General features: G+C 72.5%; 47 protein-coding genes and 1 pseudogene (1 of these 48 running past the window's edge). 28 read left to right on the plus strand and 20 right to left on the minus strand.

Annotated elements, in window-relative coordinates:
* Window positions 1–140: 140 nt before the first annotated feature.
* Window positions 141–4,073 (minus strand): hypothetical protein, encoded by a 3,933-nt coding sequence (locus tag ACIRS4_RS25355; protein ID WP_404200144.1) that lies wholly within the window; start codon window positions 4,071–4,073, stop codon window positions 141–143.
* Between the two features lie 227 nt (window positions 4,074–4,300).
* On the opposite strand from ACIRS4_RS25355, the gene ACIRS4_RS25360 reads away from it, so the two are divergent.
* The 4 genes and pseudogenes from ACIRS4_RS25360 (at window position 4,301) to ACIRS4_RS25375 (ending at window position 10,311) form a co-directional block, all read left to right on the plus strand.
* A complete protein-coding gene (locus tag ACIRS4_RS25360; RefSeq protein WP_404200147.1) occupies window positions 4,301–5,284 on the plus strand; it encodes an HNH endonuclease in 984 nt (327 codons plus the stop codon).
* Between the two features lie 142 nt (window positions 5,285–5,426).
* A pseudogene (locus tag ACIRS4_RS25365) lies at window positions 5,427–7,269 on the plus strand (thiamine pyrophosphate-requiring protein).
* A gap of 2 nt (window positions 7,270–7,271) precedes the next feature.
* Complete coding sequence (locus tag ACIRS4_RS25370) at window positions 7,272–8,426, plus strand: enolase C-terminal domain-like protein (RefSeq protein WP_404200665.1); 1,155 nt, start codon at window positions 7,272–7,274, stop codon at window positions 8,424–8,426.
* Window positions 8,427–8,469: 43 nt separating this feature from the next.
* Window positions 8,470–10,311: a glycoside hydrolase family 15 protein gene (locus ACIRS4_RS25375; RefSeq protein WP_404200150.1), complete on the plus strand. Its 1,842-nt coding sequence runs from the start codon at window positions 8,470–8,472 to the stop codon at window positions 10,309–10,311.
* A gap of 45 nt (window positions 10,312–10,356) precedes the next feature.
* Here ACIRS4_RS25375 and ACIRS4_RS25380 read toward each other — a convergent pair whose 3' ends face one another.
* The 5 genes from ACIRS4_RS25380 to ACIRS4_RS25400 all read right to left on the minus strand — a co-directional run bounded on the left by ACIRS4_RS25380 (window position 10,357) and on the right by ACIRS4_RS25400 (window position 15,313).
* Window positions 10,357–13,467: an FAD-binding and (Fe-S)-binding domain-containing protein gene (locus ACIRS4_RS25380; protein ID WP_404200153.1), complete on the minus strand. Its 3,111-nt coding sequence runs from the start codon at window positions 13,465–13,467 to the stop codon at window positions 10,357–10,359.
* A 169-nt stretch (window positions 13,468–13,636) separates the two neighbouring features.
* Complete coding sequence (locus tag ACIRS4_RS25385) at window positions 13,637–14,017, minus strand: signal peptidase I (protein ID WP_404200156.1); 381 nt, start codon at window positions 14,015–14,017, stop codon at window positions 13,637–13,639.
* Between the two features lie 9 nt (window positions 14,018–14,026).
* Window positions 14,027–14,224, minus strand: coding sequence for a DUF397 domain-containing protein (locus ACIRS4_RS25390; protein WP_404200159.1), 198 nt, complete (start codon window positions 14,222–14,224; stop codon window positions 14,027–14,029).
* A gap of 19 nt (window positions 14,225–14,243) precedes the next feature.
* Window positions 14,244–14,441, minus strand: a complete 198-nt coding sequence (locus ACIRS4_RS25395; protein WP_404200162.1) for a DUF397 domain-containing protein — start codon at window positions 14,439–14,441, stop codon at window positions 14,244–14,246.
* Window positions 14,438–15,313 carry a helix-turn-helix domain-containing protein gene (locus ACIRS4_RS25400; protein ID WP_404200164.1) on the minus strand — a complete coding sequence of 292 codons (876 nt, stop codon included), beginning with the start codon at window positions 15,311–15,313 and terminating at the stop codon, window positions 14,438–14,440. The genes ACIRS4_RS25395 and ACIRS4_RS25400 overlap by 4 nt, the downstream gene beginning before the upstream one ends.
* Window positions 15,314–15,491: 178 nt before the next feature.
* Between ACIRS4_RS25400 and ACIRS4_RS25405 the strand changes: the two genes are divergently transcribed.
* Complete coding sequence (locus ACIRS4_RS25405; protein WP_404200167.1) at window positions 15,492–16,814, plus strand: acyltransferase family protein; 1,323 nt, start codon at window positions 15,492–15,494, stop codon at window positions 16,812–16,814.
* Window positions 16,815–16,842: 28 nt separating this feature from the next.
* On the opposite strand, the gene ACIRS4_RS25410 is transcribed toward ACIRS4_RS25405, so the two are convergent.
* Complete coding sequence (locus ACIRS4_RS25410) at window positions 16,843–17,910, minus strand: Ku protein (RefSeq protein WP_404200667.1); 1,068 nt, start codon at window positions 17,908–17,910, stop codon at window positions 16,843–16,845.
* 70 nt (window positions 17,911–17,980) lie between these two features.
* Between ACIRS4_RS25410 and ligD the strand changes: the two genes are divergently transcribed.
* Window positions 17,981–18,859: a non-homologous end-joining DNA ligase gene (gene ligD, locus ACIRS4_RS25415; RefSeq protein ID WP_404200169.1), complete on the plus strand. Its 879-nt coding sequence runs from the start codon at window positions 17,981–17,983 to the stop codon at window positions 18,857–18,859.
* Between the two features lie 215 nt (window positions 18,860–19,074).
* Here the strand turns inward: ligD and ACIRS4_RS25420 are convergent, their stop codons facing one another.
* Window positions 19,075–19,872 carry a nuclease-related domain-containing protein gene (locus tag ACIRS4_RS25420; RefSeq protein WP_404200172.1) on the minus strand — a complete coding sequence of 266 codons (798 nt, stop codon included), beginning with the start codon at window positions 19,870–19,872 and terminating at the stop codon, window positions 19,075–19,077.
* Window positions 19,873–19,992: 120 nt separating this feature from the next.
* Between ACIRS4_RS25420 and ACIRS4_RS25425 the strand changes: the two genes are divergently transcribed.
* From ACIRS4_RS25425 to ACIRS4_RS25470, 10 genes are all read left to right on the plus strand, one after another.
* Complete coding sequence (locus ACIRS4_RS25425) at window positions 19,993–20,499, plus strand: dual specificity protein phosphatase family protein (protein ID WP_404200175.1); 507 nt, start codon at window positions 19,993–19,995, stop codon at window positions 20,497–20,499.
* Window positions 20,500–20,612: 113 nt separating this feature from the next.
* On the plus strand, window positions 20,613–21,431 hold the full coding sequence (locus ACIRS4_RS25430) for a hypothetical protein (RefSeq protein WP_404200177.1): 819 nt from the start codon (window positions 20,613–20,615) through the stop codon (window positions 21,429–21,431).
* Window positions 21,428–22,705 (plus strand): ATP-binding protein, encoded by a 1,278-nt coding sequence (locus tag ACIRS4_RS25435; RefSeq protein ID WP_404200180.1) that lies wholly within the window; start codon window positions 21,428–21,430, stop codon window positions 22,703–22,705. The genes ACIRS4_RS25430 and ACIRS4_RS25435 overlap by 4 nt, the downstream gene beginning before the upstream one ends.
* 69 nt (window positions 22,706–22,774) lie before the next feature.
* Window positions 22,775–23,416 (plus strand): SH3 domain-containing protein, encoded by a 642-nt coding sequence (locus ACIRS4_RS25440; protein WP_404200182.1) that lies wholly within the window; start codon window positions 22,775–22,777, stop codon window positions 23,414–23,416.
* A 53-nt stretch (window positions 23,417–23,469) separates the two neighbouring features.
* The gene (locus ACIRS4_RS25445; RefSeq protein WP_404200185.1) at window positions 23,470–24,837 is read left to right on the plus strand and encodes an FtsW/RodA/SpoVE family cell cycle protein; all 1,368 of its coding nucleotides are present in this window, start codon (window positions 23,470–23,472) and stop codon (window positions 24,835–24,837) included.
* Window positions 24,838–24,887: 50 nt separating this feature from the next.
* Window positions 24,888–26,354, plus strand: a complete 1,467-nt coding sequence (locus tag ACIRS4_RS25450) for a penicillin-binding transpeptidase domain-containing protein (protein ID WP_404200669.1) — start codon at window positions 24,888–24,890, stop codon at window positions 26,352–26,354.
* A gap of 85 nt (window positions 26,355–26,439) precedes the next feature.
* On the plus strand, window positions 26,440–27,378 hold the full coding sequence (locus tag ACIRS4_RS25455) for a diiron oxygenase (RefSeq protein ID WP_404200187.1): 939 nt from the start codon (window positions 26,440–26,442) through the stop codon (window positions 27,376–27,378).
* Between the two features lie 117 nt (window positions 27,379–27,495).
* A complete protein-coding gene (locus tag ACIRS4_RS25460) occupies window positions 27,496–28,146 on the plus strand; it encodes a TetR/AcrR family transcriptional regulator (protein WP_404200190.1) in 651 nt (216 codons plus the stop codon).
* Between the two features lie 14 nt (window positions 28,147–28,160).
* Window positions 28,161–28,487 (plus strand): hypothetical protein, encoded by a 327-nt coding sequence (locus ACIRS4_RS25465; RefSeq protein WP_404200193.1) that lies wholly within the window; start codon window positions 28,161–28,163, stop codon window positions 28,485–28,487.
* Between the two features lie 103 nt (window positions 28,488–28,590).
* Entirely contained in the window at window positions 28,591–29,832 is a 1,242-nt protein-coding gene (locus ACIRS4_RS25470) for an NlpC/P60 family protein (protein WP_404200196.1), read from the plus strand.
* Here ACIRS4_RS25470 and ACIRS4_RS25475 read toward each other — a convergent pair.
* On the minus strand, window positions 29,820–30,233 hold the full coding sequence (locus ACIRS4_RS25475; protein ID WP_404200199.1) for an SH3 domain-containing protein: 414 nt from the start codon (window positions 30,231–30,233) through the stop codon (window positions 29,820–29,822). The two genes, ACIRS4_RS25470 and ACIRS4_RS25475, sit on opposite strands and share 13 nt — an antisense overlap.
* 238 nt (window positions 30,234–30,471) lie before the next feature.
* Between ACIRS4_RS25475 and ACIRS4_RS25480 the strand changes: the two genes are divergently transcribed.
* Window positions 30,472–30,864 (plus strand): SH3 domain-containing protein, encoded by a 393-nt coding sequence (locus ACIRS4_RS25480; protein WP_404200202.1) that lies wholly within the window; start codon window positions 30,472–30,474, stop codon window positions 30,862–30,864.
* Window positions 30,865–30,891: 27 nt separating this feature from the next.
* Here ACIRS4_RS25480 and ACIRS4_RS25485 read toward each other — a convergent pair whose 3' ends face one another.
* Genes ACIRS4_RS25485 through ACIRS4_RS25505 form a run of 5 tightly spaced genes read right to left on the minus strand, consistent with a single transcriptional unit; the run spans window position 30,892 to window position 37,605 of the window.
* Window positions 30,892–32,145, minus strand: coding sequence for a styrene monooxygenase/indole monooxygenase family protein (locus ACIRS4_RS25485; RefSeq protein ID WP_404200205.1), 1,254 nt, complete (start codon window positions 32,143–32,145; stop codon window positions 30,892–30,894).
* Between the two features lie 43 nt (window positions 32,146–32,188).
* Window positions 32,189–32,836, minus strand: a complete 648-nt coding sequence (locus tag ACIRS4_RS25490; protein WP_404200208.1) for a GTP-binding protein — start codon at window positions 32,834–32,836, stop codon at window positions 32,189–32,191.
* Complete coding sequence (locus ACIRS4_RS25495; protein ID WP_404200211.1) at window positions 32,817–33,266, minus strand: DUF742 domain-containing protein; 450 nt, start codon at window positions 33,264–33,266, stop codon at window positions 32,817–32,819. Before ACIRS4_RS25495 ends, ACIRS4_RS25490 begins: the two co-directional genes overlap by 20 nt.
* Window positions 33,263–33,766 carry a roadblock/LC7 domain-containing protein gene (locus ACIRS4_RS25500; RefSeq protein WP_404200214.1) on the minus strand — a complete coding sequence of 168 codons (504 nt, stop codon included), beginning with the start codon at window positions 33,764–33,766 and terminating at the stop codon, window positions 33,263–33,265. The genes ACIRS4_RS25495 and ACIRS4_RS25500 overlap by 4 nt, the downstream gene beginning before the upstream one ends.
* On the minus strand, window positions 33,763–37,605 hold the full coding sequence (locus ACIRS4_RS25505) for a nitrate- and nitrite sensing domain-containing protein (RefSeq protein WP_404200217.1): 3,843 nt from the start codon (window positions 37,603–37,605) through the stop codon (window positions 33,763–33,765). Before ACIRS4_RS25505 ends, ACIRS4_RS25500 begins: the two co-directional genes overlap by 4 nt.
* Window positions 37,606–37,975: 370 nt before the next feature.
* Here ACIRS4_RS25505 and ACIRS4_RS25510 point away from each other — a divergent pair, with 370 nt between their 5' ends.
* Entirely contained in the window at window positions 37,976–38,761 is a 786-nt protein-coding gene (locus ACIRS4_RS25510; protein ID WP_404200220.1) for a protein phosphatase 2C domain-containing protein, read from the plus strand.
* Between the two features lie 9 nt (window positions 38,762–38,770).
* Here the strand turns inward: ACIRS4_RS25510 and ACIRS4_RS25515 are convergent, their stop codons facing one another.
* On the minus strand, window positions 38,771–39,220 hold the full coding sequence (locus ACIRS4_RS25515; protein WP_404200671.1) for a MarR family winged helix-turn-helix transcriptional regulator: 450 nt from the start codon (window positions 39,218–39,220) through the stop codon (window positions 38,771–38,773).
* 256 nt (window positions 39,221–39,476) lie between these two features.
* On the minus strand, window positions 39,477–41,900 hold the full coding sequence (lon, locus tag ACIRS4_RS25520; RefSeq protein ID WP_404200223.1) for an endopeptidase La: 2,424 nt from the start codon (window positions 41,898–41,900) through the stop codon (window positions 39,477–39,479).
* Between the two features lie 171 nt (window positions 41,901–42,071).
* Between lon and ACIRS4_RS25525 the strand changes: the two genes are divergently transcribed.
* From ACIRS4_RS25525 to ACIRS4_RS25565, 9 genes are all read left to right on the plus strand, one after another.
* The gene (locus ACIRS4_RS25525) at window positions 42,072–43,091 is read left to right on the plus strand and encodes a DUF5954 family protein (protein ID WP_404200226.1); all 1,020 of its coding nucleotides are present in this window, start codon (window positions 42,072–42,074) and stop codon (window positions 43,089–43,091) included.
* Window positions 43,092–43,148: 57 nt separating this feature from the next.
* Window positions 43,149–43,553 carry an ATP-binding cassette domain-containing protein gene (locus tag ACIRS4_RS25530; RefSeq protein ID WP_404200229.1) on the plus strand — a complete coding sequence of 135 codons (405 nt, stop codon included), beginning with the start codon at window positions 43,149–43,151 and terminating at the stop codon, window positions 43,551–43,553.
* 82 nt (window positions 43,554–43,635) lie between these two features.
* Entirely contained in the window at window positions 43,636–44,313 is a 678-nt protein-coding gene (locus ACIRS4_RS25535; protein WP_404200232.1) for a spermidine synthase, read from the plus strand.
* A gap of 129 nt (window positions 44,314–44,442) precedes the next feature.
* Complete coding sequence (locus ACIRS4_RS25540) at window positions 44,443–45,183, plus strand: response regulator transcription factor (RefSeq protein WP_130443602.1); 741 nt, start codon at window positions 44,443–44,445, stop codon at window positions 45,181–45,183.
* Window positions 45,180–46,283: an ATP-binding protein gene (locus ACIRS4_RS25545; RefSeq protein ID WP_404200235.1), complete on the plus strand. Its 1,104-nt coding sequence runs from the start codon at window positions 45,180–45,182 to the stop codon at window positions 46,281–46,283. Before ACIRS4_RS25540 ends, ACIRS4_RS25545 begins: the two co-directional genes overlap by 4 nt.
* Before the next feature lie 358 nt (window positions 46,284–46,641).
* Window positions 46,642–50,436, plus strand: coding sequence for a multifunctional oxoglutarate decarboxylase/oxoglutarate dehydrogenase thiamine pyrophosphate-binding subunit/dihydrolipoyllysine-residue succinyltransferase subunit (locus ACIRS4_RS25550; RefSeq protein WP_404200238.1), 3,795 nt, complete (start codon window positions 46,642–46,644; stop codon window positions 50,434–50,436).
* Window positions 50,437–50,569: 133 nt separating this feature from the next.
* Entirely contained in the window at window positions 50,570–50,758 is a 189-nt protein-coding gene (locus tag ACIRS4_RS25555; protein WP_130443608.1) for a DUF6104 family protein, read from the plus strand.
* 147 nt (window positions 50,759–50,905) lie between these two features.
* Window positions 50,906–51,901 (plus strand): DUF4097 family beta strand repeat-containing protein, encoded by a 996-nt coding sequence (locus tag ACIRS4_RS25560; RefSeq protein ID WP_404200242.1) that lies wholly within the window; start codon window positions 50,906–50,908, stop codon window positions 51,899–51,901.
* Between the two features lies 1 nt (window position 51,902).
* A complete protein-coding gene (locus ACIRS4_RS25565) occupies window positions 51,903–52,970 on the plus strand; it encodes a helix-turn-helix transcriptional regulator (protein ID WP_404200245.1) in 1,068 nt (355 codons plus the stop codon).
* A 33-nt stretch (window positions 52,971–53,003) separates the two neighbouring features.
* On the opposite strand, the gene ACIRS4_RS25570 is transcribed toward ACIRS4_RS25565, so the two are convergent.
* The 4 genes from ACIRS4_RS25570 to ACIRS4_RS25585 form a co-directional block, all read right to left on the minus strand.
* The gene (locus ACIRS4_RS25570) at window positions 53,004–53,576 is read right to left on the minus strand and encodes a Clp protease N-terminal domain-containing protein (protein ID WP_404200248.1); all 573 of its coding nucleotides are present in this window, start codon (window positions 53,574–53,576) and stop codon (window positions 53,004–53,006) included.
* A complete protein-coding gene (locus ACIRS4_RS25575) occupies window positions 53,576–53,785 on the minus strand; it encodes a helix-turn-helix domain-containing protein (RefSeq protein WP_351095105.1) in 210 nt (69 codons plus the stop codon). The genes ACIRS4_RS25570 and ACIRS4_RS25575 overlap by 1 nt, the downstream gene beginning before the upstream one ends.
* Before the next feature lie 70 nt (window positions 53,786–53,855).
* Window positions 53,856–54,821 (minus strand): zinc-binding dehydrogenase, encoded by a 966-nt coding sequence (locus ACIRS4_RS25580; protein WP_404200251.1) that lies wholly within the window; start codon window positions 54,819–54,821, stop codon window positions 53,856–53,858.
* A gap of 149 nt (window positions 54,822–54,970) precedes the next feature.
* Complete coding sequence (locus tag ACIRS4_RS25585; protein ID WP_404200253.1) at window positions 54,971–56,203, minus strand: NADP-dependent malic enzyme; 1,233 nt, start codon at window positions 56,201–56,203, stop codon at window positions 54,971–54,973.
* A 650-nt stretch (window positions 56,204–56,853) separates the two neighbouring features.
* Between ACIRS4_RS25585 and ACIRS4_RS25590 the strand changes: the two genes are divergently transcribed.
* Window positions 56,854–57,302, plus strand: the start of a protein-coding gene (locus ACIRS4_RS25590) for an ABC transporter substrate-binding protein (RefSeq protein WP_404200255.1). Its footprint extends 520 nt past the window's final position; 449 of the gene's 969 nt are visible here — the first part of the coding sequence; it begins with the start codon at window positions 56,854–56,856; its stop codon lies off the right edge, out of view.

A 57,302-nucleotide genomic window follows, 5' to 3' on the forward strand; every position in this document is an offset into this window, starting at 1 on the left:
CGGCCCCCCTTCGTGGGGGGCGCTGGTCTGGCCGGGGGGGGCGGGGGGTCCCGTGGGGGGGTAGCCGGGGGTTACCCCACCTTGGGGGGCCGCGGCGAGTTCTCGCCGCGGCCCCCGGTGCCGGATGTGAAAAGGACCGCCTACGAGGCGTAGTAGCCGGCGACGTCCGCCAGCAGGTCCACGGACCCCGCGTGGTTGTAGAAACTCACCTTCCCGTTCAGCACGGGCACCACCACCAGGTTGGGGATGGTGGTGCCCGCGGTGAAGTTGAGGTTCGACGCGGACGTCCGGGTCGCCCCGTCCGGGTGGACGGACACGAAGCTGCCCGTCGTGGGCGCGACCGCGGTGACGTTCAGGACCACGGCCGTGACACCGGTGGCCGGTATCCCGCCCACGCCGGTCACCTGGAGCGTGACGGTCTGCCCCGCCCCCACCTTCGCCTTCGGCACCCCGAGACCGGCGCGGGTGTCCATCAGCCGGGCCGGAGCCATCGGCCGGTACGCCGAGCCCGTCCCGTCCGTGGTGAAGTAGCCGGCCACGTCGGCGAGCAGGTCGACGGATCCGGCCCGGTTGTAGAAGGTCACCTTGCCGTCGGCTCCGACCGGTACGACCACCAGGTTGGGGATGGTCTGCCCGGCGGTGAAGTTGAGGTTCGACGCGGACGTCCGGGTCGTCCCGGACGGATACACCGACACGAAGCTCCCGGCCGTCGGCGCGGTCGCCGTCACATTGAGCACGACGGCCGTGACACCGGTCGCCGGGATGCCGCCCTTGCCGGGCACCTGGAGCGTGACGCTCGCGTCGGGGCCGACCTTGCCCTTGCGCACACCGAGCCCCGACCGGGTGTCCATCAGCCGATCGGGCGTGACGGGCCGGTACGTGGCTCCCGAGCCGTCCGTGACGTAGTAGCCGGCCACGTCCGCCAGCAGGTCGACGGATCCGGCCCGGTTGTAGAAGGTCACCTTGCCGTCGGCTCCGACCGGTACGACCACCAGGTTGGGGATGGTCTGCCCGGCGGTGAAGTTGAGGTTCGACGCGGACGTCCGGGCCGTCCCGGACGGGTACACCGACACGAAGCTCCCGGCCGTCGGCGCGGTCGCCGTCACGTTCAGCACCACCGCCGTGACACCGGTCGCCGGAACCCCGCCCTCGCCGGTCACCTGGAGGGACACCGTCCCGTCCGGACCGACCTTGCCCTTGCGCACACCGAGCCCGGACCGGGTGTCCATCAGCCGGGTCGGGGTGAGCGGCTCGAACGTGCCGAGGCCGGAGGCGGCCGGCGGCGTGACGGTGAAACTGCCGCGCGAGTACTGCCAGCCGTGGGCGACCACCCAGACGCTCCAGGTGCTCTGGCCGACGGACGTCAGGTCCAAGGTCGCCGTCAGCGTCCGGGCGTCCGGGGAGACGGAAACGGTGGTGGCGGTGAGCGTCCTGGAGCCGTCGGTCAACTGGACGTGGTCCTGCGGGCCGAGAGCCGTGCCGGTCACTGTGAGGGTGACGGGCTTGCCGCCCTGGGCGGAGGTCGGAGAGACCGTGCCGACGGAGATCTTCTCCGTGCCGCAGGGGATCGACCAGCATCCGAGCCGGGTGCTGACGTCCGTCGCCGACGCCTTCTCGGGCAGGCCGAGGAGGAAGACGCTGGGCGACGGGGCGGAGTGGCCCGGCTCCGTCAGGTAGCACTGGTAGGCCGAAGCACCGGTGCCGAAGCAGCCGTTGTCCCAGCTCGCGTCGTACAGCGCCGGCACGGCGGTGTCGATGCGGCCGGCGGTGTCCGCGACCGTCAGGTCGAACCGGTCCCGGGCGGCGGTGGGCAGCGCCAGGCAGACCGCCGTGTGCTGCTCGTCCAGCCGGCCGGTGATCGGCCCGTACCCGTAGGCGATGTTGGGGACCTTGGTGCATTCCGGCGCGGGACCGGCGGGCGTGCCGATCCGCAGTGCGTCGAAGCGGTAGCTGCCGGCGGCCTTCAGGTGCGGCGGAACGTAGACGACGACCTGGTAGACGGTCGAACCGGTGACAGCGCAGGAGCGGTTGCGGTAGCCGCAGGTCGCCACCCCGTCGCCTTGTGCGTCGTAGGCCAGGATGTTCGCCGTGCCGAGCGGGTCGCGGACGTTCAGGTGCAGGACGTCATCGGCGGCGCCGGTGGTCACCTGCCGGCAGCTCAGCACGCCGGCGGCGCCGAGGGCGGCGCCCGAGGACGGGCCGTCGACGGGCGTGGCGGGGTTCGCCGCGCAGCCCTTGGCGGTCGCCGTGACGTCCCGGCGGGCGAGGGTGTACGACCCCGGGGCGTCGCGGCCCGTGAAGAGCACGGTGTGGGCGAGGCCCGGCGTGAAGGCGCAGGTGGTCCAGCTGCCGTAGTCGGACCGGCCCTGGCAGACCTGCTTGCCGGCGGTGTCCAGGATCGAGTACTGCGCGGCGGCCGCCCCGATCCCACTGCCGATCTGCAGGTTCTCGCTGCTCGTGTGCGCGTCGGCGGGGACGGTCAGACAGTGGGAGAAGACCCCGCCGCCGGTGGTGAGACGGGTGGCGGGGCTCGTCGCCGTGAAGTCGCCCGCGGCGAAGACCGGGCAGGTGTTGACGGCGTCCGTGCGGTACATGACCAGGCGGTAGGCGCCCGTCCCCGGCTGGGTGTCGTCGGTGGACACCAGCGCGCGGTACGGTCCCGGGCCGGTCAGCACACAGGTGCCCTGGATCAGGGAGTCGTCGCCGCAGAGGTACGAGCCGTCCGCCTTCACCACGGTGATGTCCGGCCGTGGCTCGGGCCCACCGGTGGGCTTGAGGATCGCCAGGTGGCCGTTCTCGGGCAGCGGCAGCGTCAGGCAGTCGATCTCGCCGGGGACGGCGAACGAGCCGTCGACCGGTCCGAGTGCGGCATGCTCACAGCCGGCCGTGGAGGCGCGGTCCAGGACGAGGGTGGGATCGCCGGTGGTCACGGTGTACGTGGTGCCGCCGGTCAGCGAGCAGGTCTCCCAGGTCTGGCAGACCGTGACGCCCTGCCGGTCGTAGACCTCCAGGTGCGAGCGCTGGCCTTCACTGCCGACACCGAACACGTCGTACGTGCCCGTCGCTGACGGCGTGAACGTCCTGCAGCCGGTCGCCGGGGCGACGACGGTCGGGCCGGAGCCGTAGCGGTTCAAGGGGACGGTCGCGCAGCCCTCGGGCTCCGACAGGCGGCGGATCGCCAGCGTGTAGTCGGCGGGGAAGCCGTCCTCGACCTCGCGGACCTCGCTCAGGACCCGGTAGGGGCCCTCGCCGGGCAGGACGCAGCCGTCGCCCTCGCCGCGCGGATCGCAGATGTGGGCGCCGGTGTCGTCGGTGATCCAGGCGTGGGCCGTGCCGGACTTGACGGTCCTGAAGTCGACGACGATCCGCTCGCCCGGCTTGCCCGTGAACGGCCGGCACAGGACGCCGAGCCGGCTCGCGGCGGTGCCCTTCAGGGGCTCCTGGTCCCATGACGTGCCGGTCTCCGGGAGGCAGCCCTCGGTGCCGGGGACGAGCGGCGTGACCGTCACCGACGGCTCGTCGGGGTCGACCGAGTCGTTGTCCAGACGCAGCGTGAACCGACCGGCGCGCGGCAACGCGCACCAGCCCGCGCCCCAGTCGTAGTCGTGGCAGTCGAGCCAGGTGTCGCCGTCGTAGACGGTGGCCCGGGTCGAGTAGTGGCCGGCGAGCGACACCCGGTGCAGGCCGGGCTTCTCGGCGGTGAAGGTGAAGCAGGCGGTGCCGTTGGCGGCCAGCGAGGCCTTGCCCACCGCCGCGCCCGGATCGGCGAACGGCGCGAGCGCCAGCGGGGCGCAGTCCTCGTCGGCGGGTGCCTTCCCGGCGGGTGCCTTCGCGGCCGGTGCCTTCCCGGCGGGCGCGACGGCCTTCCCGGCGGTGGGCGTGGCGGACCGTCGTGAGTCAGGCGTGGCGGACTGTTCGGAGCCCTTGACGACAGGCGCGGCGGTCGGCGTCTCCACGGCCCGGGCCGTGCCCATGGACAGGACCGGAAGCAGCAGGGACAGCAACAGCGTGAGTGCGCGGACGAGTGCGGTGGACGGCGCGGATCTGGGCGCCGTACCCGAAGGCGGTGGCATGGACCGGTCCCCCCGGAGCGGTGAGTGTCGAATGAGCCGCGATGATCTCATGGCCGACCGACATCCCGCCCGGGGCATCCGCCTCACCGGCCACCGCCCTAAGTCCGTTGGCACGGTTCCCAGTTGACGGCGTGACGTGCGCTCGGAGCAAGACGCCGGATCACTTCCATGGGCGTGCTGGTGGTCACGAGCGCGCAGCTCAGCAGGGGTGCTCATATCCTTCCGTTGTGGATCAGTTGGAGATCGCGTCGGATCAAGTCAGCTTTGGGGTTTGGTCGTTGCTGATCGCGGATGATGCCGTGCGTCAGTTCCAGGGCAACGCCGGATATGAGGACGTCGCGGAGGAGTCGTACAGCTATGACTCAACCGTGGGTAACCACCGGCGGGTTGCCGTGGGTGACCTGGTGATCGTGAGGGATCGTGACGAGGCGCTCGGGATCGGTCGCATAGAGCAGTTGGACGTGCTGCCGGGGCAGGAGAAGGTACGCAATCGGTGCCCGTACTGCGGGAAAACCGGCTTCAAGGAACGCACTACCGCGGCGGTGCGTTTCTGGTGCAGCCCTTGTCAAAATGCCTTCGACGAGCCGCGGGTGGAGATGATCCAGGTGACCACCTACCGGGCGCACTACGGTGGCACGTGGCAGCCGCTCGAAGGGTGTCTGGACAAGGACGCCCTCGACGAGATCACCCTCAGCAAGTCGGATCAGCAGTCGATCAAGGCGATGGACCGGCCCGGGACTCTCGCGGCGGTGGCAGCTCGTGGCGTCCGGCTGCCCGAGACGGACCTCGCGGCCCGTTCGACGCGCCGACCCTCCCTCACGCCGGCCGGAGGGCGGCGGAGGGCGGTCGCGGCCGTGCGGCGGGGACAGGATGCGTTCCGCCGGGCCCTGGTCCATGAGTACGGGTTGGTGTGCGCCGTGTCCGGGCCGGCCCCGGCGGAAGTGCTGGAAGCTGCCCACCTTCGGCCGTTCGCCGCCACTGAGCAGCACCGTGTCGACGAGGGACTGCTCCTGCGGGCCGATGTGCACCGCCTCTTCGACTCCGGGCTGCTGGCCATCGGGCCGGACCTTGTGGTCGCCGTCGCCCCCGGTCTGCTGGGGTACGCGGAGTACAGAGCGCTGGAGGGCTCGCCTCTGCACATACCGGCGAGTGCGCCGCTGAATCGTTCCGTCGTAGAGGAGCTCTACCGCGCCACCACTGCGACGTGGTAGCTGCCGGGTTCCCCGGCCGGACTCTCTCCGGCCGTGGCCGGCCGCCGCTCCCCCGCTCACGCCCCCGACGTTTCCCCCCGCCCCCCACGGATACCCAGAAAGCCTCGTGCGGGGGTGGGTCGAGGCGGAACGGAGTGGGTTCATGGGAAGCGTGAAGGTGTCCGACTACATCCTGCAGCGGTTGCGCGAGTGGGATGTGGAGCATGTGTTCGCCTATGCGGGCGACGGCATCAACGGGCTGCTCGCCGCCTGGGGGCGGGCCGACAACCAGCCGCGGTTCGTGCAGGCCCGGCACGAGGAGATGGCCGCCTTCCAGGCGGTGGGGTACGCCAAGTTCTCCGGGAAGGTCGGGGTGTGCGCCGCCACCTCCGGGCCCGGGGCCATTCATCTGCTCAACGGGCTGTACGACGCCAAGCTCGACCACGTTCCCGTCGTCGCGCTGGTCGGGCAGACCAACCGCAGCGCCATGGGCGGCTCCTACCAGCAGGAAGTGGACCTGCAGAGCCTCTACAAGGACGTCGCCTCCGAGTTCTGCGAAACGGCGATGGTGCCGGAGCAGCTGCCCAACCTGATCGACCGCGCCTTCCGCACCGCGTACGCCAAGCGCACCGTCACCGCGATCATCCTCCCCGCCGATGTGCAGGAGCTGGACTACAGCCCGCCCACGCACGCCTTCAAGATGGTGCCCTCCAGCCTCGGGCTGGGCCGCTACGCGCCCGTGCCCGCCGACGAGGACGTCCAGCGGGCCGCCGAGGTGCTGAACGCCGGTGACAAGGTCGCCGTGCTCGTCGGGCAGGGCGCGCGCGGCGCCCGTGCCGAGGTCGAGCAGCTCGCCGACGTGCTCGGCGCCGGTGTGGCCAAGGCCCTGCTGGGCAAGGACGTCCTCCCCGACGACCTGCCCTACGTCACCGGGTCCATCGGACTGCTGGGCACGCGCCCCTCGTACGAGCTGATGCAGGACTGCGACACGCTGCTGATGATCGGCTCCAGCTTCCCGTACACGCAGTTCATGCCGGAGCTGGACCAGGCGCGTGCCGTGCAGATCGACATCGACCCGCACATGATCGGCCTGCGCTACCCGTTCGAGGTGAACCTCGTCGGCGACTCCCGCGAGACGCTGCGCCGGCTGCTGCCCCTGCTGCGCCGCAAGGAGAGCCGGGCCTGGCGGGAGAAGGTCGAGAAGAACGTCTCCCGCTGGTGGGAGGATGCAGCGGCGGGCGGCCGTGGACGCCGACCCGGTCAACCCCGAGTACGTGGTGCACGCCCTCGACGGCAAGCTGCCCGACGACGCCATCATCGCCGCCGACTCCGGCTCCTCCGCCAACTGGTACGCCCGGCACCTGCGGCTGCGCGGCCGGATGCGCGGTTCGCTCTCCGGCACGCTGGCGACGATGGGGCCCGGTGTGCCGTACGCGATCGGCGCGAAGTTCGCGCATCCGGACCGGCCGGCCATCGCCCTCGTCGGCGACGGCGCCATGCAGATGAACGGCATGATGGAGATGATCACGGCCGCCAAGTACTGGCGTGAGTGGTCCGATCCGCGGCTGGTCGTCGCCGTGCTGAACAACCAGGATCTCAACCAGGTCACCTGGGAGATGCGGGCCATGTCGGGCGCGCCGCAGTTCGAGGAGTCCCAGCACATCCCCGACCTGCCCTACGCCGAGATCGCCCAGCGCATGGGGCTGGACGGTGTGCGCGTGGAGAAGCCCGAGGACGTCGAGGCGGCCTGGGACCGGGCCCTGTCGGCGGACCGGCCCTTCGTCATCGACTTCCGCACCGACCCGGCCGTCCCGCCGATCCCGCCGCACGCCTCCCTGGACCAGATCGAGGCCGCCGCCTCGGCCATCCTCCAGGGGGACAGCGACCGCACCGGCATGGTCCGGCAGGGCCTCAAGGCCAAGGTGCAGGAGATGCTCCCGGGCAGCCGGCACCGCGGCGACCGGCCCGGCGCCGGCAAGCACGACAGCACCGAAGAGAACACGTGAGCGTGCCCGGCCCGGAGCCCCGCGCAGAGCCCCACCCGCCGGCCCGGACGCTCCGCGACGGGCCGGCCGTGGAGCGGCTCGCCGTCTCCGTCTACCGCGTTCCGACCGATCTGCCGGGCGGTGACGCCACCCTGACCTGGGATTCCACCACCCTCGTCCTGGTCGAGGCCGCCGCGGCGGGCGAGCGGGGCATCGGCTGGACCTACGGGTCGGCCGCCGTCGCCCAGGTGGTGGAGGGCGAGCTGGCCGGCCTGGTCCTCGGACACGACGCCTACGACGTCCCCGCGGCCAACGACCGGATGAGCCGGGCCCTGCGCAACGCCGGCCGGCCCGGCATCGGGGCCGGCGCCCTCTCGGCGGTCGACATCGCCCTGTGGGACCTCAAGGCCCGCCTCCTCGGGCTCCCCCTGGTGCGACTGCTGGGCGCAGCGCGCGACGAGGTCGCGGTGTACGGCAGCGGCGGCCTCACCCCGTACGACGACGCCCAGCTGGAAGGGCAGCTGCGCGGCTGGACGGAGCAGGGCGTCGGCCGGGTGAAGATCAAGGTCGGTGAGTCATGGGGCCGGTGCGAGGACCGCGACCTGCACCGCACCCGGCTGGCCCGCCGGACCGTGGGCGACACGGCCGAGCTGTACGTGGACGCCAACGGCGGCTACACCCGCAAGCAGGCGGTGCGCATGGCCGCCGCCATGGCCGATCTCGGCGTGACCTGGCTGGAGGAGCCGGTCTCCTCGGACGACCTGGCGGGGCTGCGTGAGGTGCGCGACGCCGTCACCGCCGACGTCGCCGCGGGCGAGTACGGCTACGACCTGCCGTACTTCGCCCGGATGGCGACCGCGGGGGCCGTCGACTGCCTGCAGGCGGATGTCACCCGGTGCGGCGGTGTCACGGTGTGGCTGCGCGCCGCCGCCGTCGCCGAGGGGCTCGGGCTGCACGTCTCGGGCCACTGCGCCCCGCATCTGCACGCGCACGTCGCCGCGGCCGTGCCCAACACCCGGCACCTGGAGTGGTTCCACGACCATGTGCGGATCGAGAACCTGCTGTTCGACGGCACGCTCGACCCGCGGGGCGGAAGCGTCAGGCCCGGCGCCTCCGGGGAGCCGGGACTCGGCCTCGCCCTGAACGAGGCGAACGCCGCGCCCTACCGCACGGCGTGACCGACGACCTTTCCTGAACATCCTTCCCGAGCATTGAACAGCGATGACAGACGCCATGAACGACCCCGCCCCGAACGACTCCGCCTCGAACCACCCCACCTCGGACGACGCCTCCCTCGCCGACCGCCCTGCCGCCGGCCCCTTCGTCCTGCGCGACTACGCCCTCGTCGCCGACGGCGAGCGTGGCGCGCTCATCGACCCGCGGGGTCAGATCGCCTGGCTCTGCGCGCCCGCCTGGCACAGCGGCGCCGTGTTCTCCGGACTGCTCGGCGGGCCGGGCGGGTACCAGGTGTGCCCGGCCGACCCGTGGAACGTGTGGGGTGGCTACTACGAGGACGGCACCCTCATCCGCGTCAGCCGATGGGTCACGGCCGACGGCATCGTCTCCTGCCGCGAGGCCCTCGCCACGCCCGCCGGTACCGGGCGCGCGGTGCTGCTCCGCCAGGTCCGGGCCGAACGCGGCGAGGCCGTCGTCGACGTCGACCTCGATGTGCGCGCCGACTTCGGGCGGCACGCCATGACGGACCTGCGCGCCCAGCCGGACGGCGTCTGGCGGGCGCACACCGGGCCGCTGCATGTGCGGTTCACCGGTGCCGAGCGCGCCCGTCCCGGTGCCGACGGCGGACTGCGCACCCGGATCCGGCTGCCCGAGGGCGGCACGCACGACCTCGTCCTGGAGATCGCCGACGAGCCGCAGGACGGCCCTCTCGACCCGCGTCGGCTCTGGGACGACACCGAGCGCTGGTGGAGGTCCGCCGTGCCCGACTGCGCGGACACGGCAGCGCCTCGGGACACGCGGATGGCGTACGCCGTCCTCAACGGGCTGACCAGCTCCGCCGGCGGGATGGTCGCGGCGGCCACCACCTCGCTGCCCGAGCGCGCCGACACCGGCCGTGACTACGACTACCGCTACGCCTGGGTGCGCGACCAGTGTTACGCCGGCGTCGCGGTCGCCGCGCACGGCCCGCATCGCCTGCTGGAGCGGGCGGTGCGCTTCGTCGCCGACCGTCTGCTGGAGGACGGCGCGCAACTGCGTCCCGCGTACACGGTGTACGGCGAACCTCTGCCGCCGGAGCGCTCGTTGCCGCTCGTCGGGTATCCCGGCGGCCACGACCGGACCGGCAACCACGCGGGCGGGCAGTTCCAGCTCGACGTGTTCGGGGAGGCCCTCCAGCTGTTCGCCGCGGCCGCCCGGCACGACCTTCTGGACGGCCGGGCGGCCAAGGCGGCTGTCGTGGCCGCCGACGCCGTCGCCGAGCGCTGGGCCGAGCCCGACGCGGGGCTGTGGGAGCTGGACACCCGCTGGTGGACGCACTCCCGGCTGTGCTGTGTGGTGGGCCTGCGCGAGCTGGTGGAGGCGACGCGCGGCTCCAGGTCGCCGGAGTGGTCGCGGCTGTCCGCCGAGTGGTCCCGGCTGGCGGACCGGCTCCTGGACGCCACCCGGGCGCGCTGTCTGCATCCCGACGGCCACTGGCAGCGCGCCGAGGACGATCCCGGCCCGGAGGGGGCCCTGCTGCTGCCGCTGGCCCGGGGGGCCGTGCCGCAGGACGACGACAGTCTGGCGCTCACCCGTGAACAGGTGGCGCGACAGCTCTCGGACGACGGGTACGTCTACCGCTTCCGGCACGACGACGGTCCGTTGGGCGACGCTGAAGGGGCGTTCCTGCTGTGCGGGTTCACCATGGCGCTGGCCGCGCACGCGCAGGGGCGGGATCTGGAGGCGATGCGCTGGTTCGAGCGCACCCGCGCGGCCTGCGGCTCTCCGGGGCTGTTCGCGGAGGAGTACGACGTGGCGCAGCGGCAGTTGCGCGGCAACCTTCCGCAGGGGTTCGTCCACGCGTTGCTGCTGGAGTGCTCGGCCCGGTTCGGCGCCACGGGCGACTGAGGCCCGCGCCGCCGCCCGCCCGACGGCGACCGCACCCGCCGACGCCTAACAGGGCGGGAACCGCCGCCTCCCGCCCCGGCCACGCGCGACCGCCACTGCCACCGCGCCCAGCGCGGCGCCGCCCGCGAAGGCGGCGAGGGCCAGGGGGCGCAGGGCGCGCGGGCCGGGGGCGGTGGGCCGCTCGGGCCGGGCGTCCTGGCCGCGCAGTGCCGCCGCGAGCACCTCCGCGAGATGCAGCGGGGCGCGGCCTGTGCCCGCCTGCTCGACCTGCGTACGGCAGCTGAAGCCGTCCGCGAGGACGAGCGTGGAGTCGTCCGCCTCCCGTACGGCGGGCAGCAGCCCGGCCTCGGCGCAGGCCATGGACACCTCGTAGTGGCCCTTCTCGAAGCCGAAGTTCCCGGCGAGTCCGCAGCAGCCGGCGTCCAGGACGTCGGCGTCGACGCCGGCGCGTTCGAGGATCTCGCGTTCGGCGTCGAAGCCCATGACGGCGTACTGGTGGCAGTGCCGCTGGACGACGGCGCGGGCGTCGGCCTTCGGCGGCTGCCAGTCGTCGGCGCGTTCGACGAGGAGTTCGGCCAGGGTGCGGGTCTGCTCCCGCAGCCGGTCCACGTCGGGGTCCTTGGGGAGGAGTTCGGCGGCGTCGGAGCGGAAGACGGCCGTGCAGCTCGGTTCGAGGCCCACGACGGGGGTGCCGCGGCGCAGGTCCTCACGCAGGACGTCGAGGGTGTGGCCGAGAACCCGGCGGGCGACGCCGAGTTGGCCGGTGGAGATCCAGGTCAGCCCGCAGCAGACGGCCGCGTCGGGGACCTTGACGCGGAAGCCCGCGGCTTCGAGGACCTCGACGGCGGCCCGGCCGACGGCGGGGTGGAAGTGGTCGGTGAAGGTGTCGGGCCACACGACGACCTCGCCGCGGTGTCCGTCTCCGCGAGGTCCGCCGCGCTCGCGCCACCAGTCGGTGAACCGCTGCTCGGCGAAGAGCGGCAGGTCGCGCTCGGGCGCGATGCCGCCGAGCGTCTTGGCGAGCCGGGCGAGCAACGGCACCGAGGTCAGCGCGTTGACGGTGCGGGGTGCGAGGGCGACCGCGCGGGCCATGGCGGGCAGCCAGCCCATCGAGTAGTGCGCGAGAGGACGCAGCCGGCCCGCGTAATGGTGGTGCAGGAACTCGGCCTTGTAGGTGGCCATGTCGACGTTGACGGGGCAGTCGGTCTTGCAGCCCTTGCAGGCCAGGCACAGGTCGAGCGCGTCGCGCACCTCGGGGGAGCGCCAGTCGGGCGCGAGCGGGGAGTCGTCGCCGTGGACGTCGCCGCGGACCATCTCGAACAGCAGCCGGGCGCGGCCACGGGTGGAGTGCTCCTCCTCGCGGGTGGCGCGGTAGCTGGGGCACATCACGCCGCCCTGCGACGAGCGGCACTTGCCGACGCCGACGCAGCGGGCGGCGGCACGGCTGAACTTGCCGCCGTCGTCGGGGAAGGAGAAGACGGTGTCGGGCTCCCAGGGCAGGTAGTCGGCGCCCAGACGCAGGTTGTCGTCGAGGCGGTACGGCAGGACGATCTTGCCGGGGTTCATCCGGTTGCCCGGGTCGAAGAGGCCCTTCAGCCGTTCGAACGCCTCGATCAGTTCGGGCCCGAACATCTTCACGAGCAGCTCGCCCCGCGACTGGCCGTCCCCGTGCTCGCCGGACAGCGAGCCGCCGTAGGAGACGACGAGGTCGGCGGCCTTCTCCACGAAGGCCCGCATCCGGGCGACGCCGTCCCGCGACTCCAGATCGAAGGGGATGCGGGTGTGGACGCAGCCGTGGCCGAAGTGCCCGTACACCGACGGGTGGCCGTAGTCGAACTCCTCGTAGAGCCGCTTGAGGTCGCGCAGGTAGTCGCCGAGGCGGTGCACGGGGACGGCGGAGTCCTCCCAGCCCTCCCAGGTGTCGGGCTTGCCGGGAACGTGCGCGGTGGCGCCGAGGCCGGACTCGCGGACCGCCCACAGTTCGCTGACGTGCCGCTGGTCCTCGTACCAGGTGTGGTCGACGTCGTCGGGCTTGGCGTCGATGAGGGCCCTGGCGCGGGTCTCGACCTCCTCACGGGTGTCGCCGGCGAGCTGCACCATGAGGTAGGCGCGGCCGTCGGGCAGGGCTTCCAGCGCTTCGGAGTTGAGATGCTTCTCGCGCTCGAAGCGGATCAGCTGGTGGTCGACGCCCTCCAGTGCCATGGGCTTGTGTTCCAGGACGGCCGGCACATGGTCGGCGGCCTCGCAGACGTCCCGGTAGCCGAGCACCACCAGGGCGCTGTGCCGGGGGACGGGGACGAGTTCGAGTTCCGCCCGCAACACGGTGACCAGGGTGGATTCCGAGCCGGTGAGGAGCCCGGCGACGTCGAAGCCCTGTTCGGGCAGGAGCGAGTCGAGGTTGTAGCCGGAGACGCGGCGGGGGATGTCGGGGTAGCGCTCCCGGACGAGGTGGGCGTACCGGTCGCGCAGCGCTGTCAGGCCGCGGTAGATCTCGCCCTCCCGGCCCGGCGCGGCGGTCAGCGCCTGGAGTTCGGCGTCGCCGGTGCGGCCCACCCACATGCGGACGCCGTCGTAGGTGAGGATCTCCAGGCGGTGCAGGTTGTCGACGACCTTGCCGTACGCCTGGGCCGTCGACCCGCACGAGTTGTTGCCGATCATGCCGCCGAGGGTGCAGTTCGGGTGGGTGGAGGGGCGGGGCCCGTACTGCAGGCCGTGTTCGGCGAGCAGGCGGTTGAGGTCGTCCAGGACGATGCCCGGTTCCACGACGCAGCGGCGGTTCTCCGGGTCCACGGAGACCAGCCGGTCGCAGTACTTGCTCCAGTCCAGGACCACCGCGGTGTTGCAGCACTCCCCCGCCAGGCTGGTGCCGCCGCCCCGCGACAGCAGCGGCGCTCCGTGCTCCCGGCACACCGCGACCGCGGCCTCGGCGGCCTCCACGGTCCGGGGGAGGACGACGCCGATGGGCACCTGCCGGTAGTTGGAACCGTCCGTCGCGTACGCCGCGCGCGTGCCGGAGTCGAAACGGACCTCGCCGTCGACGCGGGCGCGCAGGTCCCTTTCGAGGGCGGCGACGTCGACGTGGGCGGCGTTCCCGGCGGGGGTGTGGGCGTCGGCGTCGCGGCGGACGACGGGCAGGGGCAGATCGACCGGGTCCATGGACAACCTTCCGCGTGGGAGCCGTTGTTGCGCCGTCGTCGGCGACATTCGGCGTCCGCGGCCTGTGTCGGTCGTCGGGTCGGGTGCCGGCGGGTGGTGCGCCCCGACCGTGTATCCCTGCGGACGCGTCCGCAAACGGGACGGCGGCACGGCCGGCGGCGCCCGCCGGTCACTCCCCGGAGGACTCCTGCGGCACCGCGTAGCCCGGGACGGACGGCCACCGCACGGTCAGCACCACCGACTCCTCCTCGGCGACCCAGGAGTGGTCCACCCCGTGGCCCCAGACGACGTAGTCGCCCTGCTCCTCCAGCACCACGCTGCGCCCCGGGAACTCGACCCTGAACCGGCCGCTGACGAGCACCTGCAGCGCGGTGCGCTCCTCGCCCCGGACCCACTGCGCACGCCGGTCGCCTCGCGGGTGAACGCCCCACTTGATCTCGAGGTCGTCGCTGTGCCGGGGATCGCCGTCCGGCTTGAAGTGCCCGAGCAGCCAGCCCCGGTCGAGCGCGGCGTCCTTGCCGGCGTTGCCGACGTACACGTTGTCGTCCATGGGCGGCGCTCAGCCCCGGCGGGCCGCGTAGGTCACGAACGCGGCCCACTCGTCGGCGGGGAAGGCGAGTCGGGCGTAGGCGGGGGCCTTGGAGTCACGGATGTGGACGGTGCCGGGTGTGGCAGCGGCCTCCAGGCACTCGCCGCCCTCGTTGCCGCTGTAGCTGCTCTTGAACCAGGCGTGGGGTGCGGGTTCCGAAGTACTCATCGTTCTCCCAGGTCGGCGGTCAGCCCCGGCGGGCCGCGTAGGTCACGAACGCGGCCCATTCGTCGGCGGGGAAGGTGAGTCGGGCGCGGGCAGGGGCCTTGGAGTCACGGATGTGGACGGTGCCGGGCGTCTCGGCAGCCTCAAGGCACGCGCCGCCTTCGTTACCGCTGTAGCTGCTCTTGAACCAGGCGAGGCGCGAGGGTTCCGAAGTGCTCATCGTTCTCCCAGCATGCTCTTGATCAGGTCGAGGGACTCCTGCATGGTGAGCGCCTGCGCCCTGATGCTTCCGTACCGTGCGGCCAGGATACGTACCTCTTCGGGATCCGTTGTCAGCTGCGCTGAGTCCTGCGCCTCCGTGTAGCCGATCTGCCTTTTCCCACGGGGAGTCAGCAGGATGAAAGCGCCGCCCATCCCGGCGTGTTCGGTCCTGTCCGTCGGCATCACCTGCAACTCGACGTTGCGCAGGGAGGCGAGGTGGATGAGCCGCTCCAACTGCTCCCGGTGGACGTCCGATCCGCCGAGAGGACGACGCAACACGGACTCGTCGATGACCGCGCTGATCATGGTGGGCGGCCAGCGGGTCAGGATCTCCTGCCTCGCGAGCCGAGAGGCCACGCGCTGCTCGATCGTCTCCTCGTCCAGCAGCGGCCGTCGCATCTCGTACAGCGCCCTGATCCGCTGCTGGGTCTGGAACAGCCCCGGGATGTCATGGCAGCTGTAGTCGTTGATCTCGACCGCGCTGCGCTCCAGCCGCGCATAGTCCTTGAACCAGGCCGGATGCCGGACCCGCGCCTTCGCCTTGGCTCGTTCCACGTCCTCGATCAGCGCCTTCAACAGCCCGCCCGCGTCGAGGAGTTCGTCCGCCGCTTCCAGGAACTCCCGCTGAGGCGTCCGTACGCCCCTGTCCAGCGCGGAGATCAGGTCGGGGCCGTACCCGAGGCGGTCCCCCAACTCCCTCTGCGTGAGGCCGGCTCGCTCCCGCAGCAGCCTCAACTGCTTGCCGACGGCCCGGTTCAGGTCGTTGACCTGCTCGACCTCGTCGTAGGCCTCCTCGGCCCCCGCGCCCTCCACCTGCTCCGACAAGGTCATCCGCGACCCCTCACTCCCCGTCCGAAGGATCCCCACGCCGTGTTCAGAGTAGAGCCGAGCGAACACTGTGCGTGACGTGAATCCGGAAAGAGCGCCGACGGTGTCGTCCTGGCCACGGGTTGGTTGCGACAAGGGCTCTCCGGGGACGCGGAGTTGGGGAGCGGGGAGCATCCGGGGCATGGAACGGGACCGGTACGTGGACTTTCTGCGGGCGTGGGCCATCGTGCTCGTCGTGCTCGGGCACTGGGTGATCACCGGGCTGGTCCGGCATCCGGACGGGGCGATCACCGCGCCGGAGTTGCTGGCGACCGTGCCCTGGACCCAGTGGCTGACGCTGGGGTTCCAGATCATGCCGCTGTTCTTCTTCGCCGGCGGGTGCGCGGCGGGCGGGTCCTGGGCGCGGGCGCGCGAGCGGGGGGTCACCGTCGCGGGGTGGGTGGGGCGACGGGCGGTGCGGCTGCTGCTGCCGGCCGGCGTCTACAGCGGGCTCGTGCTCGTCGCCGTCGCGGTGTGCTCCGCGCTCGGCGTGGATCCGGTCACGCTGGCCCTGGTGGGGTGGGCGCTGGCCATGCAGTTCTGGTTCCTGCCGGTGTATCTGCTGCTCAGCGCGCTGACTCCGGCGTTGCACGCGCTGCATCGGCGGTGGGGTCCGCTCGCCCCGGCGGGGACGGCCGGCCTGGCGTTGCTCGTCGGGGTGCTGGATCTCGCGGCGGGAGTGCCGTACGTGGGGGCCCTCGACCACGTGCTCGTGTGGGGCGTGGTCTACCAGCTCGGGTTCTGTCTGCGGGACGGTCTGGTGGGCGGGGGCCGGCGGGTGGCGGTGGCGATGACCGTCGGGGGCGGGGCCGCCTTCGCCGCGCTCGTGGGGTTCGGTCCGTTCCCGGTCAGCCTGATCCTGGTGACGGGGCAGAATCCGAGCAATACGAACCCGCCCTCGGCGGCCATGCTGGCGTGGGCGGTCGGGCAGATCGGCGCGTGTCTGCTCGTCGCGCCCGTGATGCGGCGGCTGCTGGAGCGGGACCGGCTGTGGCGCGCGGTGCGGGCGACGGGGGGCGTCAGCATGACGCTGTACCTGTGGCACATGGTGCCGGTGCTGGTGATCGCCGCCGCCTTCTATCTGACCGGGCTCGCCCCTCAGCCGGCCTTCGGTTCGGCGGCGTGGTGGGGGTGGCGGGGGCCGTGGCTGCTGGTGCTGGGGGTGGTGCTGGTCGGCGTGGTGCGGCTGCTCGTCCCTCTCGAACGCCGGCTGGCCTCGTTGGAGGCGGGCCCCCGCGCCGACGCCGGGTTCCGGCAGGCCTGGCGGCTCTGGGCCGGCCTCGGCCTGAGCGTCTGGGCGCTGACGTACTTCGCGGGGCACGGGTTCGCGTACGGGGGGAGGTTCCCGGCGTGGGGTGCGGTGGGGCTGGCCGTGGGGACGGTGCTGGTGCTGACGGCCGGGGGCGGGACGACGGGGGTGCGGGGGCGGACCGCGCCGGAGGAGGCGCTGGAGGAGGCCGCGTGACCTCGGGCCGGGCCTCCTGGAGGGCAGGTCACGCCGTGCGTTTGCGGCCGGCCGTCTTCTTCGCCGTCGACGTCGTCTTCTTCGCCGCCGTCTTCTTGGCGGCCGTGCTCTTCGCCGTCGACGTGGACTTCTTCGCTCCGCCGGCGGCCTGGGCCGACTTGGTCTGCTTCGCGGCTGCCGTCTTCTTGGCCGCCGTCGTCTTCTTCGCCGTCGACGTCGACTTCTTGCCGCCCGTCTGCTTCGGCGCCGTGCGGGCGGACTTCCCCGGCGGCAGATGTCTGACCTCGGCCTTCTCGGTCGCGGTCGACTCGCCCCGGGACTCCTTCGCCGCCCGCACACTGTTCTCCAGGGCCGCCATCAGGTCCAGCACCTTGCCGCTGGAGGCGGGGGCGGGGGCCTCGGGCGGGGTCTCGCCTGCGGCCTTCGCGGCGACGACCTCCTCGATCGCCTCGCGGTACTCGTCGTGCAGGTCCGCGAGGTCGACCTCGCCGAGGGTGTCCATCAGCGCGTCCGCGAGGTCGAGTTCCTGGTCGCGGACGGTGACGGAGGTGTCCGGGGCGACGCCCTCCGGGGCCCGGACCTCGTCCGGCCACAGCAGTCCGTGCATCGCGATGGCCTCGCCGACCACACGGAGCATGCCCAGCCGCTCCCGCCCGCGCAGCGCGTACTTGGCGATCGCCACCTTGTGGCTGCGCTTGAGCGCCTCCCGCAGGAGCGTGTACGGCTTGGCGGCCGGCGCGCCGCCCGCCTGGAGGTAGTACGCGGCGTCCATCTGGAGCGGGTCGATCCGGTCGGCCGGCACGAAGGCGACGATCTCGATCGTCTTCGCGGTCGGAATGGGCAGGTGGGCCAGGTCCTCGTCGGTGATCGGGATGATCGTGCCGTCCGCGTCCTCGTACCCCTTGCCGATCTCGCCCTGGCTCACCTCGCGGTCCTCCAGCTCGCACACCTTGCGGTAGCGGATCCGGCCGCCGTCCTCGGTGTGGATCTGGCGGAAGGAGATCGAGTGGCTCTCGGTGGCGTTCACCAGCTTGATGGGGATGCTGACGAGTCCGAAGGAGATGGCGCCGTTCCAGATGGATCGCACGTGCAGCACCTTCCTGACGGGCGCGAGGTGCACCGCCTGCCTGTACCGGTATGCACCGGTTTCATGTGATTCTCATGGTATGACGCCGATCACAGAGGTGGAGGGGCGACGGCTGGCGCTCAGCAACCTGGACAAGGTGCTGTATCCGGCGACCGGTTTCACCAAGGGCGAGGTGCTGCACTACTACGCCACGGTCGCCGGGGCTTTGCTGCCCCATCTGCGCGACCGGCCGGTGTCCTTCCTGCGCTACCCGGACGGGCCCGGCGGACAGCTGTTCTTCGCCAAGAACGTGCCGCCGGGCACGCCCGAGTGGGTCACCACGGCGCGGGTGCCCCGGGCGGAGGGGCCGGCGCGGATGGTGCTCGTGCAGGACCTGGCGAGCCTGATGTGGGCGGCGAACCTCGTCACCGAGTTCCATACGCCCCAGTGGGTGATCCAGGATCCCGGGGAGGCCGACCGGATCGTCTTCGACCTCGATCCCGGCGCGCCCGCCACCGTGGTCGAGTGCTGCGAGGTCGCGCTGTGGCTGCGGGAGCGGCTGGCGGCGGACGGGATCGAGGCGTACGCCAAGACGTCGGGGTCGAAGGGGCTGCACCTGGTGGCTGCCGTGCGGGGGGCGTCGTCCGAACGGGTCACGGACTATGCCAAGCGGCTCGCGGTGGAGGCGGAGCGGGAGATGCCCCGGCTGGTGGTGCACCGGATGACGCGGAGCCTGCGGCCGGGGAAGGTGTTCGTGGACTGGAGCCAGAACGCGGCCCGCAAGACCACGGCCACGCCGTACACGCTGCGGGCGCGGGCCGAGCCGGCGGTGTCGGCGCCGGTGGGGTGGGAGGAGGTGGAGGCGTGCGGGAGGCCCGAGGAGCTGGTGTTCCGGGCGGAGGAGGTGAGCGCGCGGGTCCGGGAGCACGGGGATCTGCTGGAGCCGCTGTTCGAGGCGGAGGCGGCGGAGATGCCCTGAGCGGGGGCGCCGGGGTCCGGTGCCGGGCCATGGGTGGCGGGAGGCGGCGGGATGGCGGCGCGCTGGGGGCGGCGGAGATGCCCTGAGCGGGGGCGGAACGGGTCCAGGGTGGGGCAGTGGCGGGGGTCCGGAGGTGCGCAGACCGGCGCGAGCGGGGTGCCGCCGCGCTCGCCCGTGCCCCGTGCGGCACAGCGGCCCGCGGCCGCGCGGGGGTGTCAGGTCCAGGTGGGTCTGGCTCGGGCCATGGCGTGGAGGGCCTCGATGTCCGCCGGTTTCAGGGTCGCGCCGGTGCGGGTCAGGCTCCGCAGTTCCGTGGCGGTCAGGACGTGGACCTGTCTCGGGGGTGTGGTGATGCGGACGTCCGCCGGTTCGACCAGGGCGAGGACCGGGCGGACCTCGGCCGTCAGGGCGTGGGAGGCGCGGTCGGCGTCGGCGCGGACGCGGCGCAGCAGGGGCCGCGGGTCACGGCGGCCCACGGCGACCGCCGGGTCGGCGACGAGCACCCGCTGCCGGCGCGCGTACAGCGCGTGGACGGCGAAGAGGCCGCCGGGGCCGATGACGAGGTGGTGGATGCGGTCGCCGCCGGGCAGCGGGACGGAGTGCAGGGTGTGCCAGCCCGCGCCGTCCAGCCGGTCCAGCGCGTCGCCGACGGCCTGCTCGGCGGCGAGCGCGCGCCGGCGCGGGTCGGGCCGCAGCCGGTGGGGGGGCCCGGGATCGCGGTCGAGGTCGATCAGCAGGGCCTCGCCGGGGCGGTTGGGGGCCAGGTCGTCGTCGGGGTGGAGGGCGAGGCGGGCCAGCTCGGCGGGGGTGGGGACCGGGGGCGGGCCCACCGTGACCGAGCCGGTCAGGAAGGGGGCGAGCACCTCCAGGACGTCTTCGCGGCGGTCGTCGGCGAGGACGTTGACCCGGCCGGTCTCACGGTCGTACCAGGCGATGTTCCTGCCGTCGGCCAGGCAGACGAAGAGCCGCTCCCGGCCGTGCCGCCAGGTCGGTACGACGCGCAGTCCGCTCATGCACCATCACCCCATGACCATGGGAACAGGAGGGGCGCTTCAGGGGCAAGAAGGCGCATACCTCCGGGCGGGGCGGGGCAGTCACCCGTGACGGGACGGAGCGAGGTTGGGGAGGCGTCGTTGCGGACCCGCAGGAACCAGTCCGGAGTGCCTTCGCCGGACGCGCCGTGGAACGAGATCGTGCCCGGCCTGTGGATGGGCGGGCACGAGTTCCGCGGGCGTGCCGGGCAACGGCAGTTCGCGGTGGCGCGGGACGAGTTCGATCTCGTCCAGACGCTGCTGCGGCTGCCCGGACACGGCCCGGACCCGGGCGTCGCTCATCAGGTGTGGCCGATCCCCGACGGGCCGCTGGACGGCACGCAGCTCGCCGGGGTGATGCGGCTGGCGCAGGCGGCGTGCGAGGCGCTGGACGACGGGCGTACGGTCCTCGTCCGCTGCTGGCACGGATACAACCGGTCGGGGCTGGTGGTCGCGCACGCCTTGATGACGCGGGGGGACTCGGCCGAGGCGGCGATCCGGCTGATACGGTCGCGGCGCTCGCCGTGGGCCCTGCACAACGAGTTGTTCGTCGAGTACCTCAAGGCGGGGCTGTCGACCGCGCGGCTGCTGGAGGAGCTCGCCGAGTAATCGTTTCTGCGGCAGTGGTTCCCCCGGCTCCACCGGCTGCGCCTCCCGAAGGCCGCCCACACGTTCGTACGAATAGGGTGGACGGGGCATCACCGCTTGATCACAGGAGCCCCGTGTCCCTCAGACGTCCCGCTCTCGCCGTCGCGTCCGTCGCCCTGCTGGCGTCGGTCACCGCGGCCTGCGGTGACGCCGGCGGGCTGCGCGGCGCGGGCGCGACGCCGACGGCGATCAGTCCGGCCCGGCTCTGGCCGACGCTCAAGCCGGCGTCCAGCCCCGCCTGGGCCATAGACGAGGCGGACACCGAGACGATCAAGGGCGTGGCCGTGCCCCACGGCGACATCCGCGAGGTGGACCCGGTCGCCGTCGTCCGCGCCGAGATCGCCGCCCACCCCGACGAGTACAAGGGCGACTCGGCGTCCTACCGCGACACCACCGCCCGGATGGCCGACTGCGCCGACCACACGGGGGGCGCGGGGAACGCCGCGAGTGGCTGCCCCGTCCTCGCGCCCTACTACCGCGACCTCACCGGCGACGGCCGCCCCGAGCTGACCCTCGGCTTCCGGCTGCTGCCGGGCGACCTGACCGCCGTACGCGTGTACACCGTCGAGCGGGACCGGCTGGTGCGGGTGATGGCGTGGGAGGACGCCGTCAGCGCGGTCGAGCTGGCCGGGCGGTCGGTGATCATCCGCTCGCCCTCCGACCTCGCCGACTACGAGTACCGGCTCCAGTGGACCTGGGACCCGGATCAGAAGGCGATGCTCCTCACCCACGACGAGATGCTGCGCTCCGACGGCGCGAAGCGCACCCCCGGCACCCGCGCGCACAAGTCGCCGGCCTCGCCCGCTTCGCCGTCGGCGTCCGTGCCCTCCGCACAGCCCGCGCCCGGCGTCACCCCGCCGGCGTCCGCGTCCTCCTCGGCGGGCGGGCGATGAGACCCCTGCTCCCCCAGTGGGCCGGCACGCTGGCGGTGAAGGCGGCCGTCTTCATCACGGTGATGTGCTGCGCCCTGGCCGCGCTGCTCGGCGTCCTGGTGCACGTGCAGGTCACCGACCAGACCGTGGGGCAGGCCCGCGCCCTCGCGCTCTCCCGGCTGACGGACGCCACAGCGGCGTACGAGGCCGGGGACCCGTTGCGACCGGGGGCCGGGGTGGATCCGGCGGGCCTGCCCACGGCGCTGCGGGAGCTCACGGCGCGTGGGGAGCGCGGCACGATGGTCGCCGTCCACCGGGGCCGTCCCGTGATGTGGGCCGCGGGCCCGGCCGACGGCGGGCGGACGCTGGCCGTGGCCGTCGACTACAACCAGCAGGCACGCACGATCGAAGGGCTGGACAACGCGATCCTGTGGTCGTCGGTGCCGGCGATCGGGGCGACGCTGCTGGTCGGCGCGTTCGCGGTGAGCCGGGTGACCCGGCGGCTGCACACCACCGCCCGGGTGGCCAAGCGGATCAGCGCCGGCGATCTGGACGCGCGCGTGGACGACGCGCGGACGAAGGACCCGACGCGCCCTCAGGACGAGGTGGCCGCCGTGGCCGTCGCGCTGGACTCGATGGCGTCCTCGCTCCAGGGCAAGCTGCAGAGCGAGCAGCGGTTCACCGCCGACGTCGCGCACGAGCTGCGCACCCCGCTCACCGGTCTGCACGCGGCGGCCGAGCTGCTGCCGCCGGGCCGGCCGACGGAGCTGGTGCGCGACCGTGTGGCCGCGCTGCGCACGCTCACCGAGGATCTGCTGGAGATCTCCCGGCTGGACATCGGGCGGGAGCGGCTGGAGCTGGACACGGAGGAACTGGGCGCGCTGGCCTGGCGGGTGGTGCGGGCGTCGGGGGCGCGCACCGAGGTCAGGGTGGTCCGGGACGCGCGCGTGGAGACCGACCGGCGGCGGCTGGAGCGGGTGCTGGGCAACCTCGTCGCCAACGCGCACCGGCACGGCCGGGCACCGGTGGAGCTGTCGGTGGACGGCCCGGTGGTGACCGTCAGGGACCACGGGGAGGGCTATCCGGAGTACCTCGTGGCGCACGGGCCCCAGCGGTTCCGCACGGAGGGCGGCGCGAAGGGCCACGGGCTGGGACTGACCATCGCGGTGGGCCAGGCGGAGGTGCTGGGCTCGCGGCTGACGTTCGCGAACGCGCCGGACGGCGGGGCGGTGGCCACGCTGACGCTGCCTCAGAGCCCGCCGAGCGCGGACGGCCTCCCCGATGGCGCAGTGTGACGGGCGAGCCCCGTGCGTCGCTCCTAATGTGGCGATAAGTCAGTTTCGCCGCCTTCACGGAGGTACCCGATGTCCCTGCGCACCGCCTTCACCCGTCTGGCCATAGTCACCGCCGCAGGCGCCCTCGCAACCGCCGCCGTCGTCACCCCCGCCGGCGCGGACGACGGATTCGGCTCCGCCTCCGACACCGCATCGGGCTTCGCGTCGGACGGGGCGGCCTTCGACGGCGGCGGCGCCGACGGGAACCCCGGGAACGGTGGCGGGGGTCGGGGCGACAGCGGGAACGGCGGCGGCGGACAAGGCGGGGAGGGCGACGACGGCCGGGGCGACGGCACCGGCAACGGCAACAACCAAGGCGGCCGAGGCGACGGCAACGGTCAGGGCGGCCGAGGCGAGGGCAACGGTCAGGGCGGTCAGGGCGGTCAGGGCGGCGACAACGGGCACGGCAACAACCAGGGCGACCAGGCCGGCGGCCACCGCCTCACCCGAGGCGTCGTCACCACCAGCCAGCTCCTCCTGCGCAGCGCCCCGAACCGGGGCAGCCAGGTGATCCGGGTCGCCCGCCGCGGCCAGGTCGTCTCCATCTTCTGCAAGACCACCGGCCAGCCCGTCCAGGGCAACCCCTACTGGTACCTGCTCACCGACGGCACCTGGGCCTGGGGCGCCGCACGCTGGATCGACACCCGCGGCGCGTCGCCGCGCTGGTGCTGAACCGAAGATCAGTTCAAGGCTCACAAGGAGCCCCATTTGGGTAAGTTCCGGACATGACGCGAGCCGGAGCCGAAGCCATCGCGCCGGCGGCGGACGCCCCGGCCCCCACCGCACGCCTCGCCCGGCGCCGCGGGGTCGAACTCACGCTCATCCTCGTGGCCGTCCTGCTGTCGGTGTACGGCTACTGCGCCGTGGGGCTCGCCAGATCAGGGGCGGTCCCGCCCGGCGCCGCCGGCTACGGCGCCGGGCTCGGCGTGCTGGCGCTGCTGGCGCACGGCGCCGTCCGGATGCGCGCCCCCTACGCCGACCCCCTCCTGCTGCCCATCGGCGTACTGCTGAACGGGATCGGCCTGGTACTGATCTACCGGCTGGACCTGGAGACGCCCGACGACCGGGCGGCCCCGACGCAGCTGGTGTGGTCCACCCTCGGCGTGGCGCTGTTCGCCTTCGTGGTGGCCGCGCTGCGCGACCACCGGGTGCTCCAGCGGTACGCGTACCTGAGCGTGGTCGGCGCGCTGGCCCTGCTGACCCTGCCGATCCTCTTCCCGGCGGTCAACGGCGCCCGCATCTGGATCCGGATCGCGGGCTTCTCCATCCAGCCGGGCGAGTTCGCGAAGGTGCTGCTCGCCGTCTTCTTCGCCGCGTACCTGGCCGCCAACCGCACGGCGCTCGCGTACGCGGGCCGCAGGATCTGGTTCGTGCAGCTGCCCGCGGGGCGGGTCCTCGGCCCGGTCGTCGCGATCTGGCTGCTGAGCGTGGGCGTACTCGTCCTGGAACGCGATCTGGGCACCTCGCTGCTCTTCTTCGGTCTGTTCGTCGTCATGCTGTACGTCGCCACAGGCCGCACCGGGTGGATCGCGGTCGGGCTGCTGCTGGCGGCGCTCGGCGCGGTCGCCGTCGGCTGGCTGGAGCCGCACGTGCACAGCCGGGTCGAGGACTGGCTGCACCCCTTCGCGTCGATCGAGGCGGGCCAGGGGCCCAACCAACTCGCGCAGTCCCTCTTCTCGTTCGCGGCCGGCGGGATGCTGGGCACCGGTCTGGGCCTCGGCCACTCCACCCTGATCGGGTTCGCCGTGAAGTCGGACTTCGTCCTGGCGACGGCCGGCGAGGAACTGGGCCTGGCGGGACTGTCCGCGCTGTTCCTGCTGTACGGCCTGCTGGTGGAGCGCGGCTACCGGGCCGGCCTGGCCCTGCGCGACCCCTTCGGCCGGCTGCTCGCGATCGGCCTCGCCTCGATCGTCGCGCTCCAGGTGTTCGTGATCGCGGGCGGGGTGACCGGGCTGATCCCGCTGACCGGCATGGCGATGCCGTTCCTGGCACAGGGCGGCTCCTCGGTCGTCACCAACTGGGTGATCGTGGCACTGCTGATCCGGGTGAGCGACTCCGCGCGGCGGCAGTACGACGGGAAGGCGGCGCCGTGAACGCGAGCGGGCTCCGGGTTCCGGTGAGCCGTCGGCACGAGGGGCCGGTGATGGGCCGGCACATCCGGCACGCGGCCGTCTTCTGCGCGCTGCTGCTGGCCGCCCTGCTGGTCAACGCCGCGCGCGTGCAGATCGTCCAGGCCGCCCGCTACGACGACAGTCCCGGCAACCGGCGCGCCTCCATCGCCCGTTACGGGCAGCCGCGCGGTGACATCCTGGTCGACGGCGCCCCGGTCACCGGCTCGCGGGACACCGGGGAGCAGCTGCGCTACGAACGCACCTATGCGGACGGGCCGTTGTTCGCTCCGGTGACCGGCTTCTCCTCGCAGGAGTACGGCACGACGTTCCTGGAGCACGCCGAGGACGGCCTCCTCTCGGGGGTCGATCCGCTGCTGGGGGCGTTCCCGCTGTGGCACGACTTCACCCGGTCCCGGCCGGCCGCCGGGAACGTGGTGACGACGCTCAACGGGCGCGCCCAGCGGGCGGCGTACCAAGGCCTGGCCGGGCGCAAGGGGGCGGTGGCGGCGGTGGAACCCTCCACGGGGCGGATCCTGGCGCTGGTGTCGGCCCCGTCGTACGATCCGGCGCTGCTGTCGGGGAACGACCCGGGGGCGGAGCGGGCCTGGGCGCGGTTGAACGCCGACCCGGACAAGCCGATGCTGAACCGGGCGGTGCGGCAGACGTACCCGCCGGGGTCGACCTTCAAGGTGGTCACCGCGGCGGCGGCGCTGGACGCGGGCGTGGTCCGCGACCTGGACGCGCCGACCCGCTCCCCCGCGCCCTACACCCTGCCCGGGACGACGACACATCTGGCGAACGCCGAAGGGTGCAGGGACGCCACACTGCGGGATGCGTTCGTGTGGTCGTGCAACACGGTGTTCGCCAAGCTCGGAGTCGACGTGGGGCTCCGGGACATGGCGGGGACGGCGGAGGCGTTCGGTTTCAACGCGACCGATGTGCGGGTGCCGTTCTCCGTGGCGCGCAGCACCTTCGACACCTCCGTCGACCGTGCACAGCTCGCGCTGTCCTCGATCGGGCAGTACAACACGCGGGCCACTCCGCTGCAGATGGCGATGGTGGCGGCGGCCGTCGCCAACGGGGGGCTGGTGCGCACGCCGTACCTGGTGGAGCGGACGACGCGGTGGAGCGGGGCGACCCTCGCGGCGGGCGGCGTGCGTGCGGCACGGCAGGCGATGCGGCCCTCGACCGCTTACCGGCTGCGGGAGTTGATGACCGACGTGGTGCGCGAGGGCACCGGCAAGAACGCGGCGATCCGGGGCGCGACGGTGGGCGGCAAGACGGGCACCGCGCAGCACGGCGTCGGCAACGCGGGCCTGCCGTACGCCTGGTTCGTCTCCTGGGCGCAGGGCGACCGCGACCTCCAGCCGAAGGTGGCGGTGGCGGTGGTGGTGGAGGACGCGGCGGCGAACCGGCGGGACATCACGGGCGGCGGGGTGGCCGCGCCGATCGCGCGGGCGGTGATGGAGGCGGCGCTCGCGTCGGCGCCCGGTCAGTGATCGCGGCCCCCGGTCGGCGATCACGGTTCAGTGAGCACCGCACAAGGGATTGACGCGCTTGCTGACAGGCAGTCTCATAAGAGCCATGACGACCCTCACCGACGACGAGGCGCTCGACGGCCTGCGCGACGCGCTCGGGCTGCTCAAGGACCGCGAGCAGGTGGCCGAGCGGCTGCTCGCCTCCTCCGCCAAGCACTCCTTCGACCCGGACAAGGAGCTGGACTGGGACGCCCCCTTCGAAGAGGGCAAGTGGTTCTGGCCACCGGAGCTGGTGTCGCTGTACGGCACGCCGCTGTGGAAGCGGATGGGCGAGGAGCAGCGGATCCTGCTGTCGCAGCACGAGGCCGCGGCGCTGGCCTCGCTGGGCATCTGGTTCGAGATCATCCTGATGCAGCTGCTGGTGCGGCACATCTACGACAAGTCGGCGACCAGCGCGCATGTGCGGTACGCGCTGACCGAGATCGAGGACGAGTGCCGGCACTCGAAGATGTTCGCCCGGCTGATCGCGCACGGCGGCACGCCCTGGTACCCGGTGGGCAGGGCGCACCAGCACCTCGGCCGGCTGTTCAAGACGATCTCCACCACCCCGGGCTCCTTCACCGCGACACTGCTCGGCGAGGAGGTCCTGGACTGGATGCAGCGGCTGACCTTCCCCGACGAGCGGGTGCAGACCCTGGTGCGGGGCGTCACCCGGATCCATGTGGTGGAGGAGGCGCGGCATGTGCGCTACGCACGGGAGGAGCTGCGGCGGCAGATGGTGACCGCGCCGCGGTGGTCGCAGGAGTTCACCCGGGTCACCTCGGGCGAGTTCGCACGGGTCTTCTCGGTCGCGTTCGTCAACCCCGAGGTGTACGCGAACGTCGGGTTGGACAAGCGGGAGGCCGTGGCGCAGGTGAGGGCCAGCGGGCACCGGCGGGAAGTCATGCAGACCGGGGCGAAGCGGCTGACGGACTTCCTCGACGACATCGGTGTGCTGCGGGGAGTCGGGCGGCGGCTGTGGAAGTCGTCGGGACTGCTGGCGTAGTCGGACCGCTCGCGCAGTCGGACCGCCGACGCGGTCGGGGCCGCCGGCGCCGGAGTCCTCGCGATGACCGTCCGCGGTCGGCGCTGATCGGGCGGGGCAAGCGATTACGCTGCACGCATGACCCCCGCAGCCCCCGCCTACCGTCGCCTCAGCGTCGAGGAGCGGCGCCGGCAGCTGCTCGACGCGGCGCTCGGGCTGTTCGCCCACCGTCTCCCGGAGGACGTCTCGCTGGACGACGTGGCGGAGGCCGCCGGGGTGTCCAGGCCGCTGGTGTACCGGTACTTCCCCGGCGGCAAGCAGCAGCTGTACGAGGCCGCGCTCGGCTCCGCCGCCGAGGAGCTCCGGCACTGCTTCGACGAGCCGCACGACGGCCCCCTGCTCCCCCGGCTCGCCCGCGCCCTGGACCGCTACCTCGCCTTCGTCGACCAGCACGACGCCGGGTTCAGCGCGCTCCTCCAGGGCGGCAGCGTCGTGGAGACGTCCCGGACGACCGCCATCGTGGACGGTGTGCGCCGCGCCGCCGCCGAGCACATCCACAGCCACCTCGGCGTGGCCGAGCCCGGCTCCAGGCTGCGGATGACGGTCCGGATGTGGATCACCGCCGTGGAGGCGGCCTCCCTGATCTGGCTCGACGAGGGCAAGCAGCCGCCGGCCGGCGAGCTGCGGGACTGGCTGGTGGAGCAGTTCGTCGCCGTCATGACGGTGACCGCCGCGCGCGATCCGCAGACCGCCGAGGTGGTCCGGAGTGCGCTCGCGGAGCGGCCCTGATCGACACTGGGGGTGTGAAGAGCGAAGACACCCCCTTCGAGGGCGGCCCGATGGAAGGCCGTGTCCTCCCCGTCCTGCTGGGCCCCACCGGGCACCCGCCGAAGACGTACCGCATCCCCGTCCCCGACGCGGACGGCGGCCCGCCCACGGTCCTTGTCTACCGCCGGGAGCCCCGGGGGCACAGCGCGAAGCTGGGCCTGCCCCGGGGCTGGAAGTACGTGTACGACCCGGAGGGGCGCAAGGACAGCCGGCTTCGGTGGCCCTGGTCGAAGCCCGAGGCCGCGCCGGGAGACAAGGCGGAAGGCGGGCCGGAAGGCAAGCCGGATGACGCGCACGGGTGACTTCGTTGCGCCGAACCGCGCAGCCTTACCGCACATATCGCACACCCGCACCTGATGCTCGCCCTGCGGGGTGGAAGGGCCACCCCCTGCGGGAGGTGATGATGTGCCAGGAAGGCTGCTGCGTCGGGTGTGCACGGCCTGCACGACGACGATGCTGGCCGCGCAGGCCGTACTGCTGGCCCCGGCGGCCGCCCGGGCCGCCCCCGAGCCGCCGGAGCCCGGCGGACGCTCGGTGGCAGAGCTGCTGACGGATCTTCAGCGGCTGTACCGGGAGGCGGAGAAGGCCACCGAGGCCTACAACACCACCGAGGAGAAGCTGAGGGAACGCCGGGCCGAGACCGAGCGCATCGACGCCGAACTGGCGACGACGAGGTTGTCCCTCCAGGAGAGCCGGGGCGCCGCCGGACGCCTGGCCCGGCAGCAGTACCAGAACGTCACCGGCATCTCCCCCTACGTACGGTTGCTGCTCGCCCGGGACCCACAGCGCGCCCTCGACCAGGGGCATGTGATCGGACAGCTGGCACGGGAGCGGGCCGAGACGGTGGGCCGGCTGGAGGGCAGCGAACGCAAGGCCGACGCCCTCGCCCGCCGGGCGCGTGCCGCCCTCGACGCGCAGCTCACCCTGACCGAGCGGAAGAAGAAGGAGCGCGACGACGTACGCCGCAGGCTGGGCGACGTCGAGCGGCTCCTCGCCTCGCTCAGCGCCGTCCAGCTCACCGCCCTCGCCGACCGCGAACGCACCGAGACCGCCGAGGCCCAGGCCACCCTGGTGGCGTCGGGCGCGCTGAGCGAGGAGCGAGCACCGTCACCGGAGGGCGACCGCGCCCTGCGCTACGCCGTGGGCCAGCTCGGCAAGCCCTACGAGTGGGGCGCGGAGGGGCCCGTCTCCTACGACTGCTCGGGACTGACCTCCCAGGCCTGGCAGCACGCGGGCACCCCGATCCCCCGGACCAGCCAGCAGCAGTGGGCCCGCCTGAACCGCGTCCCACTGGACCGGCTCCGCCCGGGTGACCTGATCGTCTACTTCCCCGACGCAACGCACGTGGCGCTCTACGCCGGCAAGGGGATGGTGGTGCAGGCCCCGAGACCGGGCGAGCCCGTCAAACTCTCCCCCATCGCGGCCAACCCGATCCTGGGCGCGGTCCGCCCCGACCCGACGTCGCAGCCGCTGCGGAACTACAAGCCGCTCGACCTCTCAAGGAAACCGGGGTCGCCGACCCCGAAGAGGCAGCCCCGGCTCCTCTCCGGATCGGAGCAGGGGGCGGCCGCGGGCGACGGGTCCACGGGCGGCACCGCCCGAGCGGCGGAGCCGGCCCCCGTCGTACCGGCGCATCACGGCCCGTAGCACTGCGGGACGCCGGGCAGCCAGTTGTCCGGGTGCGAGATGTAGTAACTCGCCATCCAACCGTCGAAGCCACGGGTCCGGTTCTCCACGAAGACCCAGTACGGGTTGCCGCCGACCGTCTCACCCCGCGTCTGGCACGTCACTTCGAGCTGGTCGCCCGGCTGTGCCCTGCCGACCACCGACGGGCAGTTGCCGGGCGAGGGGAACTCGGGACAGCGGAACCCCGGGGCCGAGTCCTTACGGACGTTCACATCCGTCGCCCACGTGGTGAACACCGGTCCCGCGGACCGCTGTTCGGCAGCCGCCTGGGCGGGCGCGGCGCCCACCGTCATGGCGAGCGCGCACAACACCGCCGCCGCGCCGCCCAGTCGGGCGCCGCGCCTCGCTGACTTGTTCGACATGTCATCCCCTCCGGACCGTTCGGACGCGTGCCCGTCCCGGGTTCGTGGTCGGTCAGGTGCGTGGCCCGCACCACCGTGTGGACGGGCGCGCACGCCGCGCCGTATGAGGACGGGGCGAGGAGACGTGTGCGGCCGGGGCGGTCATACCCCGAGGCGCCGGGTTCCGTCCGGAAGGCGGAAACGGATGTGACCGGGCCGCGAGCGACGAGCCCGGCTCCGGCCCGACAAGGAGTCCACCATGTTCAAGCGCAGCACCCGTCTCACCGCCGCCGGTCTCGCGGTCGGTACCGTCCTCACCCTGTTCTGCGGAGCCGGCGTCTCACAGGCAGCCCCCGGCGCCGCCCCGTCGGCTCCCAGCGCCGTCCGGTCCTCCCCGCTCCTGCAGCCGAACAGCAACATCAGGACCGGGCCGGGTACGTCGTACGAGATCCTCTACACCAGCGGGCCGGAAAGCTTCGGAAAGGTTCTGTGCCACGTGCGCGGTGAGCGCGTCACGGTCGGCGGTTACACCACGGACGTCTGGTACGAGGTGGACGTCCACTTCCCCGGGCATTCCTACTACGGGGCGTGGGCCTGGGGCGGCAACGTCAACGTCGGCGCCGACCCCGCCCCCGGCATCGAGGTCTGCTGAGGGCGGCGGTCACGGCCCGGCGGCCGCTCAGGCTCCGGCGACCGAGGCCAGATACGCCGCCGTCTTCTCCGGGTCGTAGAAGAAGTTCTCGAAGTCCGCGGGATCGTTGAAGCCGTTGGCGAAGCGGTCGGCCACCGGCTGCAGCTGGCCGGCCGCGCCGATGAGGTTCAGGATGTGCTCGGGCGGCGGGGCCAGCATCGCGTTGGTCCACTTCGTGACGTGCTGGGCGGTGTTCCAGTAGCGGTCGAACGTCGCCCGCATCCACTCCTCGTCGAAGGGCTTGTCACCCTGTTCGAGGATGGACGCGAGGTAGGCCGCCGCGCACTTGGAGGCCGAGTTGGAGCCCTGTCCGGTGATCGGGTCGTTGGCGACGACCACGTCGGCGACGCCGAGCACCAGGCCGCCGCCGGGGAGCCGGCCGACGGGGTTGCGCACGGTGGGCGCGTAGCGGCCGGCCAGGGTGCCGCCGGCGTCGGTCAGCTCGACGCGGGTGGCTCGCGCGTACTCCCAGGGCGTGAACTTCTCCATCAGCTCCAGCGTCAGGGAGAGGTGCTCCGCCGGGTCCTTGACGCCCTTGAAGACGTCGAGCGGGCCGCCGGGCACGCCCTCCCAGAAGAGGATGTCGGCGCGGCCCGAGGTGGTCAGCGTCGGCATGACGAACAGCTCGCCGACCCCGGGCACCAGGTTGCAGCGGACCGCGTCGTAGTCCGGGTGCTCGGGGCGGGGGCCGAGGCCGTGGACGTACGACACCGCGAGGGCGCGCTGCGGCTCGCTGTACGGGGAGCGCTCGGCGTCGCGGCCGAACATCTGGACGAGCTCGCCCTTGCCGGCGGAGACCAGGACGAGGTCGTAGGCGCGGGAGAAGTAGTCGAGGTCGGAGACGGCCGCGCCGTGGATCACCAGCTGGCCGCCGCGCTGGGCGAAGACGTCCATCCAGCCGGCCATCTTCACCCGCTGGTCGACGGACTGCGCGTACCCGTCGAGCTTGCCCACCCAGTCGATCGCCCGCTGCGTGGGGCCGGGGTCGTGCGAGCCGGGGGCCGCCACCGAGACGCCGAGCCCCTCGATCTTCGGCGCCTGGGACTCCCAGAAGTTCAGCTGGAGGTCGCGCTCGTGCTGGAGTGCGGTGTGGAACATGCACTGCGTCGACATCACCCGCCCGGAGCGGATCTCGTCGGCGGTCCGGTTGGACATCAGGGTGACCTCGTACCCGTGCGACTGGAGGCCGAGGGCGAGCTGGAGACCGGACTGACCGGCTCCGACGACGAGTATCTTCCGCATGCGGGGGGTGTCTCCTAGGTGGCCTGTGTGGTGTGGGGGTGGCCTACTCGGGGGTTTCGTCGAGCGCGTGGCCGACGAGGGACAGAAGGGTCTCGATCACCGAGATCCGGCGGCGCGCGTCCATGATCATGACGGGTATGTGCTGGGGGACGGTCAGCGCCTCACGCACGTCCTCCGGGTCGAACAGCTCGCTGTCGTCGAAGTGGTTCACGGCGACGACGTACGGCAGTCCGCAGCTCTCGAAGTAGTCCAGCGCGGGGAAGGCGTCCCTGAGGCGGCGGGTGTCGGCGAGGACGACGGCGCCGATCGCGCCGCGCACCAGGTCGTCCCACATGAACCAGAAACGCTGCTGGCCCGGGGTGCCGAAGAGATACAGGACGAGGTCGTCGTCGAGCGTGATGCGGCCGTAGTCCATCGCCACCGTGGTGGTGAGCTTCCCCGGGGTGCCGGAGAGGTCGTCGGTCTCCTCGCTGGCCTCCGTCATCAGCGCCTCGGTCTGGAGCGGGGTGATCTCCGAGACGGTGCCGACGAGGGTGGTCTTGCCGACGCCGAAGCCGCCGGCCACCACGATCTTGGTGGCGATGGGGGCCCGGGTCCGGTCCGTCTGCCAGGATTTCAGGTCCTCGTCGGGCTCGTCGACGAGGGGGGAGACACCGAACGGGGCGTCGGCGTCAGAGACGACGGAGTCCACTGAGCACCCTTTCCAGCAGTGCGCGGTCGGGACGGCCCGTACCGTGGGCGGTACCGGTGCCGTACACACGGATCTTTCCCTGGTCCGCGAGGTCGCTGAGCAGCACGCGGACCACGCCGAGCGGCATCTTCAGCAGCGCGGCGATCTCGGCCACCGTACGCATGCGGCGGCACAGCTCGACGATGGCCCGCAGCTCCGGCATGACCCGGGTGCTGAGCGAACCGTTCGTCAGTTCCTTGCGCTCCTCGGGCGCCTCGAGCTCGGCCGTGGTCCCCACGAACGTCTCGACGAGGAGGACGTGACCGAAGCGGGTACGGCCGCCGGTCAGCGAGTAGGGGCGCACCCTCGCGGGCTTGCGGTCGCCGCCGCGGACAGGGAGCGGGCCGGTCGCACCGCGGGGGCTCGGCGCGTTGCGCCGGGGCGTGCTCATCGAGGGCTCCCCGCGTGCGCGGACTCCAGCGACTGCCTCAGCTCGCTGCGCAGTTCGGGAGTCAGGACATGGCCGGCGCGGCCCACGAACAGCGCCATGTGGTACGCCACGACGCTCATGTCGCAGTCGGCGGAGCCGTGGACTCCGAGCAGGGAGCCGTCGCTGATCGACATCACGAACAGGCTGCCCTCGTCCATGGCGACCATGGTGTGCTTCACCCCGCCGAACGCCATCAGCCTGGCGGCGCCGACGGTGAGGCTGCCGATGCCGGAGACGATGGTGGCGAGGTCGGCGGACGAGCCTCGCGGGCCGTTGCGCTGTGCCCCGCCGGGGTGGCGGGCCGCCTGGTTGAGACCAGGGTCGGAGGACAGCAGGAGCAGGCCGTCGGAGGAGACCACGGCGACGGACTGGATACCGGGGACCTCCTCCACGAGGTTGGTCAGCAGCCAGTGCAGGTTGCGGGCCTCACTGCTCAGTCCGAAGGTACTGGGCGCGGTCAACTGCTTGCCTCCTCGACGGTGCCCCCCGTGTCTTCTTCGGCGTGTGCGTGTGCTTCTTGAGGTGCGGCGTTCGGTGCCGGCGCCGTCTGTTCGGCCAGCTCGGCTTCCACGTCGCGGTAGCCGGCCTGCGCTCCGCGACGGAAGCCGCCGAGACGGCGACGGAGGGCGTCCGCGTCGACGCTGCCGCTGGGGCGGCGGGGGGTGGGGGTGGGTGCGGTGAGCTTGGGTGTGCGCTTGGGGAGGCCCTTGTCGGTGACGAGCTCCTCCGGGGCGTCGGCCGCCCGCTCGTGCTCGGCCTCGGTCTCGGCGCCGCCCGCTTGTCCGCCCGTGTGTCCGCCTGCGGGGCGACTGCCGGGGGCGGCCGCCGGAACAGTACCCGGCCAGTCGTCGGCGGCCCTGCGGGCCTGCGGCGAGCGGGGCCCGCCGGGGGTTGCGGGGTGTGCCTGGGGGGCGGGGGGCGGCGTGGCGCCGGGGGCTGCGGGGGCGTGGGACGGCGTGGCGCCGGGGGCTGCGGGGGCGGGGTTCTGCGTGCCGCCGGGAGCGAAGGGGGCGCGGGGCTGCGTGCGGCCGTGGGACGCGGGGGCGTCGGCGCCCGGCCTGCGGCCCGGGGTGGCGCGGTCCTCAGCCGGCATGGCGTCGGCTGCCGCGACGTCACCGCCCGGCCAGTCGTCCGCCGCGCGCCGGGCGCGCCGGGAACCGGGGCCGGAGGAGGCGGGGTTCGCGGTGCCGCCCGGGGCGAAGGGGGCACGGTTCGGCATGCCGCCTTCCGTCGCGGGGGCGGCGGTGTCCGGCGTACCGCCGTCGGCAGCGGTCGCGGCCGTCGGCCAGTCGTCCGCCACGCGACGGGCGCGCGGGGAAGAGGCGGGGGTCGGCACACCGGCATCGGCAGCGGGTGCGGCGGTGTCCGGCGTACCGCCCTCGGCCGCAGGCGCGGCCGTCGGCCAGTCGTCCGCCACGCGACGGGCGCGCGGGGAGGGGGCGGGGGTCGGTGTGGCGCTGTTCTGCGTGGGGGCGCTGGTGTCCGGTATGGCGCCGGGGGCGGTCCGGTCGTCGGCCGCCATGGCGTCGGCTGCCGCGACGTCACTGCCAGGCCAGTCGTCCGCAGCGCGACGGGCGCGCCGGGGACCGACGGCGTTCGGCGTGCCGCCGGCGCCCGCTTCGGGGGTGGCGCCCGGCCAGTCGTCGGCCGTGGGACGGGCCGTCCTGGAGTCGGCCGCTCCGTCGGGCGTGCTGCCGAAGGCGGTGGTCGAGGCCGGTTCGGGCGTCGTGGCGTCGCCGGTCGGCCAGTCGTCCGAGGCGCGGCGGGCAGTCCTGGAGTCGGCGCCGCCCACGGGGCCGACGTCCGCCGGGGTCGCGGTCGCCGACGGGTCACCGGCGTCGGCCGAGCTCGCCGCGTAGGGCATGTCCGGGGAGCCTGCCGGGTCAGCCGTGGTGGCCGACGTGTCAGCCTCGCCCGGTGTGCTGGGCGTGGTGCCGGCGCCGGGCGAGTCCGCCGTGCCGAACGGCGTCGCAGTGTCACCGGCCGGCGTTTCGACGGAGTCGTCCGCCGGCGTTTCGGCCGAGTCCGCCGGTTCCGACGGGTCGGCTGCCAGGGGCAGCAGGAGCTCCATCGTCGTCTCGGCCGGGGTTTCCGGGAGCGCCGTGGGTTTGGTCCGGGTGCGCAGGACGTTGCCGTTGGACTCCGCGTCGGCGCCGGGGAGGGTGACACCCGGGGTGGCGGCCGTGGTGGGCGGGGCCGTGGGAACGGAGGCGGTGGGGGGTGACGCCAGCAGCGAGGTGGGGAGGACCACGACCGCCGCCACACCGCCCTGCTTCTGCTCGCGCAGCTGCACCCGCACCCCGTGCCGGTGGGCCAGGCGGGCCACGACGTAAAGGCCGAGCCCGAGCCCGTCCTCGCCCTCCTGGTCGTAGGGGGTGTCCGGGTCGAAGTCGGTGAGGCGGGAGTTGAGGCGGGCCAGCCGGTCGCCGGTCATGCCGATGCCCTCGTCCTGGACGGAGAGCATGACCTCGCCGTTCTCCAGGAGCCAGCCGGAGACCTCGACGGGCAGGTCCGGCGGGGAGAACGAGGTGGCGTTCTCCATGAGTTCGGCGAGAAGGTGGGAGAGGTCGTCGGCGGCGAAGCCGGCCACGTGCGCGTGCGGGGGCAGCGCGGAGATGCGGACGCGTTCGTAGCGTTCGATCTCGCTGACCGCCGCCCGGACCACGTCCACCAGCGGGATGGGCCCCGCGTGCTGCTGGACGTGCTCCTCGCCGGCGAGGACGAGCAGGTTCTCGCTGTGGCGGCGCATGACCGTGGCGAAGTGGTCGAGCTTGAAGAGTGTGGCCAGCCGCTCGGGGTCGTGCTCGCGCTCCTCCAGGCCCTCGATGACCGCGAGTTGGCGTTCGACCAGCCCGAGGGTGCGCAGCGAGAGGTTGACGAACGTGCCGCTGATGCTGGTCCGCAGCTGCCCCAACCGCTCGGCGGCGTCGGCGAGTTCGGCGCGCAGTTCCTCGCGGGCGTCGGCCATCTTCTGCCGCTGCCCGACGAGGTGCTTGCGGTCGGACTCCAGGGTGGCGATGCGCTCGTGGAGGGCGACGGCGTGCTCGTGCAGGGCGTTGACGGAGCGGACGACCTGAGCGAACTCGTCATTGCGGCCGGTGAAGCGGACAGCCTCCTCCGAGGCCGGGTTCTCGGCGCCGGCCAGCCGGGCGGAGCCGAGGCGCAGCACGGCCAGCGGGCGGGTGAGACTGCGGGCCATGGCGGTGGCGATGCCGACGGCGATCAGTATCAGCGCGCCGAGGAGGGCGACGCGCAGCTCCAGCGCGGTGACGTCGTCGTCGCGCAGCTGGGCGAGGTCCTTGACGCGGCGGTCGTACGCGGAGGACTCGGCTCCGCGCATGAGGGCGACGCGTGCGGTGAGCGCGGCGTCGACCTTCTTGGCGTCGGCGCCGAGTTCGTCGTCGCTCAGGGTGGGCTGGTCGGTGAGGGCGGCCAGGTACTTCTGGGCGGCGGTGACGTCTCCGCCGGTGACCGTGGAGTCGTAGGCGTCGACGGCCTCCTCGGGCGCGCGGTCCCGGAAGGAGGCCAGGGCCGCGTCGGAGCGCAGCCGGGCCTGCTGGGCGGCGGCGGTGAGCTCGTCGCGCAGTTTGGTGTCGGCGTCGGAGGAGACGGTCCTGGTCTCCGACCGGCCGGTGACGGGGTCGGTGGCGTCCTCGGTGTTCGTGGGCACGTTCAGCGCAGCGAGCAGCAGTCCGCGGGCGGCGGTGGCCTGCTGGACGGCGGTGTCGAGCTCGGCGAGGGCGTACGCGCCGGCGCCCGCGCGCGGCGGCATCTGCTGGGCAAGCTGCTCGGCGAGCGCGTGCAGCTCGGTGATGGCCGCCGAGTACGCCCGGTGCGCCTCCAGGGCCGTGCTCCGGCCGGTGAGGGCGGCCTGCCGGACGGAGGCGATGCCGCCGAGGTCCTTACGGAGCGCGGCGGGGGTGTCGGTGTCGGCGGTCAGCTCCCCCACCTGGCGGTCGACGCGGGCGCTGCTCTCTCCGGAGGGCGCCTTGCCCTTGGTCCGGCCGGCCGCGACGTAGGTGGTGACCTCGTCGCGTTCGTCGGCCAGGGACTGGGCGAGGACGACGGCGTCCTGCGTCTGCTCGGCCAGGGTGACCAGGTTCTGGGAGTCATTCAGCTGCCCTGAGGCCGCGATGACGGAGGGGGCGCCGGCTCCCGCTATGGCGGCGGCCACGACGGCCACCGCGACGATCAGCCGATTGCGTACGTGGGCGGGACGGCCCTTGCCGACAGGGGTGCGCTCCGCGCCCTGCTCGGAGGCCGTCTGCCTGCCTGTGCGCCGAGGCCGCGTCTTCTGCACCGGTGCTCGCATTCCTGACTCGTGATACCCATGGGCCAAAGGTGACGCTCCGTCAGTCGGCGCGCCCTTCCGGTTCGGTCCCCGACCCTCCCAGTGCCGGTGGGCGGGGTTCGCGCATCGCCTGCCCCGCCACCCGAAGGAGTGAACATCGGAGGAGAGTTGGCGGGCAAGTTCCTCTGGCGTGTGCGACGGCCTTGTGCGCAGGGCCGGTTGGACGTGGACGTCGGGCTTTGACAGGATGCGCCGCCACGTCTTCCCGGAGTGCTTCATTCCCTCCCAAAACAGGCGTCTGACCTGCGTCGGCGTGTCCGAGCGAGGGTGGATGCCAGCCTTTCGCGAAGGGTGTGCGGGACTCGTGCAGACTGGCCGGATGCGTACGGAACTTGTCTCGGAGCCCGGCGATCAGGCCTACCCCAACGAGGACTTCGCGAGCGTCGGACTTCCCGCCTCCGGGCAGGGCGGTTCGCTCGTCCTCCTGGACGGAGTGACGCCGCCGCGGGGCGGTACGGGCTGTCTGCATTCGGTCCCCTGGTTCACCGCTCGACTGGGCGGAGCGCTGACCGAACTGACCGTTTCACACCCGGATGTTCCTCTGGCCGAGGCACTGGCCGCCGCAGTCGCGCGTACCTCCGCCGTCCACGCCGAAACCTGTGACCTTTCTCACCCGCGCACCCCTCAGGCGACGGTCGCCCTGGCGCGTTGGTCGCCGCGGACCGTCGAGTACCTGGTCCTCTCCGACGCGGTCCTGCTGCTGGCCGCCCCCGACGGCACGGTCACCGCGGTCCTCGACGACCGGCTCGACCGGCTGCCCCGGGCCCTGCTGGCGAGCGCGGAGATCTGCGACGCCGAGGCCCGCAACAAGGAGGGCGGCTTCTTCACGGCCGCCGCCGATCCGGCCGTGGCCTCACGGGCGGTCACCGGGAGCGTCCCGCGCGCCGACGTGTCGGCCCTGGCCGCGCTGAGCGACGGGGCGGCGCGCTGGACGGCCGCCTTCCGCGAGGGCGACTGGACGGACCTGTTCGCCCGTCTGCGTAAGGAGGGCCCCGCGGCACTGGTGAGGCGGGTGCGGGAACTGGAACGCGCGGACGAGGAACGGGTCTTCCTCGGCCGCGGCAAGCGCCACGACGACGCCACGGCGGTGTACGCGCAGCTGTGAGCGGGCGGGCTACTTGGCCATGCCCCGGTTGAGCTGGTTGAGGAGGCGGGCGAGTTCGGCCACCTCGGCGCGCTCCCAGTGCGAGAGCTGAGTGACGTACCGGCCGCGGCGGGCCTCACGGACGCGGCCGACCCGGGTGCGGCCCTCCTCGGTGAGGTCGACCAGCCAGGCACGGCCGTCGGCCGGGTCGGGCTCGCGGGCGACGAGGCCGAGGTGTTCCAGGGCCCGCAGTTGCCGGGACATGGTGGCCTTGCCGATGCCGATGTAGGCGGCGAGCTCGGTCGCGCGCTGTCGGCCGCACTCCTCCAGCCGCACCAGCAGGCCGTACGCGGCGGACTCCAGGTCGGGATGGACCTCGCGGGCCATCTCGCCCTGGCTGGCTCGAGCGCGGCGCAGCAGCACCGTCAGTTCGCGCTCCAGGGAGAGGAACTCCTGGTCCACACCGCGCGGCGGCGTCACGGCTCCGGGCTCTCCCGGGTCTCCGGGGCGCCCGGTGCTCCCGCCCGTGTCCACGCCCGCGTCCGCACCGGCGCCCGTCTTCGCGCCCGCGTCCGCGTCCGTGTGTCCGATTGCGTGTCCGTCCTCGTGCACGTCAGCACTCCCGATCCGGTCTCGGACCTGATTCTACGTGCGTAGTTGTCTGCTGACCGAGTCGTGCCGGACGGGCCCGGGCCTCCCTCACGGAGCCCGGGCCCGCCTCGTCCGGCCGCGTCCGTCACGCCGCGACCGGAACCTCGGGCGTCGCGCCGTCCGCGGCGGGCGCGAGCGCCAGTTCCAGGACCTGGCGGACGTCGGTGACGGTGTGGACGTCGAGCTTGTCCAGCACCTCCGCGGGGACGTCGTCCAGGTCGGGCTCGTTGCGCTTGGGGATGATCACGGTGGCGACTCCCGCCCGGTGCGCGGCGAGCAGCTTCTGCTTCACCCCGCCGATCGGCAGGACCCGCCCGGTCAGGGAGACCTCGCCGGTCATCGCCACGTCCGTGCGGACCAGCCGTCCCGACAACAGCGACGCGAGGGCCGTCGTCATCGTGACGCCCGCGCTCGGGCCGTCCTTGGGCACCGCGCCCGCCGGGAAGTGGATGTGCGCGCCCCGGTCCTTCAGGTCGGCCACCGGCAGTTCCAGCTCGGCCCCGTGGCTGCGCAGGAAGCTCAGCGCGATCTGCGCCGACTCCTTCATCACGTCGCCCAGCTGTCCCGTCAGGGTCAGTCCCGCCGCACCCGTCTCCGGGTCGGCGAGGGACGCCTCCACGTACAGCACGTCGCCGCCCGCGCCGGTGACCGCGAGGCCGGTCGCGACGCCGGGCACCGACGTCCGCCGCTCGGCCGGGTCCTGGGCGGACTCGGGCACATGGTGCGGCCGGCCGATGAGGGCCCGCAGATCGTCCTCGGTGACGGTGAAGGGCAGTTCCCGCTCACCCAGTTCGTGCTGGGCGGCGACCTTGCGCAGCAGCCGTGCCACGGACCGCTCAAGGTTGCGCACACCCGCCTCGCGCGTGTACTCGCCGGCCAGCTTGCGCAGCGCGCCCTCCTCGAAGGTCACCTCGCCGGCGTCGAGGCCGGCCCGCTCCAGCTGGCGCGGGAGCAGGTGGTCACGCGCGATGACGATCTTCTCGTCCTCGGTGTAGCCGTCGAGGCGGACCAGCTCCATCCGGTCGAGCAGCGCCTCGGGGATGGCTTCGAGCACGTTGGCGGTGGCGAGGAACACCACGTCGCTGAGGTCGAGTTCGACCTCCAGGTAGTGGTCGCGGAAGGTGTGGTTCTGCGCCGGGTCCAGGACCTCCAGGAGGGCGGCGGCCGGGTCGCCCCTGAAGTCCGAGCCCACCTTGTCGATCTCGTCCAGCAGGATCACCGGGTTCATGGACCCGGCCTCCTTGATCGCGCGGACGATCCGGCCCGGAAGCGCGCCGACGTAGGTGCGCCGGTGGCCGCGGATCTCGGCCTCGTCCCGGACGCCGCCGAGGGCGACCCGGACGAACTCGCGTCCCATGGCGTGCGCGACGGACTCGCCGAGTGAGGTCTTGCCGACGCCGGGCGGGCCGACGAGCGCGAGCACGGCGCCCCCGCGCCGCCCGCCGACGACGCCGAGGCCGCGGTCGCCGCGCCGCTTGCGCACCGCGAGGTACTCGGTGATCCGCTCCTTCACGTCCTCCAGGCCGGCGTGCTCGGCGTCGAGGACGGCCCGGGCGCCCTGGATGTCGTAGGCATCCTCGGTTCGCTCGTTCCAGGGGAGTTCGAGGACGGTGTCCAGCCAGGTGCGGATCCAGGAGCCCTCGGGCGACTGGTCGCTCGCGCGCTCCAGCTTGTCGACCTCCTTGAGGGCGGCCTCACGGACCTTCTCGGGCAGGTCGGCGGCCTCCACGCGCGCGCGGTAGTCGTCGGACTCCTCGCCCTCCTGCTCGCCGTTCAGCTCGCGCAGTTCCTTGCGCACGGCTTCCAGCTGCCGCCGCAGCAGGAACTCCCGCTGCTGCTTGTCGACGCCCTCCTGGACGTCCTTGGCGATGGTCTCGGCGACGTCCTGCTCGGCGAGGTGGTCGCGCAGCTGACGTACGGCCAGCTTCAGCCGGGCCACGGGGTCCGCGGTCTCCAGCAGCTCCACCTTCTGTTCGGTGGTGAGGAACGGCGAGTACCCGGAGTTGTCGGCGAGCGCGGAGACGTCGTCGATGGCCTGGACGCGGTCGACGACCTGCCAGGCGCCGCGCTTGCGCAGCCAGGCGGTGGCCAGGGCCTTGTACTCCTTGACCAGTTCCGTGACATGACCGGGCAGCGGCTCCGGCGTCTGCTCTTCCAGGCGGGTGCCCTCGACCCACAGCGCCGCCCCGGGGCCGGTGGTGCCGGCGCCGATGCGCACGCGGCTGCGGCCCCGGATCAGCGCGCCCGGGTCGCCGTCGGCCAGCCGGCCGACCTGTTCGACCGTGCCGAGCACGCCGGTGCTCGCGTAGGTCCCGTCGATGCGCGGCACCAGCAGGACCCTGGGCTTGCCGGATTCGGACCGGGCGGCGGCCTGGGCGGCCTCCACCGCGGCGCGCACGTCGGCGTCGTTCAGGTCGAGCGGAACCACCATCCCGGGCAGCACCACTTCGTCGTCGAGCGGCAGCACGGGCAGGGTGAGCGGTGTGAACGCTGCGGACTCAGCAGCCATGATCTCCCCTTCGGCAGTCAAGTTGAGTTATGCCGACTCAATGCGCGGCGGTCACCGGATGTTCCCCGGATCGGCCCCCGTTCGCTGTGGGCGATCACCTCCCCCGTCTCCCCCGCACCCACTTCCGGCGTTCCCGCCGAAGCGGACCGGCGCCGACAGCACAATGCGCACATGACCGATGACTGGAAGCAACGGCTCGACGCCCTGCACGCGGAGCTGGTCCGCCGGGACGACCCCGTCGCCTGGGTGATGGAGGCGGACGCCGTCGAGGCGTCCCGGCGCTACCCGGACATCGCCCCGCGCGGGCCCGTCTTCGGTGTCGCGGCGCAGGACCCCTCCGCGGGCGACCCGCGATGGCGGCTGCTCAAGCCGGTCGTGAACGGCACCCCGCAGCAGGCCCGCGACGGCCTCAACTCCCACCTGTGGTTCAGGGCGAAGGACGACACCGACGACCCGGCCGTCCGCCGTGAGCTGCTGAGCGCCGTTCGGGTGCTGGAGCGCGAGCCGGCCGACGAGGTGACGGCGCTGGGCGTGCGCTACCGGGTCGTACGCGGCGACGAGTTCGCCCGCATGGGGGACGACGGGCTGGAGCCGCCCCGCCCGACGGACCCGGAGCCGGCCGCCCCGCTGTGGGACGGCCGGGACGACACGCCCTCCCCCGACCTGGGGTTCGTCCTCGACCCGGGCCGCGACGAGGGGCCGATGGCCGGCGCCCTGCGGCTGGGGCTGCGGGACTTCGCGTACACGGGCTCCCGCTACCCGGCGGACGTGCGGGAGGGCTCCGCGCGCGCGGTGCTGACGCACCCCGACGTGGTCTGTCTGCCCGTCGGCTTCTCGGTGGCCGAGCACGACGGCACGGGCTGGACCCCGCACGGCGCCCTCATGGCCACCCCGCACGAGGCCCGCCGGCTGCTGCACGACGGGATGGCGCGCTTCTGGGCGCTGCTGTACGGCTTCGACGAGGCGAGGAAGGCCGTGTACGCGCGCGCGGCCGAGGCCTACCGGGCGGCAGGCCGCGCCGACGAGGCCCGTGTGGAGGACCGGCTGTTCCGGATCTGCCGGGTGGAGCGGATGGTCCGCATGGGCCCGGACGGCCCCGAGCCGCCCCGCTCGTCCGACCTCGACGACTACGGCCCGATGAAGCTGCACCCGACCCTGCACGAGGACGGCACAGTGGTGCACGACGACTGACGACCGTCGGAAGGGGACAAGGGGGGCGCGCGCGAGGCGTCGCGGGGCGCGCAGGACGTGAGGGGTGGTGCGCGGGCGCGGGCGCGCCGTGCCGCGGTGGAGTGGGCCGCCCGGGCGGTCGGGCTGGGCGACCGGCTCGGGCAGCGGCTGGGCCGTCTGTCGGGCAGGGAGAAACAGCGCGTCGGCATCGCCCAAGCCGTCGTCAACTCCCCCGAACTGCTGCTCCTGGACGAGCCGACGGTCGGCCTGGACCGGGAACAGCAGGCCCGCTTCCACGACCTGCTGCGCGAGTTGGGCCGTACATCGTGCGTCCTGCTGTCGACTCATATGCTGGCGGAGGACGTTCGCGGAGTCTGCGCGGACGCGACCGTCCTGCACCGGCGCAACGTCGTGTTCCACGGCACGCTCGCCGCACCGGACGCGGCCGACGGCTACGACGCCTTCGTGCCGCCCGTCCGATGAGCGGGTGTGCTCACGCGCGGGCGTGCCGCGCCTTCTTGCGCGTTCCGCCGACGAACGGCCGGCGCGGTGCCAGGATGGACCGATGTCCGTCTTCGACGACCTTCCCGAGGTGCTGGACCGTCGCGCGGGCCCCTACGGCGAGGTGGTGCTGCGCCGGCAGGGGGAAGTGCTCCAGATCATCGCCAACGGCTGCTTCCTGATGGACACCTCCGACGGCCGCTCCGAGCGGCTGCTCGTGGACGCGGCGCTGGCCGCGCTGGGCGGCCGCACCGCGCCGCGCGTGCTGATCGGCGGCCTGGGCGTCGGCTTCTCGCTGGCGCACGCCGCCGCCGACCCCGGCTGGGGCCGCATCACCGTCGTGGAGCGCGAGCGCGCCGTCGTGGAGTGGCACCGCGACGGGCCGCTCGCCGCGATCTCGGGCCCCGCGTTCGCCGATCCGCGCACGGAGATCGTGGAAGCGGACCTGCTGGACTACGTCAATGAGACATACGCCACTTTCGACGCGCTGTGCCTCGACATCGACAACGGACCCGGCTGGACGGTCACCGAGGGCAACGAGGGCCTCTACACTCCGGCCGGACTCACAGGCTGTGCAGGGGTGTTGAGACCCGGTGGGGTTCTCGCGGTGTGGTCCGCACAACCCTCCGCCGAATTCGAGCGAACCCTGAGGAATGCCGGGTTCCAGCAGGTGCGTACCGAAGAGGTCCCGGTTGCCCGGGGAGCGCCCGACATCGTGCATCTCGCCGTCCGACCTGGATAGCAAAGCCGCGCCGGCTCCCCGTACGCTGCTGCCCTGACGTGAATACTTCACGCGTCAACCGCAGTCATGCGCAGACAGCAGAAGAGGGATCACCCCACGGATCCCGGCACAGCACCCCAGGGGCGGGCGATGGAGCAGACACACACCGCACACAACGGCACGGCGACGGCGACCCCGGGCGCGCAGCGGCGCGTCCTCGTGGTCGAGGACGACCCGACCATCGTCGACGCCATCGCGGCCCGCCTGCGCGCCGAGGGATTCCTCGTGCAAACGGCGAGCGACGGCCCCGCGGCCGTCGACACCGCCGAGGCCTGGCAGCCCGACCTGCTGATCCTCGACATCATGCTGCCCGGGTTCGACGGCCTCGAGGTGTGCCGCCGAGTGCAGGCCGCCCGTCCGGTGCCCGTGATGATGCTCACCGCTCGCGACGACGAGACCGACATGCTGGTCGGGCTCGGCGTGGGCGCCGACGACTACATGACCAAGCCGTTCTCCATGCGGGAGCTCGCGGCACGTGTGCACGTGCTGCTGCGCCGCGTGGAGCGGGCCGCGGTCGCGGCCACCACGCCCCGCTCCGGCATCCTGCGCCTGGGCGAACTGGAGATCGACCACGCGCAGCGCCGGGTACGGGTGCGCTCGGAGGACGTGCACCTGACGCCCACCGAGTTCGACCTGCTGGTCTGCCTGGCGAACACCCCGCGCGCGGTGCTCTCGCGCGAGCAGCTGCTCGCCGAGGTGTGGGACTGGGCCGACGCCTCCGGCACCCGGACCGTCGACAGCCACATCAAGGCGCTGCGCCGGAAGATCGGCGCCGAGCGGATCCGCACGGTGCACGGCGTGGGCTACGCGCTGGAGACCCCGACGCCATGAGCGGCGGGCCGGCCGGACCGAGGGTCTCCAGGGAGCCCTGGGGCGGAGTACGACCGTTCTCGATCAAGACGAAGCTGGGTGCGCTGGTCGTCATCTCGGTGCTGATCACCACCGGACTGATGATGATCGCCATGCGCACCGAGACCGAGCTGCGCTTCATCACGGTCTTCTCGATGATCGCCACACTGCTCATCACGCAGTTCGTCGCGCATTCGCTCACCGCGCCGCTGGACGAGATGAACACGGTCGCGCGGGCCATCTCGCACGGCGACTACACCCGCCGGGTCAGCGAGAACCGCCGAGACGAGCTGGGCGACCTGGCCCAGACGATCAACGCCATGGCGGACGAGCTGGAGGCGCAGGACAACCAGCGCAAGGAGCTGGTGGCCAACGTCTCCCACGAGCTGCGCACGCCCATCGCGGGACTGCGGGCCGTCCTGGAGAACGTGGTCGACGGGATCGCCGAGGCGGACCCGGAGACGATGCGCACCGCCCTCAAGCAGACCGAGCGGCTCGGCCGGCTGGTGGAGACCCTGCTCGATCTGTCCCGGCTGGACAACGGCGTGGTGCCGCTGCGCAGGCGGCGGTTCGAGGTGTGGCCGTATCTGTCGGGAGTGCTGAAGGAGGCCAACATGGTGGCCTCCGCGCGCGCGACGATGGGCTCGGGCGGCAGTCACACGCGCACGGACGTCCATCTGCACCTGGACGTCACCCCGCCGGAGCTGACCGCGCACGCGGACCCGGAGCGCATTCACCAGGTCGTCGCCAACCTCATCGACAACGCGGTCAAGCACAGTCCGCCGCACGGTCGGGTGACGGTCAAAGCGCGCCGGGGCCCGCTGCCGGAGTCGTTGGAGCTGGAGGTGCTGGACGAGGGTCCCGGCATTCCGCGGTCGGAGTGGCACCGGGTCTTCGAGCGCTTCAACCGCGGCGCCGTCCGCCGGCCGCACGGGCCGGGCAGCGACGGCGGCACGGGCCTGGGACTGGCGATCGCCCGCTGGGCGGTCGATCTGCACGGAGGCCGGATCGGAGTGGCCGAATCCGAGCGTGGTTGCCGGATTCTTATCACTCTTCCGGGAGAGCCTTCTGTGCCAAGTTGACGTAAAGTGCCAACCGGAGCCACAAGATCCACTGGCGTTTCCCGCTGCTGCCGCCCCCCGCGGCGGCGAGCCGGGCCCGTGTGATCAGGCATGCGCCGACGCAGGTCGGCGCGGGTCGGGCCGGGTTTCGTGAAGGACCGGCACGGAAGTGACGCACTCGGTGCGCGCCCCCTGCGTCAAACGTTTCCTTTTGCAGCGCAACTGCGCTTGTTTCCCGCCGTTTCAACCCCTGAAACGCGCTGGAAGATGTGACTTACGTGACGATGCGGCAGCCCGGCCTGACCTTCACCCTCCAGGGGGCGTAGCCTTTATTCCCGCTGTCCATCACCTTGTGAAGCGGAAGAGGGCGGTTGCCGCCGTGTCGCCACAGTCCCCCAGTAACTCGAGCATCTCGACCGACGCAGACCAAGCGGGCAAGAACCCCGCTGCCGCGTTCGGTCCGAACGAGTGGCTCGTCGACGAGATCTATCAGCAGTACCTCCAGGACCCGAATTCGGTAGACCGTGCCTGGTGGGACTTCTTCGCCGACTACAAGCCGGGGGCCGCCAGCGCTCCGGCTCCGGCGGGTACTGCGGCCGCGGGGGCCGCAGGGACCACCACCACGCCTCCGGCCCAGGCCCAGGCTCCCGCCGCCCCGGCTCCCGCGCCGGCCCCGGCCGCCGCGCCGAAGCCCGCCGCGGCCCAGGCCGCCCCGGCGAAGGCCGCCCCGGCGCCCGCCAAGGCCGCGCCGGCCGCCAAGCCGGCCGCGAAGGCCGCTCCCGCCGACGGGTCCGCCGGTTCCTCCGAGGGACCGGAGTACGTGACGCTGCGCGGTCCGTCCGCCGCGGTCGCCAAGAACATGAACGCCTCCCTGGAGCTGCCCACGGCCACGTCCGTGCGCGCGGTCCCGGTGAAGCTGCTGTTCGACAACCGCATCGTCATCAACAACCACCTCAAGCGCGCCCGGGGCGGGAAGATCTCCTTCACGCACCTGATCGGCTTCGCGATGGTGCAGGCCATCAAGGCCATGCCGTCGATGAACTGGTCGTTCGGCGAGAAGGACGGCAAGCCGACCCTCGTCAAGCCGCCGCACGTCAACCTCGGCCTGGCCATCGACCTGGTGAAGCCCAACGGCGACCGCCAGCTCGTCGTGGCCGCCATCAAGAAGGCCGAGACGCTGAACTTCTTCGAGTTCTGGCAGGCCTACGAGGACATCGTCCGTCGCGCCCGCGACAACAAGCTGACGATGGACGACTTCACCGGCGTCACGGTCTCCCTGACCAACCCCGGCGGCCTCGGCACCGTCCACTCCGTGCCGCGCCTGATGCCCGGCCAGTCGGTCATCATGGGCGTCGGCTCCATGGACTACCCCGCGGAGTTCCAGGGCACCTCCCAGGACACCCTGAACAAGCTCGGCGTCTCCAAGGTCATGACGCTCACGTCGACCTACGACCACCGGGTCATCCAGGGCGCGGCCTCCGGCGAGTTCCTCCGCCAGGTCGCCAACCTGCTGCTCGGCGAGAGCGGCTTCTACGACGACATCTTCGAGGCCCTGCGCATCCCCTACGAGCCGGTCCGCTGGCTCAAGGACATCGACGCCAGCCACGACGACGACGTCACCAAGGCCGCCCGCGTCTTCGAGCTGATCCACTCCTACCGGGTCCGCGGCCACGTCATGGCCGACACCGACCCGCTGGAGTACCGCCAGCGCAAGCACCCCGACCTGGACATCACCGAACACGGTCTCACCCTGTGGGATTTGGAGCGGGAATTCGCGGTCGGCGGCTTCGCGGGCAAGTCCCTGATGAAGCTGCGCGACATCCTGGGCGTGCTGCGCGACTCGTACTGCCGCACCACCGGCATCGAGTTCATGCACATCCAGGACCCCAAGCAGCGCAAGTGGATCCAGGACCGCATCGAGCGCCCGCACACCAAGCCGGAGCGCGAGGAGCAGCTGCGCATCCTGCGCCGGCTGAACGCGGCGGAGGCGTTCGAGACCTTCCTGCAGACCAAGTACGTCGGCCAGAAGCGCTTCTCGCTCGAGGGCGGCGAGTCGGTCATCCCGCTGCTCGACGCGGTCATCGACTCGGCGGCGGAGTCCCGCCTCGACGAGGTCGTCATCGGCATGGCCCACCGCGGCCGGCTGAACGTGCTGGCGAACATCGTCGGCAAGTCGTACGCGCAGATCTTCCGCGAGTTCGAGGGCAACCTCGACCCGAAGTCGATGCACGGTTCCGGCGACGTGAAGTACCACCTGGGCGCCGAGGGCACCTTCACGGGCCTGGACGGTGAGCAGATCAAGGTCTCCTTGGCCGCAAACCCCTCCCACCTGGAGGCGGTCGACCCGGTCCTGGAGGGCATCGTCCGCGCCAAGCAGGACATCATCAACAAGGGCGGCACGGACTTCACGGTCATGCCGGTGGCGATCCACGGCGACGCGGCCTTCGCGGGCCAGGGCGTGGTGGCCGAGACCCTGAACATGTCGCAGCTGCGCGGCTACCGCACCGGCGGCACGGTCCACATCGTCATCAACAACCAGGTCGGCTTCACCGCGGCCCCCGAGTCCTCGCGTTCCTCCATGTACGCGACGGACGTGGCCCGCATGATCGAGGCCCCGATCTTCCACGTGAACGGCGACGACCCCGAGGCCGTGGTCCGCGTCGCGCGGCTGGCCTTCGAGTTCCGCCAGGCGTTCAACAAGGACGTGGTGATCGACCTCATCTGCTACCGCCGCCGCGGTCACAACGAGTCGGACAACCCGGCCTTCACCCAGCCGCTGATGTACGACCTGATCGACAAGAAGCGCTCGGTGCGCAAGCTCTACACCGAGTCCCTCATCGGTCGCGGCGACATCACCCTGGAAGAGGCCGAGCAGGCCCTCCAGGACTACCAGGGCCAGCTGGAGAAGGTCTTCACGGAGGTCCGCGAGGCCACCGCGCAGCCGGCCGCCGGCGACTCCCGCGACGGGCAGGACAACTTCCCGGTCGCGGTGAGCACCGCCGTCTCCGACGAGGTCGTCAAGCGGATCGCCGAGTCCCAGGTCAACATCCCCGACCACATCACCGCGCACCCGCGGCTGCTGCCGCAGCTCCAGCGCCGTGCGGCGATGGTCGAGGACGGCACCATCGACTGGGGCATGGGCGAGACGCTCGCCGTCGGCTCCCTCCTCCTGGAGGGCGTCCCGGTCCGCCTGGCCGGCCAGGACTCCCAGCGCGGCACGTTCGGCCAGCGCCACGCGGTCATCATCGACCGTGAGAACGGCGAGGAGTTCACGCCGCTGATGTACCTCTCCGAGGACCAGGCGCGCCTGAACGTCTACAACTCGCTGCTCTCGGAGTACGCGGCGATGGGCTTCGAGTACGGCTACTCGCTGGCCCGCCCCGACGCGCTCGTGATGTGGGAGGCGCAGTTCGGCGACTTCGTCAACGGCGCGCAGACGGTCGTGGACGAGTTCATCTCCTCGGCGGAGCAGAAGTGGGGACAGACCTCCGGCGTCACGCTGCTGCTCCCGCACGGCTACGAGGGCCAGGGCCCCGACCACTCGTCGGCCCGCCCGGAGCGGTTCCTGCAGCTCTGCGCCCAGAACAACATGACGGTCGCGATGCCGACCCTGCCGTCGAACTACTTCCACCTCCTGCGGTGGCAGGTGCACAACCCGCACCACAAGCCGCTGGTCGTCTTCACCCCGAAGTCGATGCTGCGCCTCAAGGCCGCCGCGTCGAAGGCGGAGGAGTTCACCACGGGCCAGTTCCGCCCGGTCATCGGCGACGCGTCGGTGGACCCGGCCGCCGTCCGCAAGGTCGTCTTCTGCGCCGGCAAGGTGTACTACGACCTGGAGGCCGAGCGTCAGAAGCGCGGCGCGACGGACGTGGCGATCATCCGCATCGAGCGTCTGTACCCGCTGCCGGGCGCGGAGCTCCAGGCGGAGATCAAGAAGTACCCGAACGCCGAGAAGTACCTGTGGGCCCAGGAGGAGCCGGCCAACCAGGGCGCCTGGCCGTTCATCGCCCTGAACCTGATCGACCACCTGGACCTGGCCGTCGGCGCGGACGTCCCGCACGGCGAGCGCCTGCGCCGCATCTCGCGCCCGCACGGCTCGTCCCCGGCGGTCGGCTCGGCCAAGCGGCACCAGGCGGAGCAGGAGCAGCTGGTGCGCGAGGTGTTCGAGGCGTGAGCCTCTGACCCCCTGCCGTACAGGTCGAAGGGCCCGCCCCGGAGTCTTCCGGGGCGGGCCCTTCGGCGTGCGGGCCGGGGCCGCCTATCCTTTTGCTGTCCCCTCCCTGCGACCGACACACGGAGCACTCGTCATGTACTTCACCGACCGTGGCATCGAAGAACTCGAGAAGCGGCGCGGCGAGGAGGAGGTCACCTTCGAGTGGCTCGCCGAGCAGTTGCGGACGTTCGTGGACCTGAACCCCGACTTCGAGGTGCCGGTGGAGCGTCTGGCGACCTGGCTGGCGCGGCTGGACGACGAGTTCGACGAGGACGACGAGTAGGGCCCGCCGACGGCTGCCGTCCTCGTCCAGGGGCGCCCTTCGGGGCGCCCCTTTCGTGTGTCTTGACTTTCCGTGACCGCGATATATCGTGTTTGGAGGGAGACGCGATATGGCGTGTCGCTCCGTCCCAGGTCTAGGAGGTCTGCCATGTCCGAGTGGTCCGTCGCCGAGCCGCGCAAGCTCGCCTTCGACGAGCCGGTCAGCGAGCTGCACGTCCGCGTGGTCAACGGCACGGTGAACGTCGTGGGCACGGACGACGGCGGTCCCGCCCGTCTGGAGGTGTCGCACATCGAAGGCCCGCCTCTGGTGGTGACCCATCGCGACGGCATCCTGACCGTGGCCTACGAGGACCTGCCCTGGAAGGGGTTCCTCAAATGGCTCGACCGCAAGGGGTGGCGCCGCAGCGCCGTCGTCTCGCTCGCCGTGCCGGCGGGCACGCGCGTCGAGGTGGGTGCCGTGAGCGCCGGGGCGGTCGTCTCGGGGATCGACGGACGCACCGAGGTGCGGGGCGTCTCCGGGGACACCACGCTGGTGCGGCTGACCGGGGCGGTGCGCGCGGACACCGTCTCCGGGAGCGTGGAGGCCCAGGCCCTCACCGGCGATCTGCGCTTCAACTCCGTCTCCGGGGACCTGACCGTCGTGGAGGCGGGCTCCTCGGTGAAGGCCGACTCGGTGAGCGGGTCGATGATCGTGGACCTCGATCCGGCGAGCCGCCCCACCGACATCGGCCTGACCAGCGTCTCGGGCGAGATCGCGATCCGGCTGCCCCACCCGGCGGACGCGGAGGTCGAGGCGAACACGGCGAGCGGCGCGGTGTCCAACGCCTTCGAGGACTTGCGGGTCAGCGGCCAGTGGGGCGCCAAGCGGATCACCGGCCGGCTCGGCGCGGGCAGCGGCAGGCTGAAGGCGACGACGGTCTCCGGCTCGATCGCCCTGCTGCGCCGCCCGGCGACCGAGGAGGACGGCCCCTGGGAGGCGGAGGAGGACGCTGTGACCGCCGAGGTCCGCTTCGGGTCGCCCGACGGCTCACCGGCCGGCACAGGGCACAATGCGACTCGCGGCCCGGACGACGCGCCCCCGCCCCCCTCAAAGGCCCCCTCCGACGCCCCGGCCGACAGCACGACCGACAAGAAGGTGCTCTGACATGCCCCCCGTCTTCGCCCACGGCCGCCTCCGTCTCTACCTGCTGAAGCTTCTGGACGAGGCCCCGCGCCACGGCTACGAGGTGATCCGCCTCCTGGAGGAACGCTTCCAGGGGCTGTACGCGCCGTCGGCGGGCACCGTCTACCCCCGGCTGGCCAAGCTGGAGGCCGAGGGTCTGGTCACCCACACCACCGAGGGCGGCCGCAAGGTGTACGCCATCACCGACGCCGGGCGGGCCGAACTGGCCGACCGCAGCGGTGAGCTGGCCGACCTGGAGCTGGAGATCCGCGAGTCCGTCGCGGAGCTCGCCGCGGAGATCCGCGCCGATGTGCGCGGCGCGGCGGGCGATCTGCGGCGCGAGATGCGGGCGGCGGCGACCGAGGCCCGGCGCGGCCCGGCTGCCGGCGGGGACACGCACGCGTACCCGGGCGACAACGAGTCGTGGCGGGCCGCCAAGGAGGAGATGCGCCGGGCCAAGCAGGAGTGGAAGGAACAGGCCCGCCGCGCCAAGGACGAGAGCCGCCGGGCCCGCGAGGAGGCCCAGCGGGCGCACCGGCAGGCCAAGGAGGCCCAGGACAAGGCCCGCGCCCAGGCCCAGGAGGAGGTGCAGCGCATAGCGCGGCGCGTCCAGGAGCAGGTCCAGAGCCACTTCGCCCGGGGCGACTGGCCGACGGGCGTGCGGGAGGGCCTGACCGAACTGGCCAAGGAGTTCGGCGAGTTCGGCAAGGACTACGGCAGGGAGTTCGGCCGCGACTTCGGCTTCGGCCGCACCGGCACCGGCACCGGCACCGGCACCGGCACCGGCACGGAGGGAACGGCGACCGCGCCTCCCGAGTACTCGCAGACGCCGGAGGACTTCCCGGCCGGGTACGAGCCTGCCTGGGCTCACGAGGAGGCCGGCGGCGACCCCGCCCGCGACCTGGACCGCCTGCTGGACCGCTTCCGCGACGACATCCGCGACGCGGCCCGCGACAACGGCGTGACCCCGGAGCAGTTCCGACTGACCCGCCGCCATCTGTCCGCGGCGGCGGCCCACATCGGCGCCGCTCTCAGGAGCCCGAAGCCCTGAGGGCCGGAGGCCGGGGGGACGGCGGCGGTTCGTTCAGCCCGCCTGGGCCTGGTTCTCGCCGTAGAGGACACGGGTCAGGGCCTCGTGGGTGACGCCGTGGTCGGCGAGGGTCTCGGCGGGCGGGCCGGGGCGGGCGGTGAGGGCGAGCAGCAGGTGCTCGTCGCCGATGTGCTTGTCACGGTGGGCCAGGGCGATGCGCAGGGACTGCTCCAGGATGTCTTTGCCGTCGCGGCCGAAGCGGGGACGCCCGCTCCGGCCGGTGCTCGACCCACCTCGGCGCCCACCCGCCATGGCTCCGACGCCGTGCGTCTCCTCCACCCGGGAGACGATCTCCGCGACGTCGATGCCGAGGCCGGCGAGGGCGTCGGCGTCGGCCCGGGAGAGGCCCGCCCTGCGCCGTGCCTCCTCCAGCGCCCGCCGTACGGACTGCCGGCGCTCATCCGTCAGCCCCAGAGCGGTCAGTGCGAACGATCCGCGGCTCGCCGTCCGCTCCAGCAGGGCGAGCAGCAGGTGCTCGGCGCCCACCGTCCGCGTGCCCGAGCCCTCGCACTGCTCGACCGCGCCCCGTACGACGTCCCGGGCGTCCTTCGTGAACCGTTCGAACATCACTGCCTCCCGTGCTTCTTGTGGACGGCTTGCCTGCTGATGCCGAGTTCCGCCGCGATCTCCTGCCACGACCAGCCCTGGTCGCGGGCGCTGCGCACCTGCACCGCCTCCAGCTGCTCCAGCAGCCTGCGCAGGGCGGCGACGGCGCGCAGTCCGACCCGGGGATCGCGGTCGCCGGCGCGTGCGGCGAGATCCGTTGCTTCGGTCATGCCGTCAACTTACGTTGACACGAGAGGATCGTCAACCCTGGTTGACATGCGGGATGCGCGTCGGTGTGTGTCAGGAGTTCGTGAGGACGACCTTGCCGAACAGTTCGCCGGACGCGAGGCGTTCGAAGCCCTCGCGGGCCCTGTCGAGGGGAAGGATCTCGTCGATGACGGGGCGGACGCCGGTGGCGGCGCAGAAGGCGAGCAGGTCCTCCAGCTCCTCCTTGGTGCCCATCGTGGAGCCGACGACCTTGAGTTCGAGGAAGAAGATCCGGGTCAGCTCGGCGTGCGAGGGCCGGTCCCCGCTCGTCGCGCCGGAGATCACGAGCGTGCCGCCGGGCCGCAGGGACTTCACCGAGTGGGACCAGGTGGCCGCGCCGACGGTCTCGATGACGGCGTCCACCCGCTGCGGCAGCCGTGCGCCCGGCTCCAACGCCTCGACGGCGCCCAGCTCCAGCGCACGCTTGCGCTTGGCCTCGTCCCGGCTGGTCGCGAAGACGCGCAGCCCGGCGGCGCGGCCGAGCACGATGGCGGCCGTGGCGACCCCGCCGCCGGCCCCCTGGACGAGCACCGAGTCACCGGGCCGGACGCCGGCGTTGGTGAAGAGCATGCGGTAGGCCGTCAGCCAGGCCGTGGGCAGACAGGCGGCCTCCTCGAAGGAGAGCCCCTTGGGCTTGGGCAGGACGTTCCAGGTCGGCACCGAGACCTGCTCGGCGAAGGTGCCCTGGTAGCGCTCGGTGAGGATGGAGCGGGGCTCGTCGGGTCCGACGCCGTGCCCGGTCTGTCCGATCACGGAGTGCAGGACGACCTCGTTGCCGTCCTCGTCGACGCCGGCGGCGTCGCACCCGAGGATCATCGGCAGCTTGTCCTCGGCGAGGCCCACCCCGCGCAGGGACCACAGGTCGTGGTGGTTGAGGGAGGCGGCGCGGACGTTGACGGTGCTCCAGCCGGGCCGGCTCTCGGGGGCGGGGCGCTCCCCCGACTCCAGTCCGTTCAGCGGCTGGTCACGATCGATGCGAGCGGCGTAGACGGCGAACATGCAGCCGACGATAGGGTCCGCGCCCGGCGGGCGAAACCGGACGCCGCTGTGAGACATGCCCTCTTGCCAACTCGCCCGCAGGGGGCGCACACAGCCGGACGGCCCCACCCGTGGCGGGCGGGGCCGTCCTCAGAGCCGCGTCAGGATCGTCAGCGACGGGCCACGCCCTCGGCCCGCGCGGCCGCGGCCACCGCCGCGGTCACGGCGGGGGCGACCCGCTCGTCGAACGGCGACGGGATGACGTAGTCCGCGGCGAGGTCGTCGCCGACGACACCGGCCAGCGCCTCGGCGGCGGCGATCTTCATGCCCTCGGTGATCCGGGACGCCCGCACCTGCAGCGCGCCCGCGAAGATGCCCGGGAACGCCAGGACGTTGTTGATCTGGTTCGGGAAGTCCGACCGCCCGGTCGCGACGACCGCCGCGTACTTGTGGGCGACCTCGGGGTGCACCTCGGGGTTGGGGTTGGCCATGGCGAAGACGAACGCGCCCTCGGCCATCGAGGCCACCGCCTCCTCGGCGACCGTGCCGCCGGAGACGCCGATGAAGACGTCGGCGCCCGCGAGCGCCTCCTCCAGCGAGCCGGTCAGCCCCGCCTTGTTGGTGAACCCGGCCAGCTGGCGCTTGACGTCGGTCAAATCCTCCCGGTCCGCCGAGACGACGCCCTTGCGGTCGGCGACCGCGACGTCCCCGATGCCGGCCTCGACCAGCATCTTGGCGATGGCGACACCGGCCGCGCCGGCGCCCGAGATGACGGCCCTGAGGTCGGCGATGGTCCGCCCGCTCAGCCGCGCCGCGTTGCGCAGCGCCGCCAGCGTCACGACCGCCGTGCCGTGCTGGTCGTCGTGGAAGACCGGGATGTCCAGCGCCTCCTGGAGCCGACGCTCGACCTCGAAGCACCGCGGCGCCGAGATGTCCTCCAGGTTGACGCCGCCGAACGAGGGCGCGAGGCGCACCACGGTCTCGACGATCTCGTCGACGTCCGTGCAGGCGAGCGCGATCGGGACCGCGTCCACACCGCCGAACTGCTTGAAGAGGATCGCCTTGCCCTCCATCACCGGAAGAGAGGCCTCGGGCCCGATGTCACCGAGCCCGAGGACCGCCGTGCCGTCGGTGACGACGGCCACGACGGACGACTTCCAGGTGTAGTCGTTCACCAGCTCCGGCTGTTCCGCGATCGCGGTGCACACGCGAGCGACGCCGGGAGTGTAGGCGAGGGACAGGTCGTCCTTGTCGCGAACCGGGACGGTGGCCTGCACGGCCATCTTGCCGCCGCGGTGCAGCGCGAACGCCGGATCGAACGAGTCGAGGGGCTCCGCACCGCCCTCCTTGGCCGTTGTGTCCGATTCGCTCTCGCTGCGAGGATTGACGATCTCCGCTGCCACTGTGTCTTACCCCTTAGGTGTTCATGGATGAGGGTGGCCACTCCTGGTTGAGAAGTGGGCGGGCATCGCGCAGGTCCCAGGCGGTGATCCGTACGGGCCTGCGCGTCGGGCGCGCCGCACACGCGCCCTGAGCCCCGGATGAGGGGTGTGAAGAACCTTCTTACCGGACGGACGCGCCCCAGGACGAGTCCAATCCGTGCAAGGTCACATGCCGCATCTTGCAGGAGTCCCACAGCCCCCGCACGTCACACTGCCCCCCGAACGCCGCCGACCGCTCCGACGGGCCCTCGGTGATCATCTCAGTGACATGGCTCTCACGCCCCAACACGAGGGCGAGGACCGGACAAACTCTTGACACGCACTCAAGTCGACGTACGCGCAGTATCTCCGACGACCGCATCGTGAGATGAACCGAAGATCTTCCGGCCGGAGGAATGCATTCCAGGAGAAGGTGCGGCCTTGCACGGCCGTGATGTACCGGACTGGTGCGGTTCGGGGGTCGCCCGTTATCCGATTTTGACATGGCTGCCCCCTCGAATGGCGCAGTCCGAATGGCAAGATGCGGTAATCACACGAGGTCGCGACACCCGAAGGTGTGTGTTCTCGTCGACCCATCGGCATCTCCATTCCATCCGCCGGAGGCACTCACCATGTCCGCACGTTCCATCCGCCCTACCACCGCCGCGCGCACCCGGCTAGCCGCGGTCGGTTCCCTCGCGGTCGCGGGCGCCCTGCTGCTCACCGCCTGCGGTGACCAGACCGCCGGCGGCAGCGGCAGCGGCGACGTAGACGCGTCGGGCAAGGCCAGCACTGCGCCCCTCTTCGCCAAGCTGCCGAAGAAGATCCAGGACGCGGGCGTCATCAAGGTCGGCACCAACGCCGAGTACGCGCCGATGGAGTACGTCGAGGGCGGCAAGATCGTGGGCGTCGACCCCGACATCGCCGCCGCGCTCAGCAAGCAGCTCGGCGTCGAGTTCAAGTTCACCTCGGGCTCCTTCGACGGTCTGATCACCGCGGTCAACACCGGCCGCTACGACATCGCCATGTCGTCGATCACCGACAACAAGCAGCGCCAGGAGGGCCTGGACGACAAGGGCAA

Source organism: Streptomyces sp. NPDC101166 (genome assembly GCF_044768125.1).
Classification (GTDB): Bacteria; Actinomycetota; Actinomycetes; order Streptomycetales; family Streptomycetaceae; genus Streptomyces.

What these genes read in the sequence shown, in the direction of transcription:
- ACIRS4_RS25485 (WP_404200205.1), bottom strand. Translation starts at nt 32,145, where the DNA reads ATGCGGAAGATACTCGTCGTCGGAGCCGGTCAGTCCGGTCTCCAGCTC.
- ACIRS4_RS25440 (WP_404200182.1), top strand. Translation starts at nt 22,775, where the DNA reads ATGTCCCTGCGCACCGCCTTCACCCGTCTGGCCATAGTCACCGCCGCA.
- ACIRS4_RS25385 (WP_404200156.1), bottom strand. Translation starts at nt 14,017, where the DNA reads ATGGACGACAACGTGTACGTCGGCAACGCCGGCAAGGACGCCGCGCTC.
- ACIRS4_RS25575 (WP_351095105.1), bottom strand. Translation starts at nt 53,785, where the DNA reads ATGACCGAAGCAACGGATCTCGCCGCACGCGCCGGCGACCGCGATCCC.
- ACIRS4_RS25395 (WP_404200162.1), bottom strand. Translation starts at nt 14,441, where the DNA reads ATGAGCACTTCGGAACCCTCGCGCCTCGCCTGGTTCAAGAGCAGCTAC.
- lon (WP_404200223.1), bottom strand. Translation starts at nt 41,900, where the DNA reads ATGGCTGCTGAGTCCGCAGCGTTCACACCGCTCACCCTGCCCGTGCTG.
- ACIRS4_RS25390 (WP_404200159.1), bottom strand. Translation starts at nt 14,224, where the DNA reads ATGAGTACTTCGGAACCCGCACCCCACGCCTGGTTCAAGAGCAGCTAC.
- ACIRS4_RS25450 (WP_404200669.1), top strand. Translation starts at nt 24,888, where the DNA reads ATGGGCCGGCACATCCGGCACGCGGCCGTCTTCTGCGCGCTGCTGCTG.
- ACIRS4_RS25580 (WP_404200251.1), bottom strand. Translation starts at nt 54,821, where the DNA reads ATGTTCGCCGTCTACGCCGCTCGCATCGATCGTGACCAGCCGCTGAAC.
- ACIRS4_RS25445 (WP_404200185.1), top strand. Translation starts at nt 23,470, where the DNA reads ATGACGCGAGCCGGAGCCGAAGCCATCGCGCCGGCGGCGGACGCCCCG.
- ACIRS4_RS25380 (WP_404200153.1), bottom strand. Translation starts at nt 13,467, where the DNA reads ATGGACCCGGTCGATCTGCCCCTGCCCGTCGTCCGCCGCGACGCCGAC.
- ACIRS4_RS25480 (WP_404200202.1), top strand. Translation starts at nt 30,472, where the DNA reads ATGTTCAAGCGCAGCACCCGTCTCACCGCCGCCGGTCTCGCGGTCGGT.
- ACIRS4_RS25495 (WP_404200211.1), bottom strand. Translation starts at nt 33,266, where the DNA reads ATGAGCACGCCCCGGCGCAACGCGCCGAGCCCCCGCGGTGCGACCGGC.
- ACIRS4_RS25455 (WP_404200187.1), top strand. Translation starts at nt 26,440, where the DNA reads ATGACGACCCTCACCGACGACGAGGCGCTCGACGGCCTGCGCGACGCG.
- ACIRS4_RS25510 (WP_404200220.1), top strand. Translation starts at nt 37,976, where the DNA reads ATGCGTACGGAACTTGTCTCGGAGCCCGGCGATCAGGCCTACCCCAAC.
- ACIRS4_RS25545 (WP_404200235.1), top strand. Translation starts at nt 45,180, where the DNA reads ATGAGCGGCGGGCCGGCCGGACCGAGGGTCTCCAGGGAGCCCTGGGGC.
- ACIRS4_RS25560 (WP_404200242.1), top strand. Translation starts at nt 50,906, where the DNA reads ATGTCCGAGTGGTCCGTCGCCGAGCCGCGCAAGCTCGCCTTCGACGAG.
- ACIRS4_RS25435 (WP_404200180.1), top strand. Translation starts at nt 21,428, where the DNA reads ATGAGACCCCTGCTCCCCCAGTGGGCCGGCACGCTGGCGGTGAAGGCG.
- ACIRS4_RS25535 (WP_404200232.1), top strand. Translation starts at nt 43,636, where the DNA reads ATGTCCGTCTTCGACGACCTTCCCGAGGTGCTGGACCGTCGCGCGGGC.
- ACIRS4_RS25460 (WP_404200190.1), top strand. Translation starts at nt 27,496, where the DNA reads ATGACCCCCGCAGCCCCCGCCTACCGTCGCCTCAGCGTCGAGGAGCGG.
- ACIRS4_RS25565 (WP_404200245.1), top strand. Translation starts at nt 51,903, where the DNA reads ATGCCCCCCGTCTTCGCCCACGGCCGCCTCCGTCTCTACCTGCTGAAG.
- ACIRS4_RS25525 (WP_404200226.1), top strand. Translation starts at nt 42,072, where the DNA reads ATGACCGATGACTGGAAGCAACGGCTCGACGCCCTGCACGCGGAGCTG.
- ACIRS4_RS25355 (WP_404200144.1), bottom strand. Translation starts at nt 4,073, where the DNA reads ATGCCACCGCCTTCGGGTACGGCGCCCAGATCCGCGCCGTCCACCGCA.
- ACIRS4_RS25555 (WP_130443608.1), top strand. Translation starts at nt 50,570, where the DNA reads ATGTACTTCACCGACCGTGGCATCGAAGAACTCGAGAAGCGGCGCGGC.
- ACIRS4_RS25420 (WP_404200172.1), bottom strand. Translation starts at nt 19,872, where the DNA reads ATGAGCGGACTGCGCGTCGTACCGACCTGGCGGCACGGCCGGGAGCGG.
- ligD (WP_404200169.1), top strand. Translation starts at nt 17,981, where the DNA reads ATGACGCCGATCACAGAGGTGGAGGGGCGACGGCTGGCGCTCAGCAAC.
- ACIRS4_RS25375 (WP_404200150.1), top strand. Translation starts at nt 8,470, where the DNA reads ATGACAGACGCCATGAACGACCCCGCCCCGAACGACTCCGCCTCGAAC.
- ACIRS4_RS25400 (WP_404200164.1), bottom strand. Translation starts at nt 15,313, where the DNA reads ATGACCTTGTCGGAGCAGGTGGAGGGCGCGGGGGCCGAGGAGGCCTAC.
- ACIRS4_RS25475 (WP_404200199.1), bottom strand. Translation starts at nt 30,233, where the DNA reads ATGTCGAACAAGTCAGCGAGGCGCGGCGCCCGACTGGGCGGCGCGGCG.
- ACIRS4_RS25570 (WP_404200248.1), bottom strand. Translation starts at nt 53,576, where the DNA reads ATGTTCGAACGGTTCACGAAGGACGCCCGGGACGTCGTACGGGGCGCG.
- ACIRS4_RS25540 (WP_130443602.1), top strand. Translation starts at nt 44,443, where the DNA reads ATGGAGCAGACACACACCGCACACAACGGCACGGCGACGGCGACCCCG.
- ACIRS4_RS25405 (WP_404200167.1), top strand. Translation starts at nt 15,492, where the DNA reads ATGGAACGGGACCGGTACGTGGACTTTCTGCGGGCGTGGGCCATCGTG.